This window comes from Polyangiaceae bacterium, from assembly GCA_016715885.1.
Taxonomy (GTDB): domain Bacteria; phylum Myxococcota_A; class Polyangia; order Polyangiales; family Polyangiaceae; genus Polyangium.
This window is the reverse complement of the sequence record JADJXL010000017.1, coordinates 1-56,467: the sequence shown is the minus strand read 5'-3', so window position 1 is coordinate 56,467 and position 56,467 is coordinate 1. Positions and strand designations below refer to the sequence as shown.

Sequence of the window (56,467 nt, the reverse complement as noted above, 5' to 3'; positions counted from 1 at the left end):
GGCGCGACGGCTTCGACATCATCCGACCTCATCAATCCCTTCTTGCGCCCGTCGACTCCCGTTCAGCCTGCGGTGGTGAAGGATCCTTGGGCGGGTCGCCGCTGAGGCATTTTCAAGCGTTCGCATCGTTCGTCCTACCCGCATCCATTCCGGTTTGGCGGAGCGCATTCATTCACGCTGCAGACCGCTGAATCCAGCAAAAACAGTTTGTCCAAGGCCGCAACGACGTGGTAGGGTAAAACATCATACCCCTCAAAATTCGCTTGGCCTGACAAGACGCAAAACAATCGCTGAACAAGGAAAGCAAAGATGCAACGGACGAGCACGTGTTTGTGGTTCGATGGTCAAGGTCTCGATGCGGCGAAGTTGTACGTCAGCTTGATTCCGAATTCGCGGATCATCACGGTCAACGAAGCGGGGGGCAAGGTGATGACGGTGCTGTTTTCGCTCGACGGCACCGAGTACCTCGCGCTCAATGGCGGACCGCAGTACAAGCTTTCGCCGGCCGCTTCGATTATGGTGTTTTGTGACGATCAGGACGAAGTCGACCGGCTTTGGGCGGCATTTTTGGAAGGTGGCGGCGTAGAAAGCCGCTGCGGATGGCTCACGGACAAGTTTGGTTTGTCGTGGCAAATCATTCCGCGTGGCTTCATGGATATGATGAAGAGCAGCGACAAGGAAGCCGTTGGGCGGGCATTTCAGGCGATGCTGACCATGACCAAGCTGCACATGCCGACGATTCAAAAAGCGTACGACGGCGGCTGAATGGCGGTCGTCATTGCACGGCTGCCGCAGCTTTCTCCAAAAGAACGGGCCGCATTTCTGCGGCCCACGCTCGCGCGCTCGGTTCATCCGGAAAGTGCCTCGTGAATCGATTCTTGCTCCCGCGTAATGCCGTCGCGCGGTCCATCATGTCGAGCAATACTTGCACCTTGAACGACGCGCCGAAAAAGGACAATACGCGCGGCGGTAATCGATGGCCATTCGACGCCAGCACCTTCCGCGCTTCTCCTGAAAACGCCGTGAGCTCCACGACGTCGACCACGAACAACATGTAGGGCTGACCGCGCGACCAATCGACGAATTGATCCATGGCCACCGCGGCTTCGCCACCGTCGAGGTCACCTCGGATCACCCAAAGAACGGTATCTGGAGGTTCGTAGGTCAGCCGTTGCGAAGCAAGAACCACGTGATTGGGAGACGGGCGTGCAAGGTCGTCGTTCATTGGCAGACGGCAGGCAATGCGGAGGCTTCTCCGAGCAATTCCGTATACTGCTCGATGCGTCGCCCCCCATGCACCTTGTCGTCGAATTGAATGAATACTCGGTGATCGGCCGGCTGTACCATCGCATTGAAGTACGCTTCGGCGTCGCTCTCCGTATTGCCGAAAGCGTAGGACGGCACGAGCCCCTTTTTGGCAATCATCGCAAGCTCGTTCGTCTTGTACGTCGCGGCTTCGCTTCCGAGCGCGCCTGATTTCGTGAGCGTCGTGTGCACGATGCCCCGCGGGAATCCGTATTGCTGGAAAAATGCCCGCGTGCGCGCACCCAGCCATTCCGGACGTGCGGTCATGTAAAAGATGTTGTAGCCGTTCGACGCGTAAATGTTGAACAAATTCGCCGCGTCTTTTTGCATGGCTGGGAGCGAGCCCGCCGCCAATGCCACGAATTCTTCCGTCTCGTAGGTCGTCAGCGTTCCATCGATATCGCTGACGATGACGGGTGCGCCCTTTTCCACGACGTTGATGAATAGGTCCGTCGTCGAAAGATCACCTTTGACGACGAGGTGCACGCGATGCCATCCCAGGCCCAAAGCTTTGTCGGCAGGAATTTGGAAATAAATGCGTCCGCCCGTATCTTCCACGCCTTCGACCGTCGCGTGCTCACCATCCTCCGTGGTCGTCGCCGTGCCCAGAAATTCCCACGTATCTCCGCAATCGCGGTTCAAATAGACGTCGACGTATTCGCCCTTGATGTCGTCGTCGATCGTGCCATACGAAAACTTGGCCATGATCCATTGCGGGTCGCCGGGATTGTAGAACATGTCGCGACCGCGATGATTTGGATCGCCTATCGGAGGGATGATCGAATTCCAGCCAGTCGCGGTGCCGGGATTCGGGGCCGCAGCGTTACACGCGGGAATGGGCAGGCAAGTCACGTTGGATGCTCCTCCTGCGCCTCCTTCGCCGCCACTGCCACCGCTGCTGCTACTGCTCGTGCCACCACTGCCAGCGTTCGCGCCGGATCCAGCCGTCGCTGCCGTGCTCGGAGCTTCCGAGCCGCAGGCGGAGATGGTCAAAAGTGCTGCAAGTGAACCGAGGAAGAAAGCGTATCGTTTCATCATGCAACCATGATGCCCCGGCGCGGCGAGAAAGAAAAGCACTCCGCGAGCCTTGATCGTGCGGAACGAGGGAACGTTTGGGGGTGCTGTTACATGCCGTATGCCGTACCGGGACGACGGAAGTTCCCCGAGGCTAAATCGGCTGAAACCTTCGCCGTGACGACAATGCAGGAATCGGTTCGATCGTCGTAATCAGATCGGGCGCGCTCCAGCCTTCGGCGTCGTATTCGTTCAAGCAGCGGCTGGCGAAAGCCATGCACTGATCGGCAAATCCAATCGCGCTGGCCGACGAAAACACCGTCTCCCGCAGCTCGTTGGTCACTTTCGTTCGCGCCGGTTGATCCATGCGAGCTTGCGCTTCGACCTCGATGGCATCCCAGAGCAACTTCATGAGTTTGACGCGGTCGAGTGTGGAATAACCGTTTTGCGCGCGCACGAGGCGATCGAGGGTGTCTTGCGTACCCGGATTGGTGAAGTCCGCGGCGCTCGCGGTCAGAAACACGCTGCCTCCACCGACGGATCGTTCGATGAGCTCGCGAATGCGCGGATACACGACGGTCGAAAAAATGCGAAACGTGAGGCCATGGTCCGATCCCGGCAAGACACCTCCGTTCATCCACGGATCCGGGGCGCGAACTTGGGCTTCGGAGAGCCCCCAAAACAGGTTCCGATACGAGAGCAATTCACCCGTCGCCGCTCGCGATTCGGCCAGCGACGAGCTCCCTGCCGCGTTGGCCGCATGCATGAGGAGCCCGGCGATGAATTCGAGCTTCACGGAGAGCCGAATGCACTCCTGGAAATTTTTCCGCGCCGCAAAGCTCGCCCGCAAAAACGAAAGAATGCCATTCGTGCCCGTGCCCCACGCGAGCACGTTTTCCCACGGCACGAGCGCCGACTCGAACGAGAGCAAGGCGTCGTTGTCCTCGAAACGGCTCGTGAGCGGATAATCGAAGGGAGATCCATAAAGGCGCGCCAATACGGTGCTCGTGGGACGGCACTGCAGTTTGATGCCCGGCGAATCCATGGGCGCGATGAATGCGAGCGGATAATCTTCCGCGCGCGACGGCCAATGGGCGTGATGCACGAGGAAACCGCAATGGGAAAGGGCCGCACACGAAGGCACGATCGCCGAACCGGTGAGGATGAGACCGGCGTCCGTTTCCCGCTCGATGATGAGAGGCACTTCGCACGGATCGCGCTGGCCGTTCATCGGCTGCTGAATCGCGTGATGGAAAAACAAGGCCTGTTCGCTCGCCCTTTGATACCACGCGCGCGCATTCGCTTCGAATTGCCCATACGCTTCGGGTGCAACGCCGAGCGCCGCGATGAGGCTCGCGCCTTCCTCGGGACTCTGTCCGGCCCAGCCGTACATGATGCGCGCCCACTCCGCGAGCGCTTCGCGTTCGGCGAGGAGATCACTCACGCTGCGCGGAACCCGGAAAAACCAATGCGTTTCTCCGTCCGAGCCCGTGTCCGTCGCCGTGACGAGTTTGCTGCGTCGGTTCGGGTCGTGCAGCGCGTTGTACTGCCGCGCGAACATATGTGCACCGTTGCGGAACACGGGATGCGTCGTGAGGTCGTCGACGCGCTCGCCGTGGACCCAGACCTCGCGCGTGCCGCGCAAGCTATCGATGTACCTGGTGCGCGTGAGCGGTTGCGTCTTTCGCGGAGTGCCGTTCGTGCTGGGAGCGCTCATGAAGTGTCCTCTGCGGGCGAGCCTAGTCTAATCGCTCTGCTTGGCGAGAAATGAAAATTCTGCGCTGGGCCAAAGGATGCGCGCAAATCGCCGGTTTTTTGGACCGCGCGGGCGATGATGGCACCATGGCGCGCACGATCATGCGGCATGCATATGTAGGGCCAGTGCTCCTCGCCGTCGCGCTTGCTTCTCTCGGCTGCGACACGACCGTTTCCGGCAAAGACTGGGACCGACTCTTCGACGATGCGCTCACCGAACTGTCGGACGATGGTGGAAGTCCCGTGTTCGACTGCGACGACTTGCCCGAGCTCACGCCGGAAGACGAAGCGCTCGGGCCGATGTCGCCGCCGCCCTTGGAAAAAAGCATCACGCGGTCGGATGGATCGCCGCACCGATTTCTGCAACTGCCCGACGTTGCTCTGAGCGGGCCCGTGGCGGACAAAGTCGATGAGCTGGACGATGCATATTTCAAGCGCACGGGCAAGCATTTGACGGTGACGAGCGGAGCGCGAGACGCCGTACAACAAGCCAAAGCGATGTACAAGATGATGCGTCTCGGAGGTGACCCCATGCGCCTGTACCGGAACAAAGAAGCCGCACGTGAAATCAAGCGAGCGTACGAACAGGCGCGAGCGAAAAAGAAGTCGCCCGACGACGTCGTGGGCGCCGTGCATTCGGTCATTCAGAAGCAGATGGCTCGGGGCATCTACATTTCGGCACACCTGCGCGCGGGCGCGGTGGACGTGCGAAGTCGCGACTTGACGCGAACGGAAAAGAAACATTTCGCCAAAGTCGTGGCTGAAATGAAGGACGTGCAGATGCTCGAGGAGTTCACGCCGCCGCATTTCCATTTGCAGATTGATTGATTGACTTGGTCGCGGTTCGAATTTGGGGGGTATGGGGGGCCGAGCCTCGCCGTGCTTTGGCGCAAGCCCCATCGTCGTAAACTAGCCTCGCGTAGCGCGCGTCTCACGCGCGCGGAGCGAGCGTTCAAACCCTGGCTCGCTCTCGATCCAATCCGCAATTTCATTCCACACGGGTCGTGATCGGGCATCCGTGACCAGGCCCATGTGATCCGGCGCGGGCGCGCCAAAATCCCGACCCGAAATCACACGCAGCGTCTTTTGCTTTTCAGGAATGGGCCGCAAAAAAAGCTCGACGGACACAGGATGCGCAAGCAGCGTATCGGCTTCGCTCGCGACGGAAAATACGGGAATCGTCACCCGACCGAGCGCTTCGCGATAATCGATCGAGCCGTCGGTGCTCCCATAACGATTCGATGACCACATGGTCCAAAATTGCCTCACATAAGGCAATGCGACGGCGTCCGTACCAAAGCGCAAAGGACGCGGATCGAAATATCCCCACGTTTCAGCCATGCCCAAGAACGCAGCGAGCATTGCCGTCTTTGCCGCTCGACGTGCCTTGTCGGGCTCGCACGAAGGCACCCACATGTTGCCTGCAATCGATACGATGCCGTCGGGCGCTTTCTCCGGAAAAACACCCGATGCCGCAAGAGACGCATGCGCGCCGAGGCTATGACCCACCACGACGACGGGTCGCCCCGCAAACTCTTGCCGCACGAACTCCACGAGCGCCGGAATGTCTCGGAGTACGTAATCGTCGTAACTGTACCGAGCCCCATCACGGGCGCTTGGGCCACTTTCGCCGTGACCGCGGAGGTCGAACGAAACGACACCGAAGTCGCGTCCGGCGAGCACCGAAGCAAGTCCGGCGCCTCGAGGCCGATCCATCGATTTGCGGTTTGCCATCATCGCGTGAAGCAGCAGGGCGACGGGTTTTTCCATCGAGCCTTCCGCGGACACTTCACCGCGGAGGAGCCATCCATCGGTGGTGCGGACCGAAGCGGGGCGGTTCGAAGTCATGTGTGGAGACGCTACCACGTTCGCTCGTCTGGGCTACAGTGCGCCCCATGTTTGGTTTGGCTGCGATGGGGCTGATTGCTCTGGAGTCGGGGACACCGCCTTGGTGGCTTCTTCGTCGACTGCCGCCTTGGGCCATCACGACGACGTATAACGGTATTGCTTTGTGGCAATGGGCAGCGTTGCCCTCGTTTTTCGCCTTTTCGATGCTCGTCGGGTGGCTCGTCGCGAAGCTCTTCGGGTTCGCGCTCGTCCCCGTTGCCAAGCGGTCGGAAACGCGTTGGGACGACGACCTTTTGATGGTGCTTCAGGGGCCGGTGCGGCTTCTTTTCGGGACCATCGTCTTCTGGCACATCGTTCCGTTGATTGCGCTTGGAAAGACGCCGACGAAATTTTTGTCGAGCTGCATCGACGTGCTCGTCGTCATCAGCGTCTTGTGGGGCATTTTTTGCGCGCTCGACATTACGGCGAAACGCGTATCCGAACGCCTCGCGAATGCCCATGAGCTCAAGGACAGGGGCGGCGTGCTGTCGGTCATTGCGATTGGCACGAAAATGGCCAAAGTGCTGGTCGTCCTATTCGGGTTCGTCATGGCACTCGGCATGCTCGGCGTCGAGGTCACCGGCATCATCGCGGGTCTCGGAATTGGCGGCGTAGCGGTTGCATTCGCGGGTCAAAAAACGCTGGAAAACCTCTTCGGGTCGCTCGTGATCGGTTTGGACCAGCCGCTTCGCATCGGCGATTTCGTCAAAGTCGAGGACCTCACGGGTACGGTCGAACAAATTGGACTACGATCGACGCGCATTCGCACGCTCGACCGAACCGTGGTCACCATGCCGAACGGGAAGTTGTCCGATACGCGCATCGAAAACTATGCAGCGCGCGATCGATTGCGATTGAACGCGAAGTTCGGCCTACGTTATTCGACCAAGCCCGAAACGGTGCGCGTCATCATCGAAAAAATGCGCGAATACCTGCGCGAGCGTCCCGATGTATTTCCTGATACCATTCTCGTGCATCTGGTCGGTTTTGGCGATTCCGCATTGGTCATCGAAGTCAACGTGTGGCTGCTCAGTCAAGAGTGGACCGAATTTCTCGACTGGCGCGAAGAAACATTGCTTGGGCTGATGGAGGTCATCGAAGCAAATGGATCGGCCATCGCCCTTCCTGCGCAGACGTTGCACGTCGAGTCGATGCCGCGCGGGGTTGGCCCCTCGGGTGCGTCCCCGCCGAACCGCTCACACTGAATTGGTTGTTGCCTTCATCGTTCCAGGCTTTACAACCGAGCCGTTCTGACGGATACCGTCACGGAAAAATCATCACCCTGGAGGTTTCGTGGCAAGCTGGCGAGACGAGCTGATCGAGGCAGCGAAGACCAAGGCAGAGCGCGAAGCGGAAGAAGCGGCGCGCCATCGCAAACGCGTCGAAGAGGCGCTTCATACGGCGGAGGCCGCGTTTGGGCTGGCGACCGAGGCGCTGCGTTTCACGCGTGATCGCGTGCGCGACAAGGGCCAGGATGCGCAGCTTGGCGAGGAAGGCGACGCCCACGAGCTCGTGCTGGCCGACCACAAGCTACGTGTGGAGCTGGTGCGTGACGCGGCGACGATCCGCGTGACGTTCGGTGCAGGCAAGCCGCGCGAGTTCGACTTTGCGAAGGACCGGCACATCGCTCCGGCCGACGTCGAAGAGTACATCGGACGGCGGTCGGTGGAGCTCGTCAAGGGCGCGCAGAAGTCGTCACCTTGGTGATGAGTCGTTTCACTGCGTGAAGGTCGTTCATCGACCTTGGTTCTGAGTTTCATCTCTCCAGAAGGCCAGTCATCGACCGTTGGGTAGAGTTTTTTCTCTGCCTCATGGGTGCGCATCGACCTTGGTTCTGAGTTTCATCTCTGCGTGAAGGTCGTTCATCGACCGTTAGGTAGAGTTTTTGCTCTGCCTCATGGGTGCGCATCGACCTTGGGATCGAGTTTCAGCTCTGCGGTGAAGGTCGTTCATCGACCGTTGGGTTGAGTTTTTCTCGTGCTTCACTGGGAAAGATGTGACCTTGGGTCGAGCTGCGGGATCTCTCTTGAAAAGGTTGCCGCGGGAACAAGTGCTGTCGACGTTGCGTGCGAAGAGCGCGGGAGGGCCTTACCGCCCGATCAAGTCCTGTGACCGGCCTGACAAAGTGCTCCGCGCACTTTCCGACGAGATCGAGTAGCTTGCCAAGCCGAAGCGGATTTGCGGCGTGATCCGCAGACGCATCGGTCGCTGACGAGCGATGAGGACGTCGGCGCCTATGGCTTGCAACTGGCGGGACCTGGGTGATGGTTATTGGCAACCCGAAGGTGGCCCGTTCAAGATTGTCGTTTGAACTCGAGGTCGTTGCGGGCCACGGACGACGAATGTCCTCACGCTTGCTTTGGGACAAATAGGCGAGGACGGTGGAAGGTCGGCGTTTGGCTCGATCAAGGCAGATCGGACCCAGGAGATCCAGATGAAGATGCACGAGATGGAAGGGTTCGACGAGGTGCTGCATATGCTGTTGCAAAGCTTGCCGCCGGAACAAGTGTTGTCGGCGTATGCGCCCGAGCAGCGGCTCGCGGGGCTTGCGCCCGAGCAAGTGCTGGCGACGTATGCGCCCGAGCAAGTGCTGGCGACGTATGCGCCCGAAGAGCGGCTCGCGGGGCTCGCGCCCGAAGAGCGGCTCGCGGGGCTCGCGCCCGAAGAGCGGCTCGCGGGGCTCGCGCCCGAAGAGCGGCTCGCGGGGCTCGCGCCCGAGCAGGTGCTGCTGACGCTGCCCGACGAAGTGCTCGGCGCACTTTCCGACGCCTACATCGAGTCGCTTTCCGAGCCGACGCGGATGCTGATCCGCAAACGCATCGGGCGCTGACCCGACGACTCAGAATAAGTGCCGGGCACTTTGGGCGGTTCGTCGGCGCGATACATTTAATGCCATAATCGCGTCGCATCGCCATCCGCAATTCAATACGCGTGGGCGCATCCGCCCGATGCCAGCACCATCCGCGCATTTGCCTGAAGAATGGTCAGCTTCTTCAATCCCGAACGGCTGACCCACCCACGCAGCAGTCGAGCTTCCTTCGCCCGTTCGTGGTAGACGCGCTCTTCGTGAAGCCGACGATCACTCGACAAGGTCCCGCTCAAAGCTCGTCCCAACAAGCGCTTCCGCGCCCGAAGCACGCAAGGTTCGTCTGGACAATTGCACCGCTGCTCGTCGCGCTCGCCGCGTGCGGTCCCGCGGGCGAGCCGCTGACGCCGCCGCCGCCGCTTCCGCCGGACATCGTCGAAACGTCCGCGCCCAAGCCCCAAAACCCCATCGAAACGAGCGATCTGCAGCGCGTGACGGACGACGTCAAGCGCCTCGCGTCCGACGACTTTGGCGGTCGCGGAACGGGCGACAAGGGCGCGCAGCTCGCCGCCGAGCTCATCGAACAACGCTTCAAGGAGCTCGGCCTCGAGCCGTTCGGTGACGGAGATGGCGCGGCCAAGCAGTTCCGCAACAAGTTCTCCGCTCGCGTGGGTGCAAAAGTCGACCCCCCGAAGCTCGATGTTTCACGCGCAAAACAAAAGCCGACGGCGCTCGCCGACGGCGCGAGCATCACAGCCGATGGTTCCGAAAGCGGCGAAGCACAAGGCGTCGTCGTGTTCGTGGGGCACGGCGTCACCGCGCCAGCCGTGACGTGGGACGACTACGCGGGCAAGGAAATCGCGGGCAAAGTGGCGCTCGTCCTCGATGGCGCGCCCGCACCAGCAGACGACAAGCAAGCGAAGGCTCTGCGCGACTTCAAGAGCGCTCGGTACAAGCTGCGTACGGCTCGCGAACACAAAGCGGCGGGCGTGATCATCGTCGCCGCGGGTGAAGAGCTTCCTCTCGAGCCTGCGGATGCGCGCGGCATGGGCGTTCCGGGCGTCGTCATCAAACGCAGCGTCGCCAAACAACTCTTCCCGGACATCAAGTGGGACGATGTTGCAAAGACCGCGTCGAAGGCCGCCGTCAAACCGCGAGAGCTTGCAGGCGTGAACGTCAAGATGACGACGCGCATCGAGCCGACGATGGCGGATGCATGGAACGTCGTCGCGCGTTTGCCTGCAAAAAGCGACTCGCCAACCGCCAGTGAATACGTCGTGATCGGCGCGCACTACGATCACCTCGGCATGGGCGGCACGTCGTCGTCTCGCGCGCCCGGCTCGCGCGCGATTCATCACGGCGCAGACGACAACGCATCGGGCACATCGCTGCTCCTCGATGTCGCGCGGCGCCTGTCGAAATTGCCCGAAAAGCCGTCGCGAAGCGTCGTGTTCATCGCGTTCGGCGCCGAAGAGCTCGGTACGCTCGGTTCACGTCACTGGGTCGAACATCCGCCCGTGCCCATGACGTCGATCGTCGCGATGATCAACGCGGACATGGTCGGTCGCATGCGTGAGCGCACGTTGGTCGTCGATGGAACGGGCACGTCCGCCGCGTGGACGGAGCTATTGCAGAAGGCGAACGAAGGTTTGTCCCTGAACTTGAAGCTCGGAGCGGAAGGGTTTGGCGCGAGCGACCATGCGCCGTTCACGGCGGCTCGAGTGCCCGTGGCGTTCTTGTTCACGGGCGTGCACGACGACTATCACTTGCCGAGTGACACCGCGGAGAAGATTGACGTGGGTGGCATCGACTTGGCCGCGACGCTTGCGGCGCGCCTGACGCTTGCGGTGGCGCAGCGGCCCGAGCGGCTCGTCTTCGTGGATCCTCCGTCGGCGGATCCGCATCGCGGAGGTGGAAGCGGAACGGGTCGCGGATTCAAAGTGTCACTCGGGACGATTCCCGATTATGCGTGGCAGGGCAAAGGCGTAAAACTCACGGGTGCCCGGCCGGATTCACCGGCACTTCGAGCGGGTTTGCAAGCGGGTGACGTCATCGTCAAGCTCGGAACGCACGACATCACGAATGTGCACGATTACGTATATGCCTTGCAGGAGTTGGAACCCGGGCGCGAAACGACGGTGGAAGTCGAGCGTGAAGGAAAGCGCTTACCGCTCAAGATCATTCCGGCACCCGGCCGATGATTTCGTGTGAGAAACGAGCGATGCCGTCGTTTTCCGGTCGTTTGGGGATAGGGTTTGTCTTTTGCGCATTGCTTTCGGCGTCCGTGACGGCTCCGGCGTGTTCGAATCGCGAGCACGTCGTTGCGACGGACGCCGGCGCTGATGCGCAACCAGGTCCCGATGCAATGGCGGACGCTGCATTCGACGCGGCGCTCGATGCAGCGTACGACGCGGCATTTGGTGCGGACGCGGATGTGGACGATGCAGCGGCGGATGCGGATGCAGACGTCGACGCGGCATTGCCTGGGACGAGCGAGGGGTGTCCGAGCGACATGGTGCTCGTCGCGGGCGATTATTGTCCCACGGTGCAGCAGAAATGCATCGAGCACCATAGCGAGTTCAATACGGATCAAAAGAGAAAGAAGAAAGCTGGCGGCAATCACGCGAGCACGGTCAGCGAGCGATGTATGCGGTACGAAGAGCCGTCGGTTTGTCTTTCCAAAAAGCGCGTGCCGATGCGTTTTTGCATGGATCGGTACGAATGGCCGAACCAGAAGGGCGAATTGCCTGCATTGCTCGTATCATGGGGTGATGCGAAGAAGCTTTGCGAGGAAAAGGGAAAACGTCTCTGCATGGAGGCGGAATACAACTTCGCATGCGAGGGCGAGGCAATGCTGCCGTACACGTACGGGTACGAGCGTGATGCGACGGCGTGCAACATCGACCGGGAATACCGCAAGCGGGAAAAGTCGCTGAAGAAGTACGAGCGGTGCATGAAGAAGCCCGAATGCAAGGCGGAGCTCGCGCGATTGGATCAGCGTTTGCCGACGGGCTCGATGCCTCGTTGTGTATCTCCGTTTGGCGTGTACGACCTCAACGGGAACATCAACGAGTGGGTGGAGCGGCCGAAGCAAAAATATCCGAATCGAAGCGGATTGAAGGGCGGCTGGTGGGGCCCCGTGCGCGGGCGGTGCAGGCCCACGGTGGGTTTTCACAAGGAAGACGATTACGGCTACGAGGAAGGATTTCGGTGCTGCAAGGACGCGGAGGGGCAGTGAGTGACGATGGTGCAACGAAGCCCTTGACTCGCGGCGACGGCGCCACAAAAGGTAATCGCATGAAAGTCCTCTTGACGACAGACGGTCGCTTTCCGGCCATCCACGCGCTGCAAGAAGCATCGAGGCTCCTCGCGATGCAGGGCGCAGATGTCTTGCTCGTTTCCGTATCCGATCCCGAACAGCACACAGGCGGTAACCTCAACGCCGCGCAAGACGTCGAGGATGGGATTCGCGTCCTGAAGGAGCTTGGCATCGATGCGCGAGGCGAGATGCTCCGGGGCGACTTCATCGATGCCATCATCGAAAAAGCTCATGATTGGAAAGCCGACGTCGTGGTCGTCGGCTCGGACAGGTCGAGCAAGCTCATGACGTTTTTGGGCGGCAGCGTTTCGACCAGCATCGTGCGCAAATACGATGGTGCCGTGCTCGTCGTTCCGAGCAAGAAAAAGGATTGAGCGTCATTTCAGCGTTTCGGCGGAGGGCGTGAGGATGACGTCGAGCTCTCGGAATGGCGTGCGGCCCGTCGCTCTTGCCTCCCCGTCCAAACCACGGCATACTGGCTACCATGGGTTTGCCCGCTGAAAAGCTCGGACGTCGCGCCACGTATGCAGATTATGCCGCCGTGCCGGAACACAAGAGCGCCCAGCTCGTCAACGGAGTCCTCCACGTTTTCCCAAGGCCAGCACCTCCACATGTGCTGGTTGCGTCCGACCTTGGCGCAGACCTGTCCGGACCGTTCCGGCGCGGTCGCGGTGGCCCTGGAGGTTGGCACATCATTGACGAGCCCGAGCTTCATTTTGGACCCGCCGACGACGAAGACATCCTTGCCCCCGATATTGCGGGATGGCGCATTGAACGGATGCCCGTCTTACCGCGCACGGCATACTTCACGCTCGCGCCCGATTGGGTCTGCGAAGTGCTCAGCCCGTCGACCGAAAAAGTAGATCGCATCGACAAGATGCCCATCTATGCGCGGGAACGCGTCAAACACGTTTGGCTCGTCCATCCAATCCGCCAAACCATTGAAGTGTTCACGCTCAATGCGGACGGTTTTTGGGTGATGACCGGCATGCATGCGGGCAATGTACGCGTTCGCATTCCCCCCTTCGACGCAATCGAGCTCGACCTCGGACTCTTGTGGCCCGTCATCGAAGGCGGACCTCCGACGGAAGACGAGGCAGGCTGAGCAGCTTTTGCATCTGCTACACTTCCCGCATGCCGACCCGCACCGAAACCGATACCTTCGGCCCCATCGACGTCGATGCCTCGCGCTACTGGGGCGCCCAAACCCAGCGCTCGCTCGCCCATTTCGCCATCGGTGACGACCGTTTTTCCAGGCGCTTCATCGAATCGCTCGGAATCATCAAAAAAGCCGCAGCGCAGACGAATCATTCCCTGGGCCTGCTCGCGGACGAAAAATGCAAACTCATTGCTCTTGCCGCAGACGAAGTCATCAGCGGAAAACTCGATGACCACTTCCCCTTGTCCGTCTGGCAAACCGGTAGCGGCACGCAGACGAACATGAACGCGAACGAAGTCATCGCCAATCGCGCCATCGAAATGGCAGGCGGCGCCCTTGGATCGAAAAAACCAATTCATCCCAACGATGACGTCAACCTCGGCCAAAGCTCGAATGACGTGTTCCCCGCAGCCATGCACATCGCATTGGCGACCGAAATAACAAAATCGCTCCTCCCGAGCATCGAAACATTGCGCGCGACGTTATTCGAAAAGTCAACAGCATTTTCCAATATCGTAAAGCTCGGACGAACCCATTTGCAGGACGCCACTCCGGTGACGCTCGGGCAGGAAATCTCCGGCTGGGTCGCGCAATTGGACACATGTCGCGCAATGCTCGAACGCGCTCTGCCGCCCCTGTACGAGCTCCCTCTGGGAGGAACCGCCGTTGGCACGGGCCTCAATACGCATCCCGATTATCCCGTGCGAGTTGCCGAGACGATTGCTCGATTGACGAATTTACCGTTCGTTACGGCGCCGAATAAATTCCAAGCGCTCGCTTCCCACGACGCCGTGGTTTTTCTTCATGGTACGCTCAAAACGCTCGCGACCAGTTTGTCGAAGATCGCCAATGACGTTCGGTGGCTCTCGAGCGGCCCGCGCGCAGGAATTGGCGAAATCACGATTCCGGAAAACGAGCCCGGAAGCTCCATCATGCCCGGAAAAGTCAATCCCACACAAGCAGAAGCCATGCTCATGGTCGCGGCCCGGGTGCTCGGAAATGACGTCGCCGTCAATGTCGGCGGAGCCAGCGGAAACTTCGAGCTCAATGTGGCAAAACCCCTGCTCGTTCACGTGTCGCTCGAATCCATACGCCTGCTTGCCGACGCCATGACGTCGTTCCACGACCATTGCGCCGTGGGCATTGCACCGAACACGCCTCGCATTGCCGAAAACCTCGAACGTAGCTTGATGCTCGTCACGGCCCTCGTCCCGCTCGTGGGGTACGACGTCGCGGCAAAAATCGCTCGCAAGGCCCATTTGGAAAATACCAACTTGCGCGATGCGACATTGGCGATGGGCGTGTTGTCTGCGCAGCAGTTCGACGCTGCCGTGCGACCCGAGAACATGACGGGCCCCATCAAATCCAGCTAGCTATTTGGCGCGAATGGGTGGACGATGCGCCCATGCGAACGCTCTGCATCGACATTGGAGGAACGGGAATCAAAGGCATGGTGCTCGATGCCGAGGCGACGCCGCTGACCGACCGTTTTCGAGTTCGCACGCCGAGTCCTGCGGTGCCCGAGGCCGTCTTTGCGGTGATCGACGAGGTGATTCGGAAGGCGGGGGAATTCGATCGCGTGTCGGTCGGCTTTCCTGGTGTCGTGATCGACGGCACGACGCTCACCGCACCGAATTTGGGCGATGGCTGGGCGGGATGCAAGCTCGCGGAAGAGTTGTCTCGACGTACCAGTAGGCCCGTGCGAGCGCTCAATGATTGCGGACTGCAGGGGCTTGGAGTCATTGAAGGGCAGGGGACGGAGATCCTCGTGACGCTCGGTACGGGAATGGGGTTTGGCCTTTACATCGACGGCCGGTATGTGCCCAATGTCGAATTTGGACATCATCCATTTCGCAAGAAGCGGACGTACGAAGAGCGCGTGTGTAATGCCGAGCTGAAGGCCATTGGTAAGCGCAAGTGGAACGCTCGCGTGATGAACGTGCTCGAGCAGCTCGCGCCGATATTCAATTTTCGCAAGCTGTACTTGGGTGGCGGCAATGCGCGGTACGTGAACGCGGACAAACTGCCCCCGAACGTTTCCATCGTCGACAATGTGGCAGGATTGCGTGGTGGTGTGCGGTTATGGGCGCTTTGATCTAATCGACGACTTCGAATTGCACGCCGACCAGGACGCCTTGGATGCTGAAAGATTCGGAGACGACCTTGCTGGCCACTTCGATCGGTTTCAACGTCGCACGGACCGTACCCGCGGAAGCGGAGGGCGCTTCGGGGTTCGGCACACTCGGACGCGCCACCTCGGGCGTCGTCAGCACTTTGCTCGCGCTGTTTTGCGCTTTGGGCGCAATGGCAGGCGCTGCACCATATCGCTTCAAATCGGCGTAGGTGCGGATGAGCTGTTCCGTTTCGGACACGACGCGTGTCCAGCCATTGTTGAAAGGTGTAGCGCTTTTGAACGTGGACGCTGGCTGCAACGGCAAACGTGCTGGTTGTAATGACGGGGCTTGAGCGAGCGCCGTGTTTGGAAGAACGAACGCGACGCCCAAAGCGACGGCGGCCATCGTCATTCGGCGGACCAGGTTGACAAAACCTCCCATCGCACACCTCCTTCGCCCTGTTTTTCAAGAGCGTTGATGAACGACTGACGGAAGGACACGACCAGAGCCCTGGGGTGCGGACCGAGGGCTGCGGGGCCCAATGGGTGCAAAGATCATCATAGGCGAAAACCGTTCGAAAGAAAAGCCCAATTCGTCACTCGTGATTGTAATCTCGAATGCGAATCTGAGCGCGTTGCGTCAATGGGCTGGCGTTCATGGAGCGTGTGCGAGGGATGGACATGCGCTGCGATGTCTGGCAAAGTCCCGCGCCATGTCCGACCAATCCGCGCGCCGAGGCCTGTATCCTCCCATCGAGCCATACCGTACGGGACGGCTCGAGGTAAGTGACGTCCACGAAATTTATTTCGAAGAGTCCGGCAATCCGCAGGGCAAGCCCGTGGTTTTCGTCCATGGTGGACCGGGGGGCGGGACGGACGCAAAGCAGCGGCGTTTTTTCGATCCCGACCATTATCGTATCGTGCTTTTCGATCAGCGAGGTTCGGGACAGAGCACGCCGCATGCGTCGCTCGAGGACAACACGACATGGCACCTCGTGGCGGACATGGAGGCGCTGCGGGATTATCTGGGCATCGAAAAATGGCAGGTATTCGGCGGTTCGTGGGGTTCGACGCTGGCGCTTGCCTATGCGGAAAAACACCCCGAACGCGTGACGGAGCTCGTTTTACGCGGCATCTTTTTGCTGCAAAAGTGGGAAATTGATTGGTTTTACCAGGAAGGCACGAGTTATTTGTATCCCGATGCATGGGAGGCGTACGTCGCGGCGATTCCTGAAGAAGAACGCGGAGATTTTGTCAAGGCCTATTACAAGCGGCTCACGAGCGACGATGATAACGTGCGTCAAGCGGCAGCTCGTGCGTGGAGCATCTGGGAAGGGACGACGAGCTTTCTCTGCCGGAATCAGGCGCATATCGATAGATGCGGCGGGGACGAATTCAGCATGGCATTTGCCCGCATCGAATGCCATTACTTCGTGAATGGTGGTTTTTTCGAGCGTGAAACGCAGCTTTTGGACGACGTGGGACGTATTCGCCACATTCCCACGGTCATCATTCACGGACGGTACGACGTGGTTTGTCCTTTGAAATGCGCATGGCAATTGCACCGCGCGTTTCCCGAAGCCGACCTGCGCATCGTGCCCGATGCGGGGCATTCGGCGTTCGAGCCTGGGATTTTGCACGAATTGATCACGGCTACGGACGCATTCCGCGATCGGCGCTGAACGTCATGTCGGAAGCAGATCGTACGAAGTGGGATACTCGGTATTCGGCAGTGTCGCCATCCGATGCGCCGTCTCCATGGCTTTCATCGTGGATGGACAATGCGGATGAAAGTCTTCGGCCCACATCCGGACGCGTGCTCGACGTGGCCGGCGGGGCAGGTCGAAATGCCATCTGGTTCGCGCAGCGAGGATTCGACGTCACGCTCGTCGATATTTCCACGGTGGCCATCGCCCTCGCCCACGAGCGAGCGAAAGATGCGGGGGTGACGATCGCGACGCGAGTCATGGACGTGGAGCGCGAACCTTTGCCCGAGGGGCCGTGGGACATCATCGTCCAAATGCATTATCTCGATAGGGCGCTTTTTCCGCAATACAAGAGCCTGCTCGCACCGTCCGGCTTGCTCTTCGTCGAGCATCCGACGCGATCGAATTTGGTGCGTCATGCCAAACCAAGCGCCGCATATTTGCTCGAGGACGGCGAGCTGCCGAGCTTGTGCGATGAATTCGTCATCGTTTCGTACGGGGAAGGGTGGAACGAGACGGGAAAACACGAAGCTCGGCTGGTCGCACGGCGGCTCGGGGGGGAATGAAAGCCGCAATCGTCACACCGGACAGCGGCGCCAGCGCACGCCGTATTGCTCGACCACCTGGCTATCGATGCTGTCGAGCGTGATGAGGCCGGAGCCGTGTTTGTTGCGCTTGTTGTCGAGCTGCACGCTCGTGACGATGTTCAGGCCGCGCTTTTGACCGCAAGGCGACCATGACACGAGCTCGAGCGCGTCGGTGCGATCGTAATCGCCAATGAACGGACCGTACACGTTCGTCTTGAACGTATATTGATCGTCTCTTCTGTATCCTTGAAAAAAGTACGTCGACGTTTGCGAAGCGTGGATGCCGGCGTCGAGGTCCGCGTAGCCTCGGTAGGTCAAATCGACGAGCGCGAAGGACAAACCCGCGGGGAAGTCGAATTGCAGCACGATCTGGCAAAAGAGCCGCTTCTTGGGGGCTGCGACGTCGCGTCCGATCTCGGCCGCGTATTGGTCGAAAATGAGGGTGAGGTATTGGTAGTCGGGCGAAAAGCTCGCGCCGACGCTATCGACGGGGCAGCCCGATCCGCCGTGCGTCACGGAGACGATGTTCACCTGGTCCGGAATGACGGGCTCGTAGCCATCGCCATCGAGCACGTGGGCAGACGCCACGCTGCCGAGCGATAACGCAAAGCCGGTGGTTGCAAGCGTCAGCAATGCACGAATCTTCATGGATTCCTCCCCTAGAGATGCCGATTATGTTGCGCTGGAGAAAGCCAAGGCGTGCACGCGTGCGTCGGGGCTTTCATGAAACCGCCGTGGTCGCCTGGCAAGTGCTCCGAACTGAAATGGCCGTCCACGCAATGCGCTCGATATGCGTCTGGGGCGGATGAATAAGGTATGTGCGGGACAAACGGAGGGCGCGCTCGGCGTTGAAGAGGCTGTGTCAGAACTCGAGGCGTAGTGTGTCACCGCACGCCCGCGCGGGGTTTTAGAGGCTGTCTCAAGACTCGGAACGCGTATCCTCGCCCAGCCCCGCGCGGGGTTGAAACCCCGCGCTACACGACAAGAAGTCCTCGCGCTACCGCGCTCGGACTAGCCTCACGCCGCCATTGCGAGAAATGCAATCTATTGCGAAATCGTCGGGGGATTCTCGATAACGATCCGAGATCCCACAACGCCAGTCCCGAACGGTAGTGAGGGACTTTTGAATGTGTAGCGCGGGGTTTTAACCCCGCGCGTGCGTAAGGTGAGCGAGCACGGCTCGATTAGGAGACGGTTTTTGAAACCCCCCTCGAGTACTGACCCGCTTTCAGGACAACGTCTTCAGCAATCGGGCGAGCGTCGTGCCCATATCGGCCGGCGTCGGGGCGACGGCGACACCTGCTTCTTCGAGCGCCGCGATCTTTTCCGCTGCCGTGCCTTTGCCACCCGAAATGATGGCGCCAGCATGTCCCATCCGTTTGCCCGGAGGAGCGGCTCGGCCCGCAATGAGCGCAGCGACCGGCTTTTTCATGTTGGCCTTGATCCACGCAGCCGCCTTTTGCTCGGCCCCGCCACCAATCTCGCCAATCATGATGACCCCGTGCGTGTTCGGATCGTCGTTGAATAGCTCCAGCACGTCGATGAAGTCCATGCCGCCCACGGGATCGCCTCCAATGCCAATGCACGACGATTGGCCAATTCCGAGCGCCGTGAGCTGTCCGACTGCCTCGTACGTCAACGTGCCCGACTTGGAAAGAACGCCGATATTGCCCGGCTTGTGAATGTGCCCAGGCATGATGCCAATCTTGCATTCACCCGGCGTGATGATGCCCGGGCAATTCGGCCCAATCAGCCGCGTGGGCTTGCCCTCGAGGTACCGGCGCACCTTCACCATGTCGAGCACCGGAATGCCCTCCGTGATGCAAATCACGAGACGGCAACCCGCATCGACCGCTTCCGCAATCGCGTCGGCTGCACCGACCGGCGGAACGAAAATGCACGAAACGTCGGCACCTTCATTTCGTACGGCTTGCTCCACCGTATCGAACATCGGCACCTTGTCGTCGAACTTTTGGCCGCCTCGACCAGGCGTCACGCCCGCGACCACCTTCGTCCCATAAGCAATGCAGGCGCGGGCATGTTGTGAACCATATTCGCCCGTGATGCCTTGAATGACGACGCGCGTATCTTTGTTGACCAGGATGCTCATCGCTATCGAATCCTTGTTTGTCCGGGCGCCTTCAGGCAGCCGCGCCTTGTTTCACCGCGGCAATGATCTTTTGCGCGCCGTCCGCCATCGACGATGCGCTCTGAATGGTCAAACCGCTTTCGTCGAGGATCTTGCGCCCAAGCTCCACGTTCGTGCCTTCCAGGCGCACGACGAGCGGAACTCTGAGCCCAAGCTCCTTCGCCGCAGCCACCACGCCCGAGGCAACGACGTCGCAACGCATGATGCCACCGAAGATGTTGACGAAAATGCCTTTGACCTTGTCGCTCGTCAAAATCATCTGGAACGCTTTTTTCACCTGCTCGGTGCTCGCTCCACCGCCCACGTCCAGGAAGTTCGCCGGTTTGCCACCGTAATGCATGATGATGTCCATCGTGCCCATGGCCAGCCCCGCGCCATTGACGAGACACCCGATGTCACCATCGAGCGACACGTACGAAATGCCCACGTGCTTCGCTTCGAGCTCCGTCGGGTCCTCTTCGTCGGTATCGCGCAGCTTCTCCCATTCCGGATGGCGGATCTCGGCGTTGTCGTCCATCGTCATTTTGCCGTCGAGCGCCATGATGTCGCCCTTCTTCGTGACGATGAGCGGATTGATCTCGATGAGCGAACAGTCCTCCGCAAGGAAACACTTGTAGAGTTTGTCGACGAGCGACACGAACTGCTTCATCGTTTCTTTGGCGCCAAGCCCCAGGTCATAAGCGAGTTTGCGCGCTTGAAACGGCGCGAGCCCCAAGACCGGGTCGACGTGCAGCGTGTGGATCTTCTCGGGCGTGTCGTGCGCGACCTTCTCGATGTCCATCCCGCCTTCACGCGACCCCATGATCGCGATGCGCCGGCGATCGCGGTCGAGAAGCAGCGCGAGGTACAGCTCGCGGTCGATGTCGATGCCTTGTTCGATGTAGAGCCGCCGCACTTTTTGGCCCTCGGGGCCCGTTTGTACGGTTACGAGTTGCATGCCGAGGATTTTTTCGGCAAGCTCCCGGGCTTCTGCAACACCTCCCTTGGCCACCTTGACGCCGCCGCCTTTGCCGCGACCACCAGCGTGGATTTGCGCCTTTACGACGACAACCGGAATTCCTGTTGCCTCGATGAGCCGTTTTGCAGCAGCTTCCGCCTCGTCGACGGTAAACGCCGGCTCGCCCTTCGGTACGGGGACCCCGTAACGAGCGAAGATTTGCTTTGCTTGATACTCGTGGATTTTCATGCGAGGGACGGCAAGGTATCACTAGATGCGACCTGCATGCGATCGAAAATGAACTTGCGACAAATTTCTTCGAGCGAACGCGTCCGCAACCTCGTGGCTGTTGCGCTTTTCACGGTCTCCGGCGGATGCAGTGGTCCGACGGACGTGCCCGTTCGAGCGGGGAAGGAGCCAGTACCGGTACTCACACGAGCGTTGCCGACCGATGCCGGCGCCGATGTGACGATCCCGGATGCCGGGATGTCGATGGATTCCGGCGATGCGGGCGAGCAAAGCATCGCGGCGGAAGAGCCGAAGGGGCCGTGTCCGGACGACATGGTTTACGTCGACACGACGTATTGCCCCGAAGTGGAGCTCAACTGCATTCAAAAGGCCTACAACAAGGCCAACAAGATCATGATTTGCAAGGAGTTTGCCAAAGGCGAACAGCGCTGCGTGACCGATCTGCGACGACAGCGTTTCTGCATCGATCGTTACGAGTATCCAAGCCGCGAAGGAGCGCATCCGCCGGTCATGGTCGACTGGTTCGATGCGCTGGCGATGTGTCAAGAGCAAGGTAAGCGTTTGTGTTGGGAGAGCGAATGGGTGTCGGCGTGCGAGGGCCCAGCGAAAAAGCCGTTTCCTTATGGGTACAAGCGCGACCCGGCCATGTGCAACATCGACAATCCTTGGCTCCAACCGACGCTCGAAAAAATTTATTCGAAGGACAAAACGATCCAAGAGCCGGAGCTTTTTCGGCTGGATCAAAGCGTTTCGAGCGGCGAGCGGCCGGAGTGCAAGAGTGATTTCGGCGTGTACGACTTGACGGGCAACGTCGACGAATGGGTCAATGCCGAAAAAAAATATCCGAAATCGAAATGGGCGGGGCTCAAAGGTGGCGCCTGGGGGCACGTGCGTAATGCATGTCGGCCGATGACCGTGAGCCACGAACCGGAATTCACGTATTACTTCGTTTCATTTCGTTGTTGCGCCGATGCGGCCCCGGATGCGGCGGCCGATAGCGATCCCAAGCTGTGGCGTCCGCCGGCGCAGCCCGATCCCAAGAAGAAAGGGCCGCTATCGAAAGGCTGGACGCCGCAGACGCGCGCGCCGCATCAGCCGGGGCCCGTGCATCCGTGAGGAGCACGTGAACCCAAATCGACGATCCGTATCTTCACCGATCGAATTCAGAGCGATCCATTGCAGCGTAGCGGATCCTCGGCAAGGATGAGGATCCAAGCATAATACTCGCTCTTGCCCACCCGATATCCCTCCCACAAGGTGTACCGACGACCACCATCGATATGCCTGAAGATGTCGGGACCGACCTGGATGGTATAGTTACCGTGCCCGGCTGGCGTTTCCGCCATTTCGAGATGATTGAAGAGGATCAGTCGTCCGTGGGCAATCCGGCTGCCTGCCTCGATCTTGATGGGATGTCCGCAACGCCAAACGTAATGGCCATCCACGCGCAAGAGCAGCCCGTCGTTGGGATCCCAACGTTTTATGAGCGTGTCGCTGGGATTGGCCTCCTTGAATGCGACATTGAATGAGACGAGGTCCGGCGCAGCCTCACCATTGATCTTGACGCTCACCGGCGTCAAACCCTCCGAATGATTCACGCCGCATCCCGCCGCGCATGAAAGGGCCACGACGCCCGTCGCAACCAAACAACGTGCATTCATTGCACTGCCCATTCCTTCCCGTCGTCCAGAATGACGTATCCAGGTCGCGATCGGCGACAGCGTTGCAGGCTATTGGCTCGACCATCCACCCGGCTTTCACCTGCTCCGCCCAAAATTCTGCCCTCGCCAGCAGCCCCGCCAATGCGTTCTTCGCTGGCGCTACCAGCCAATCTGCCCTCGCCGGCACCCCCGCCCATGCGTTCTTCGCCGGCGCTACCAGCCAATCTGCCCTCGCCGGCACCTCCGCCAATGCGTTCTTCGCCGGCGTTTCCGCCGAGCTTTTCCTCGCCCGCACTTCCAGCGATGCGTTCTTCGCCGGCGCTACCAGCCAATCTGCCCTCCCCAGCACCTCCACCAATACGGCCTTCGCCAGCGCTACCCGCCAGCCGTTGTTCTCCTGCGCTGCCGCCGATTCGCTCAACCGTCGACGCGCATTCTTCGGGCAATGCATACCATTGCCCGTCGACATGCACGGCGCCGTAACGCGCACGGTCAGGGCCATCGATGGGCGCCATGGGGTAGAATGCAGACGCACATCCCACGCCGCAACCGATTGACAACCAAGCAATCCAAAAGAGTTTTTCTCTACGAATGCGCAGCATGGCCTTCAAAATCGAAAAACCGGCGTGAACATGCGCGCCTGCGTGTTGAAGACCGGCTGCGTCATCCCTCCGGCAATCATGAGCCCAGACCCGACGAGCGTCGTGGCACCACCGATCATGAGCAAATTGAGATCACCATCGCTGGCACCCTCTGACGTGATCAGACCACCCATACCAAAGAGCATCATCACGAGACCCGCGCTCAAAAATGGCGCACTTGCGAACATGAGCCTGAGGCTATGGGTGTTTACTTTGGGCGTCGGAGACATCGGTCCAGGCGGGAGCAGCGTGATACGAAGTGTGTCGCTCTCCGCCTCGACTTTGCGCGGCGCCAAAGGCTCCGGTGGCTTCTCACCCGTTGCAGAACCTGTCGGTGGCGTAGCGGTCGGCCCAGGAACGGTCGGTGTCGTAACGTTCGGTGCGGGAACCGTCGACGGAGGCGCTGGCACTGGAGGCGCTGCTTTTTCGCACTTTCCGCCTTGACAGACCAAATCACCCGAGCAATCGACGTCTTTCGTACACGTATTGGCCGGTGGATCGACGCACGCTCCTTTTTCGCAGATCCGATTGCCTTTGCAATCCTTGTCCGCCGTACATTGCGCCGATGCGCTCATGGGCCACGCCAAAGAAAGCAGCACCAAACACGTTAGGAAGCGTGGAAAACGCCGAAACATGCGCGAAAGCTACACGCCACAATCACCCAGGTCAACCGATTGCTGCACGAACCGGAAACGCACGTAGCGCAGCCTCGCCGACGAGCACTCGCGATGCACTCGTACGTCGCGCAGCCTCGCCGACGAGCGTTTTTCTCGACCAGCCGACGCATCCTTCTCCAACGAGCTTTTGCAGGCTCGCTAACTGGCCTCGGTTTTTTTTTCGGCTCCCCCTCTCCGCGCAGCGAAGCGAAGTTGGAGAGGGGCCGGGGGGCGAGGCGCCAAAGCGCGACAATTTCGGAGTAAGTTAGCGCTTCTTGGGCCGGGGGGTGAGGTGCGAATTGCGAGCAATTCCTGATGAACACCCTCTAACGGCGACGACGCCCGAGCAACCGCAACAAGGAGCACGGGCAGCGACAGGGGATCAACAGGAGGATACCTGTACCACGGAACTCTTGCACGCGGTTGAGGTCTGGCATTAGGCTTCGGATCTGTCAACGACATCGTCATTTACCCACCTTCGCATGGACCGAATAGAAGACTCTCAAATTGGCCGTAACTGCCGTCAGATCAACCAAGGCGACATTTACTGGGTCGAACCGGATGACACGCGCGGATCCGTTCCAGGTATCTCCCACCCACATGTCGTCGTCCAGGATGATGTCTTCAATCACTCTCGCATCATGACCGTCGTCGTTTGTGCACTCACCTCGAACCTGAATCGCGCGAACGAGCCAGGAAACGTGCTTCTTGATCCAGGCGAGGGAAATCTCGAGAAGCGGAGCGTGATCGTGGTCTCGCAGATCTCTTGCCTTTACAAGTCGCGTTTGGGCAACTACGTGGGTTCATTATCGAGCGAGCGCGTTTCGCAGGCGCTCAGCGGATTGCGGTTTTTGCAGTCTTCGTTCTACCGATGATTGACATCTCTCGCGCCCCGCGCGTTTGTCGTGGTTTACCTCTCGCGCAGCAAACAGTACCCCTCCCAGGAAAATCACCCATGCCCCGCCTGCTACGAAATGTGCTCGCCATCGTCACGGGAATCCCCATAGGCGGATTCGTCAAGATCGAGACATGCTGCGAGCATGAACGAAGTCGCTTGTCGATGCCAAGGCAATCGCGGGCGACGGAAGTTGGAGGATCCACGATGATCGCTTTTCACTTCAAACTCATCCCAGAATAGGTACTCTCGATACCATGAAGACCACCGTGCGACACGTGTTTACATTCATGGTACTATCGATGGCGACCCTTCACTGCGCGCTCGATAGGGACGGCAGCGCCCTCTTCGGCGCTGACGGGGGAAGTGCTGGCGGAGGCGGAGACGGGCTTGGCAATGGCGCTGGCGGCGCAGGCACCGCCGGTGGCAACGTGGTCGGCGCGTCCTCTTCATCATCTGGTCAAGGTGGATCCACGTCATCGCCGGCGCGCCGCGTCGAGATCACGTTCGACAATCAAAGTGGACCGGCAATCGATGATTTTCCGCTCCTCGTGCGCCTCGATGCAACGCGGATCGAATACGCGAGGACATCACCCAATGGCGCGGATCTCCGGTTCGTCGACGCCGATGGAATCACGGTTCTGCCCCATGAAGTCGAAGCTTGGAACCCCGATGGTATATCGTTCGTGTGGGTGCTCGTCCCCGACATTGACGCGACGTCGACCGATCACATCTTCATGTATTACGGTGACCCCGCAGCCGGCGTCGCCCCGGACCCTTTGAAGTTATGGAAATCGTTTGTCGGAGTTTATCACCTTTCGGGTTCGACGACCGTCGGATTCGATAATTCCCCGAGCGCTCATCACGGTACCGTGAATGGCAACGTGACGACGGACATGAATGGCCGAATAGGTGAAGGTATTTCGCTCGGCGGTTCCGGTCGCATCGACTTGACCGGCGTCGACCAATTCAGCGCCGACATGGGCCAAGTGCGCACCGTCGAGGCATGGTATTCGACCACGCACATGGCAGCACAGCGGCTTTTCTCTCAAGAATCGAACTGTCTCGGATTTGGCATGACGCTAGGTACCACCAACATCCGATATCGAGGTAGCTTGTTCACGGGCGGCGGCTGCGGAACGCATCAGCCTTTTTACGCTCAAACGAACGATGCGACCGCGGACGGGCAATGGCACTACGTAACGATGGTCCTCGATCGACCCGGCAGTGAAATTCGGCTTTATCTGGATGGCATGCTTGCCACGTCGAACAGCATTGGCAACGGGAACGATGCACACAGCGCCAATGCATGGATTGGATCGGCTTTTGATGGAAATAGTGCCTTCCAAGGGCGCATGGATGAATTCCGGGTCGCCTCGAAGAATCGGTCGGCTGGGTGGATTGCGGCGCAAAACCGATCGGTCCGCGATCAGTTCGTCACCTATGGCGCTCCGCAAATGCCGTGACCACCCTGCGCGCCGATGTCGCTCGACGAGCTCGTGACGTGCGTCTGTACCGCAAATTGGACGCCCAGCGCCCGGCCGACTTTCTGCCGGACCTGGCCGCGAGCCCGTTTACGAGCGATTCCCGCAGAAATCCGAAAAAACGACGGCAGATCGACCATTCCGAGCCAGCACAACCCTGCAACCGGCCCATTCCACGCAAGCTGCGGAATCCCTGCCAGTTCACGTCGTGAAGTTGTTGGTCAAGGAGTCAACATCTCCCCAATTGGAACGAGCGAGAGGCGGCCGGCGTTGTTGATGTTGAAAATCGATGGATGCGAGCCGGCGGTGGACTGATACGCATCGGCGTAGACGTCGGCGAGGCTTCGATCGAGCGATATCGAGACATTGGTCACGAATTGCCTGGAGAACCCATCGTTGACCCAAGCAGGCACTTCGTCGTCATACGCGCCGGCATAGGATACTTCTTTTGCATTGGCAGCCGTGATCAACGTGACGCCTTCGAGTGGCACTTCGCCCGCATTCATCCCGCATCCATATTCGATGCCGTCGGCGCTTGCATCCCCAAAAACCCCAGAGAAACAGCTTTCGATGACCACGAGCGCCCGGCGATATTGGCCATTGCTCTGCATCGAACAGAAACTTTCGCGCAGGCGGGTCGGAGAAAATATGTCTCCTTGGCTAGACAAACCCTCTTCGGCCGTTTGGGCATCGAGCGGCATACCCTCGGCGCCTCCATGGCCTGCGAGATACACGTACACATTGCTCGAGTCGGTCGGGCTGATCACCTTGGGCGTCGTGCTTGTGACGACACCCGTGAGGATATTCTGCAGGTCGGCGCTCGTAATGGTAATTCCGTAATCGATGACAGCTCCGCCGTACACGTCACCTCCGGCAGGTTCGTTGCGGACTTGGCCAGTTTTATCGTTGCTGGGATTCGTGGCGATGTCGTCGGCGAGGATCAGGACGATGTGATCGTCGTCGATGCCATTTTCGCGCAAGAGCCGGTATTGTTGCAAAGCGTCGGACTGGTGGCGATAATTGCTCCACCCCGAGGAAAGCGCGGCAATGACTGCCCAGGTATCGGATTTTGCTTTCGCGGGCGTCCACATGGATTGATCCACGTTCGGAGGTCCGAGGCCCGGCTTGACGAAAGCCCCCGAGCTCGTCAAAAAGGTGGGATCGTCCGTGGAAAACCGCTTGTCGACCTCGAGCCCGCTCGGTCCGATGGTGAAATGTGCATACGTCGAGGAGGCCAGGTCCATATAAAGTCCCGGCTCGAATTCGAGAACGCCCGTGGCGCCTTGGATTTTCGGCCGCTTTCCCGCACGCAACTCAGCGAGATTGTTCTTGATTCCGGCGGCATCCCAGCCATTCGAATTCGTCTCCGTACCGTCCGCGATTTTCTTCATCCCACTTATCAACGGCTTCCACCCCACCCCGCCAGACAACTCCAATGCGTAAGCGAGCAAAAGTACCGCGTCGTATTCGCTTGGACCATGCGGAGCCAAACGTGATTGCGGAAAACGCTCGCCATACGCGGCTTCGAAAGCCTCCGTTCCAGCTCCCACGAATCCTTCGATACCTTGCGCACCGAGACTCGCCTCTTCCATGTCGTAAGGATCGAGCCCCGTATCGGCAAAAACAATACGAGGGCGAGGCATGCCCTGCGGTGGCAACGATTTTACGATACATTGCATCTCCGGGGGACTGCCTGGAGCGACGAACAACATTTCCGGCATCGTCGCCATGGCTTCCATGACTTTGTTTTCGCACGGACCCATGGAATCGATGGTCACGATGTTCACGGCGTCCTCTGGGAATCCAAGCTCTTGGGCGAAAAACCCAAACCACGAAAAAAATGTATACCCCGAAATGTCCAACGACGTGAGTAATGTCACGCGTTTGGCTTGGTTCTGTTGCGCAAAACGGACCAGCAGCTCCGTTTGCGCGATATCGGATTCGCGCGTGCGCCAAATGGGGCCTCTGCCACCATACGCGCGAAGCAAATCATCGGAGGTCGATGTGGTCGAGACAATGGGCTTGTTCGCTTCGAGAAAATAATTGGCAACGAGCGATAATCCGCTGGAGCCTGGTGGACCAATCACGGCGACGTGTTCTTCGTCATTTGCGAGCGCTTCCGCTCGAGCCAAAAAGCCATCCACGTTCATGATATCCGGATCGACGTAATCAAAAGCGATTTCTCTGCCGGCTACACCTCCTGCGGCATTGATGTTTTCACGCGCCCATTCGAAATTCGGCAATCCTTCGACCGTGGGGTCTCTGTCGGCAGGCATGAAGATGGCAATGCGGAGGGGATCGAGCGCGACGGGCAGAGTCGGAGAGCTCGTTTCGTCGGAACAGCCGACGGTCATCAGAAGTGGCAAAAGTGATAACACTGCGACACGTTTTTGGCGGCGAATCATGGTCGTCGTTTCACTTGAAATCGTCATGGAACCTCACCTCCGCGTCAGCCCGGCGCACCACTTGGCAGGCAAATCGAGCGGCGATGGGCCCATTGCAGCGCCACCGCCGCTCGATCGAAGCGGTCAGTCGGTGCAATACGTGAAGTTGTCGTCGTACGAATTCACCTGCAACTTCGTGCAGCTACCATTGCCACTCGAATCGAGCCACACTTTCTTGCACGCATTTGCCCAAAGCCCAACGTTGAAGCTCGAATCGGAGCACCAACCGGCCTTGTCGCCGTAATCATTGAACGTCCCGGCGCATTCGATGGCTGTCGAGCACTTGTTGCCGTCCACTGCCGAGCAAGCGCATACCGTATCGATTTTGGCTCCATCCGAGCTATTCATCTCCATGATGAAGTATTCTTTATTCGAATTGCTGACCGATCCGGTTGCTGAAACAGCGCAAACCTTTTCTTGGCCGTCCGAAAGCGTGTCCGTGATGGTGCATTCCCAATATTTCCCGTTGTTGAGGTATTGGAGCGTGATGTCCCCGGAGGTTCCCGAATTACTGCCGGACAAGTCGATGTACAAATGCGTCGGGTCAGCATTGACCGGGGGCAACTTTTCCGGCGGGCGCACGCAATATTCCTGATTTACGTCGGCGGTGCACGCACCCGCTTCGCAAGTGCCGCTGATGCAATCTTCTCCCGTTGCACAAGCAGCTCCGGCAATCCCCTCGGTGGGTGCAGGAGGCTTCGGTTGGCACGAACCCACCGGTTCGCCGGTCATCGGATCGGGGCTCAACTGGCATACCAGCCCGGGCTTGCATGCAAACGTGCTGGACCTATCCGATCCCGTCGGCGTGCAGTCCTCGTTTTCGCCGCGCTTCCCGACCAAAAAGATGGGCTGCGCAATAGCTTCCGGATGCGGCGCGCATTGCGAGACGGCTTTTTCGAGCTGGCGGAGGTAATCGCCGGCCGCGTCGGCGTCGTAGCTGATTTCGCCGTTCTCGACGAGGGGACTGTCGAGCACCTGGCCAAGCCCCGCCGAGCATTTTGATTCTTGTAAACATTCTTCGACATCCGCGTACACCACGTCGGCGCCTGAACAACAACCAACCGCCCCCGCACAATGGATTTCATCCGCCAGCGCGCAAAAATCTTCCGCCGCGACCGCGCCTTTGATTTCGGGGACATCCACGATCGCATTCGGCGGCGGATTTGCCGTCGTGGGATCTTCGCCCGAGCATGCGGCAAGCGTCATTCCGATGAGCGAAAAAGCGGCAGCGTGAGCAATTGAAAGGTTCCCGAGGGTGAAGTGTTTGGCCAAAGAAAGCATGATTGTGATCCTTTCAGGTCGTCCCCCGCATTCGATGTGCGGTGAATCGATGTGGTTCACTCCCTTCGCAATCGATGTGCCAACTGCGTCGAAGCGCCCGCGCGTTTGCGATATCGTCAAAAGCAGCGTTTGCCTGCTGTCGTGGTGCTGCGCGACGTGCCTTGGAGGCGCTGGCTGGAGGTTCGCGCCCTCAGGCTGGAGGTTGGAGCCTTCATCGGGACGTACCCGCGACGTTTCGATCGCTTCACCGAGCGTCAGTGGTTGTTCCACGCACACTCCAGCACAAAATGCATTCAATAACCGAATCCCGTAAAGCAAACCCGTGTATAGTGCATGACCATGCACCGAAATCGTGTTGTCATGACGTTGTTCTTCGTCTTCGTCGGCTTACCCGGTTGCGGCGGAGAAACGCCCGCTACCTCCACGTCCAGTGGCGGAGGCGGCACGAACGGGTCCGGGGGGTCCGCCGGCGCCGGCGGCATGGCTGGCGCAGGTGGCATGGCTGGCTCGGGCGGAGGCATGAGCTCGTCCTCTGGAGGCTCGGGGGGCATGTCGTGTGTCCCCGTCGATGATCAGAACCCGTGCACCGACGACGTTTGTCAAGGCACCATGCCCATTCACACGCCCTCGCCCGCGGGCACCGCGTGCACGGAAGGGGGCACCGTGTGCAATGGCGACGGCAGTTGCGTCGAATGCGTCCTTGCCAAGGATTGCCCCGGTGAAGACTCGACGTGTCAGTACCGCACCTGTGCGCTGGGCAAATGCGGTCAGCAATTCGCGCCCGTCGGGACGCCAGCGTCGAACCAAGTCGCAGGGGATTGCAACAAAATGTATGCGACGGTGAAGGTGGCGTCACGCCGCAAAAAGACGACACGGACCTCCCCGACGACATGAACGCATGCACCGACGACGTTTGTCAGGGGGGTGTCGCATCGAATCCGAACAAGCCCAAAGGAACCGATTGCGGGGGTGGCCTCGCCTGCGATGGCAATGGCGTGTGCACCGGCTGCATGGCGCCGACCGATTGCCCCGGCGTCGACGAGGAATGCCGGAAGCGCTCGTGCAATGGAGGTTTGTGCGGTTTTCCCATCACGGCCATGGGGACGGTGCTCGCCGCGCAAACGCTGCACGATTGCAAGTCCGCCGTTTGCGATGGCAATGGCGGCGTCATGGACCTGCCGAACGACACCGATTTGCCGCTCGACGATGGCTCGCCTTGCACGGACGAAGCATGTTCGGGCGGAATGCTGCTTCACCCGGCCAAACCCAATGGGATAGCGTGCACCGATGGCGACGCTTGCACGCTAGGCGATAACTGTCAGATGGGCGCTTGCGTTCCCACGAGCCCCGTGATGTGCAATGCGAATATGCTCTGCGTCGCCGGTTCATGCGCCAACTGTGTGAACCAATTCATTGGCCCACGATTTGTGTCGACAAACGCCAATCCCACAGCGGTGGCCATGGCGGACTTCAATGGGGATGGCAATCGAGATCTCGTCGTTTCGCAGCTCGGTCTGTCCAGCGTGAGCGTGATGATCAACTTGGGCAATGGCACATTTGCCCCCAAAGTTGATTACCCGACCAACACATTCCCTCGCGACGTCGCCGTGGGCGATTTCAACGGAGATGGGCGGCCGGACATCGTCGCGGCCAACGAAGCGGGGAACAACGTGAGCGTTTTCATCAACTTGGGCAATGGCACGTTCGGGACCAAAATGGACTACCCCACGCCACCCACGCCACAGTCGGTGGTTGCGGCGGATTTCGATGGCGACGGCAAAATGGATGTTGCGGTAACGACTCCCAATCCTGGGGCCGTGACCGTACTTCGCAACATCGGCAACGGCACGCTCGCGCCCGCTGGAGACTATGCGGTGGGTGGTTTTCCCATGGGCCTGGTCGCGGCGGACCTCGATGGCGACGGCAAACCCGACCTCGCGACATCGAGCGACTTTTTCAGCACATTGGTCGTGCTGCGTAATTATGGCAATGGCACGTTTGCCCCCGTCACGGCTTACCCCACGGGCCTCACCCCGCGTAACGTGGATGCCGCAGACGTGGACGGCGATGGCAAGATCGACCTGGCCGTCGTGAAGGGTAGCAAGGCTGTCAGCGTGTTTCGTAACAACGGTAATGGCACCTTCGCCGCGCCGATCGAATACCCCACCAACGACTACTCCACCACGCTCGCCTTGACGGATATCACCGGCGATGGCCGAGCCGAGCTCATCGTCGGAGGCGATTTCAACAAAGCACTCGAAGTGCGCACCAATAGCGGCGGAGCATTCGGCCCGAGCCGTTCCTATTCGATGACATTCAGCGTGTTGGGCATGGCGGCCGGGGACCTCAATGGCGACAGCAAGCGCGATCTCGTGCTCGTCGGTGGCTCCGACGTGAGCGTGGTCTTGCAGGACGGCAGCGGTATCCTCGGAACGATTTCGTACCTCACCACGGGCAACCTGCCTTATGCGGTGGGGGCGGCGGACCTCGATGGCAATGGCCATGTCGACCTTTTCACGGCAAATCGGAACAGCAGCACCGTGAGCGTCATGCTGAACAATGGCAACACCACGTTCGCCCCCAATGTCGAGTACGGCGTTGGATCGAGCCCCTATGCGGCGGTTTCGGGCGATGTGAATGGTGACGGCAAACCCGATATCGTGGCGTTGAACAACAGTGGGGGCAACGTGACGGTGCTCCTGAACAACGGAAACGGGACATTCATGAACGGCGGCAATTACTCCGCCGCTTCCGGGTACGCATTGGTTCTGGCAGACTTCAATGGCGACGGCAAACTCGACATTGCTGCGGGAAATCAATCCGGCAGCAACGTGAGTGTGCTGCTTGGCAATGGCGACGGTACGTTCGCCGCCAAGATCAATTACCCGACGGACTCTGCCCCCCGAGGTATCGCTGCAGCGGACTTGAATGGCGATGGCAAGCCCGACCTCATGACCGCGAACAACAGCACTTCGAGCGTCTTGCTCAACAATGGCGATGGCACGGGCGGGAGCATTTACGGCTTCCAGGTAATCTCTACTCGCTCGGCGCCAAGCTGACGCAGCAGCGAGGTTATCTGCTTTTCGGCCTGCACTTTGGCCCGCGTTTTCATCTCCGACGTGTCGGCAGCTTTCCGAATGGCTGCGACGGCTTCGCGCCTCGCTCGAGTTTCGAGCTGCTCATTGCGCTTTGCCAACACGCTGGTTGTGCGCGTGTATACATACGTGGCGTTTTCATCGAGTCCCGCGTGAAACACTTCGGGAGCGGGCAAATGCAGGCTCGCGGTCTTGCCGGTCGCGTCCATGGAGACGTCAGCTTCTGCCAGTTTGGAGAGATCAATCCCCAACGTAGCTTGGCCCACGGCGACGAGCAGGATTGCATCGGTGGCTTGTACCAATCCGAACATGTGGCTTTGAGTGTCGGTTAAATCGATCACTTTTTCCACGTGGACTTCAGCGGTCTGAAGGCGCGCCAGGTCTCGCACGGCGACGAGGACGTTTGGAGTTGAGTGGATGGTTACGACGCTTGTCGAGGCGGCTGGAGGCGTCCAGGAGGCGACACCGAGGCCAATGGCGCCGGCGATGGCGAGGATGGCTGTGAGGAGCACGGCCGTGAGCTGCCACTTTTTCGCGGTACGAGCCGGACCGTGCGCGTACGGATCCACGAGGGGGCGCTCTGATTCGGGCTCATGAGGGTGCTTGGCCATCGAAGCCAGCATAACTCATCTGCGCGTCGCGTCTTGCGTTATTTGGCGCTCGCGTTGGCGGGCGTCAATGGAGCGGGCGCTGATGGCGTGAAAACGTCGTGGAAGTAGCTGATTACGGATTTCGAGAGCTATTCGATCCGTGCTGCTCGTCGCATCGGTTTGCCGCTCATGTGTTTCAATCATCAACAGATTCTGACCCACACGCGGTATGACGTTCCTCCGCGTCACGCGTGGGACGCCTGCAGGACATGATGAACTCCGCCTTCTTGATCAGCGCTTCGTGGCGGCTGACCCAAACATATTCGGCAATTTTTCCTGGGCCGCCGGGGCGCTGGAGCTGGCGGCGAAGTTTATCCGACAAGCGTTTGACGAAAGCCTGGACAATCGCCAAAATGATAGCCGAAAAAAACGGGGTGACCATGTTATCGCGTGAAAACCAGGCTCTAGCTCTTGGTTGTGTATTTATCGAAGTCGTTTTGGTAACCATATTTTCGGTGCTGGACTATGAAAAATGGACCGCCGCCGACCTCTCCTTCTGGCGCACCGTCCTCATTGTGCCACTTCTCTGGAACCTGATACACGCGCTGTGGAAGAAAGTGAAGGTTTATAAGATCCTGCTTCTGGCAGCCTTTGTCCTGATATGGCTGGCTGACATGCTCCTCATCCGCGTCTTTATTGCGGGGCTCGCCGTTTTCCTGGTCGCCCACATCCTCTTGGGCGCCAACTACCATATCCTCTACAAGAACACGCACAACGGCGAATACTTCTATGCCTAGCCGTCCTACTGCCCATGGCCGTCTATTATTTCTTTCTTTTCCCCACATTGAGGACGGCGTGATGAAGGTGGCCTTCGTCGGCTATATGCTGGTCATCGCCTACTCGGTTTGGAGGGGCTCTTGCTCTGGCATAGGTTCAATCGCGTCTTTGCGCTCGCGGTCTTTGTGGGCGAAATCCTCTTTTTGCTCTGCGACTGCCAGGTGGCCTACCACGTGGTTATTGGCAAAACCCCGCTTTTGCAGGTGATTAACAACCTCCTTTACTACGGCGGGCTTACCGCCCTTTCGCTTTCAGCCGTCTTCTTTGAAGAACGCAGGGGCGAGGTATGAACGGTGGGCAGGCTTTTTTCCTACGTATTCAAATACGCCCTCATCGTCTCCGCGCTCCGATACGGCATTCAGCTCCATGCGTTTTGCGCCATGTCGACGCACCTACATGATGTCGACATGGCAGGCAGAGCGCCGAAGACGCGAATCGTGCATGGTCCGCGGCTGGGCAAAGGAGAATGTGCGGTCATCGTGGATGGCTTCGAGGCTATTTTTTCTAGGCACACAACAATTCGACTGTAATGGTCACCAAAGAAATGATGGGACACGTCAGAAAATTGCTGCGTCATGTAGAGCTATTGCGTATCATGGTGGGTTTCCATAGCGCATCCTATTTACTCGATGCCGTCACGAGGAGATCCCAGAGTGAGCTTGCAGCCTTCGTCCCCGCCTCGCCTCATGGTCCGAACCACCGATGTGGATCAAACGCGCCAGGTCTTCGGCAAGCTCTATAGCAAGGTGGCTCTCGAACCGATGGTCAGCTTGCCGTTCAGTTATGCCACGCAAGTCCTCTCATTCGGCTCGGTTCACATTGCAACGGACGAATGGACAGGTGGCGGGCAGTTGGCCGCTCCCGCGATTGGCGACCGGTACATCTTGTCCTTCCCCGCCGAAGGGGTGCTCGAAGGAACCCTGCGTAACGAAGCATTCCACGGTGTACCCGGTCAGCGAGGTGTCGTGTTTTCGGCGCAACAGCCGAGTACGCTCACCATCGGAGCACAAATGTGACACACAATACTATCATTGATCGTGCCGCGCTCGAAGCGCATTTGTTGATGCTTACGGGGCAGGAGCTGCGTGGATCGCTCCATTTCAGCCCCGACCTGGATCTCACTCAATGCGCCGGAGCAGCCGTTTACAACCTGGCGCAACTCCTTCGGCGTGAGGCCGAGCGGCCCGCCCCATCGCGCCAGGTCATTGCCTCGTTGCGCGACGCCGTTTGTACCGCTCCACCCGAGCGGGTCATGCATCTGCGTTACGAATCGATTCTCGAGAATCCAGAACCCGAACTCAGGCGGTTCATTCGTTTCCTCGACCCGAGTCTCGAGCAAGATGCGTGGTTCGAGAAGGTCATTCCGATGGTAAAGAGCAATCCGGCAAAATGGACCAAGTTGCCCCTGGACGAACGCGCGCGTCTCGAGGCTGCGTGTGCTCCGGGGATGGCGATTGCTGCTCGGCTTGGCGCTGGTCGAGCTCGGGGCGGCTTCTCGTCAGTTTCTGGGATACCAGTGATAGGTGAGAAGGACCGCAATGCGGCTTCGGGTGCCATCCACTTTTGGTCCAAGGTGAAACGTGCTCGGACGCTGCGTCATTGCGATAGGAGTATCACGGATGTCATCGGGCCTTTGGCGACCTCGTCTTTGGCCTTCCGCGCGTGGCGCTTTTGACGGAGGGAAACTATGCGCCCGATTGCGCAGACTCGTCGGACGACCACAGCTTGATGAAGTCGGTACCCTTCAGCTTGGCCGCTTTCACGCGCTCGACGAAGCGATCGCTGAAGTAGTTTTGACGTGGCCCAATGGGCATTCGAAAGATATCGATGTCGCGAATCGCAGACTCGATGAATACGTACTTGCGGATGAGTACGAGGGTCATACCTTCAGGCCGCTCGATCTGCGACCGCTCGTGGTCAATGGCATCGATGACGAATCGCGGATTGAACACGAACAGCTCGACGCCGTCGTTGGTCGCAAGTGGGAGCAATTCACCATGCGCATCGAGGATGTCTTGGAGCGCATCCACAGCCGAACGACGCAAGATGAAGGCAGCATGGGCATATGGCAGGTCGGCGGCTTTGAACGCACCGCGCTTCGTGGCTCGATCGCGCTGCACCAGGATCGGCTTCCAGTCACGCTTCCGCGACGGGCCATAGAGGTTGAGTAGCGCGTCGACGTCATCGTAGTCGTTGCTGACGGTGTTGATGATCTCGTACCCATTGGCGTTCAGCGTATCGAAGACTGCGGTCATGGCAGGATTCCGTGTTCGAGGTTGTGGGCGATGAAGCGTAGGCGTTGGATCACCTCGGCCTGTGTATTTGCGCCTTTGAGTACCGTGTCGACGGCTTCGTAGTACGCGTTCGTATGAAGATTTCCGTGCACGGCTTTCCCATGGGGGTTTGGCGAGGTCTTGTAGCCGGGCAGATACACGCCATTGACGGCATCGTCAACGTCGATGTGGAACTTCTTCAAAAGCTTCACCGCATCTTTCGCCCGATCATCCCCATGCGCAACGATGTGATGGGCAAACTCGCCCGCTAGCCTTTCCAAGCCCACCCGTTTCATGTTGTCTCCGAGCACCCTCGACGATCCCGTCACAACGGCCTTTGCCGCCGCGCGCGGCACGCCTTTCAAAGAAGGCGCCACCGGCGCCTACCGTGCCCGGAAGGAAAATCGGCATTCTTCGCACGACGCTCAGCGAGAGCCGTATGCCACGGGTGATGACGACTTCGGCGAAAAGCACACCCGGCACGATTGCCGATTCAACCGCGGCAATCGCCAAATCGAGCGCCAAGAGCCGCAGCCATACTTCATCCGCGCCAGCGCCGTACCCCCGCCTCGAAACCTCGCAATGCAGCGCCCGCAAGCCACGGATCGTCGTACGCCGGCATGACGGGAATCGCGTCGAGCTCCTTGGCGCACATGTTGAAAACTTTTTCCAGCGCGCCGGGATTCTCGTCGTAAAGCCCCTGCAGCTCCAAGTCGGATGGCCGCGTCACGGCCTCCATGAGTTTTTCGCAGGTCGCAAAGATGCGCCCCACTTGCTTGCCTATCTTTTCGGCTCCGTCCTTCGCATCGTTCCAATCCTGGTCTTGCAGAAGCCGCGTCGCGTTCTGCGGGCATGTCGGTTGATTGATGCCCAAACCCGGTTTCGATGGGAGAAGCTGAAACTGCCCCAATTAGGCCTTGTGCCCTCGTCCGCTGCGCGCGTTTGCCGGTTGCGCAGGATTACGTTCGCAAAAGAAACCCGGTGGTGGCAGACAATATGGCGCACCGGACTTGCCACCGCTCGTGTCACAGGTATTGACGGGAGGTTCGCGTGGCAGCGTCGATGAACATGCGGGCGTCGATAGTGCCAAGAAGAGGCCCAGAATCAGCAAGCCGAAGCTCGTGCGACGAATTGCACACCAAAGTATGAAGCCGCGCAAGAACAGCATTATCGTTTGCATGTTGGATCCTTTCGCGAAAGCATTGATCCTCAAGTGCTTCCCATGCGAACCAGAATACACGGGCACGCCCTTGGCCGGTCAATCAGATGCAATGAGGCAAGGGCTCGTTGGCGCCCTCGGCTTCCCGAATATCTCGTGCCCAATGACGCGCGAATTCTCATATCAACGCGCGCGCTTCGGGGGGCGAGCGCCTTCAAGTCGAGTGTGCTGGTCGGAACAAGTGCCGCGTGGACCTGACGAAGGACCGCGTCGGGTTGATGAAGGATCGCGTCGGGTTGATGAAGGACCGCGTCGGGTTGATGAAGGATCGCGTCGGGTTGACGAAGGACCGCGTACGGGTTGATGAAGGATCGCGTCGGGTTGATGAAGGATCGCGTCGGGTTGACCCGGGATCGTGTGGACCTGAAAATGGATCGCACCCGGTTGAAAAGGGAATCGCGTGGACCTGAAAAAGGATCGCGTGGACCTGAAAAAGGATCGCGTGGACCTGAAAAAGGATGGCCTAAACCTGAAAATGGATCGCCTAGACCTGAAAATGGATCGCCTGGACCCACCAAGTCCGTTCCGACCGCTTCACCTAGCTCCACCGCACCATCCCTGTCGCCTCGTGGCAACTCGTCGCACAACTCAACCCTTCCACTGACCCGCCCTGACGCCGTATCGTTCGTGCCGAGTCCCCGCATTCGCCGAATCGAAACGCATGACCCCCGAATTCCCCGGCTGTAGCATCGTCGCCACCCTCGCCACAGATGCCCGCTTCGCCCTCTACCGAGGGCGTCTCGAGGATGGCACCTCGGTGCTCGTCGAATGCACGCGCATGCGCGCCCGCAGCGACGATCGCGCCCGCTTGCGTCGCGCCCACGCGCTCGGAAAAGAGCTCGGTGACGCCGTCACACCACGCGCGATCGGGTTCGTCGAACATGCCGAGCTGTTCGGCGTCATGCGCGAAGACCCCGGCGGCACGACGCTCGAAACGATCCTCGCCACGCAGCGCTTGCCACTCGAAACAGCGCTCGCGTACGCAGCCGCCGTCGCACGAGCGCTCGCCGTGCTGGCCGCGCAAGGCGTCGTGCATCGCGACATCACGCCAAGAAGCATCCTCGTGCGGGAACACGACAACGCAGCGTTTCTCGTGCACTTCACGTCCGCAGGACGCACCGGCGACGAATCTTTACGCACGCCGAACCCGGATGCCCCCGAAGGCACCCTCGTGTACATGGCGCCCGAACAGACGGGCCGGACAAACCGTCCGGTCGATCATCGAGCGGACTTTTACGCGCTCGGGGCCGTGCTCTACGAAATGCTCACGGGCAGCTTGCCGTTCACTTCGCAAGAACCCATGGCGCTCGTGCACGCGCACCTTGCACGAGCACCGAAGCCGCCGCACGAGCTGGAACCAAGCGTGCCTCCAGCGATTTCGCGCATCGTCCTGAAGCTGCTCGCGAAGAGCGCCGACGACCGCTACCAAAGCGCACGCGGAATCGCCGCCGACATCGGCATGTGCATCGAACGGCTTCGCACGTCGGGACGCGTCGATCCGTTTCCACTCGGAGGACAAGACCGCCCAACGATGCTGACGTCCGCCGTGCGTCTCTACGGACGCGACGCCGAGCGTGAAACGCTGTCCGCCGCCGTGGATCGCGCTCGGCGCGGGGGTCGCGAGATGTTCGCGATCCAAGGCGCCGAAGGCATGGGCAAGACGGCGCTCGTCATCGACATGTTCGCGCGAACGGCCGCCGATGATGCGTACCTCGCTTCGGAAGAGCCAAAGCCCCGCCGCTCTTATTAGGTCGGACAATCCCTGTCCGCCCCGGACTTGACCGCATTTTCCAGGCAGCGCATACCTGCGCGGGTTGTCGGACAAGTACATTCTCGAAGGGGACGGGCATATGGCGTCACTGATATTCGCCAATCGGTTTTTCGCATCCATCATGCAGCTTTGGCGGGCATCGATGCCGCTGTGGCTCTTTCTTGCGTGTGTTGTTGCCCAAGCGGGGTGTTTGTGCGACGCGCCCGGTCGACCTGCGAATCATCCGATTCATGCTTGCATCCCGCAGCATGCGTCGCTGCCGGTGGCTGGGTCCGTCGCGTCGAAAACGACCGCACCTGGAGCGATACCTGTTTCGTTCAACGTGAGCGACACAGGTGACGCAACGTTATCACTTCCGCTGGTTTCGGTGCCTGGGCGAGCCGGTGTCGAGCCTGACTTGCGGTTATCTTATAGCAGTGCCGGTGTTGACGGCGTGCTCGGTGTTGGTTTTTCCTTCTCGGGCGCCAGCGCAATTACGCGCTGTCCGAAGACGATGGCTATCGACGGCGAAATTCGCACCGTGCAATACGACGCGGATGATGTGCTGTGTATGGATGGCAAGCGGCTCGTCGTCGTTTCGCAAAGTGCAAACGCCGCTGAATACCGCACGTGGCCCGATATGCAAGTCAAAGTTGTTGGCCATGTTGCCGAGGATGGCTCGCGGTACTTCAAGGCGTATATGCCATCGGGACATGTCATCGAATATGGCAAAACCAAAGGAAGCCGGCCGGTAGCGCTCAGGGGCGCCGTGCGTGCGTGGCTCGCGAACGAAATGCGCGATGCTCGCGGAAATGCAATGACGTACGGGTATTGCTTTGCGGAGGCAGACGGCTACACCGCGGAGTATGCGCTCGACGAGATAAGGTATACGGCGTTCGACGGAATGGAGCCGACGCGTGCGGTTGCGCTCGTGTATGCCGCCAAGGAAGACGCACGCACGGTGTATTCGGGCGGAATGGAGCTTCGGCAGTCGCTACAGCTCGAGGAAGCGCAGATGCTGCTGAACAACGAGCTGGTGCGTCGATATGCTTTCGACTACGAGCAAAGCGAAGTGACGGGCCGGTCGCTGCTTACGTCAATCGAGGAATGCGGCGCGGATGGAGCGTGCAAGCCGCCGACGAGGTTTCAATATGCGGACGTTGAAGCTGGGTTCGAGGAGGTTGCGACGACGATAGCGGTGCCGCTGTCGCGGCGCGCGAGTTATATGCTGGCTGATTTTACGGGCGATGGGATTGGCGATTTTCTCGTGCCCGATACGACGCCGGTGTCGACGCCGACGAATCCGATCACGGAATGGCGAATTGCGCGGAATTCAGGAAGCGGATTCGGCGCGCCCAAGGTTGCCTTTTTGCAGGAATGGTCGTTCCAGCAGGATCCCACGGAGCCAGTTGATCCGGGAATCCTTCAACCGGAGCTCGGCACGGCGATCGATTACAATGGCGATGGCAAAGCGGATGTCCTTTTGCACGATGTGTACGGCAATCGGAACAACCACATCGTCTTGTTATCGAAATCGGACGGCACATTCGAAGAAGTCGACACGGGCATTCAAAGGCCGTTTCCATTGGGTCCTGCACCGAAGCAACTGCGTGGCGCTTCAGGCGCGGTGCATTTGGCCGATGTCGACGGCGATGGCGTATTGGATCTGATTCAATGCACGGATCATGGCAACAACGCCCCTCAATCTCTGTGGAATGTGCACGCATGGCGCCCTGGTGGGTTTGCACAAATCGGTACGGCAATCGACGAGCTGAACGGATACCCGTGCAACCTCGAAATGCACACGGTCGATATCGACAGAAGCGGGACCGTGGACTTGGTCATGCCCGGAATGATTGAACAAGGCGGTGTGCCATTTCAACGAGCACCGACCTATTACGTGTTTCGCCGTAACAGTGATGGGACGTGGGAATCGCACGATACGAGTTTGCGCATACCTCGAATGGTGGTCGCACGTTGTTCGTGGACGTCAATGGAGATGCGTTGCCCGATGCCATAACGTCCGGCGATCCTTCGGGACGACTGTGGACGTGGATCAACACGGGCAAAGGTTTTGCGGACAAGGCGGCAAATACTCTCGAGTGGGATGGGCTCATTCCGCAGACCACCTACTTCCATTTGGCGGCTGTCGCCGATTTCGATCAGGATGGGCAAGGCGATCTCTTGATGCCGCTCGTCGATGCCATCAGCCCCGACATTCCGCGCTGGGTGATTCTCCGTGCAACGCGCGGATCGAATGGGTTCACCTTCGAGCGGATCGAGTCGGGTATTCCATTCGAGCCGGTGCTCGGCGATGCGATTACGCTGGCGGACCCGCGAGGTCCACGCATTGGCGATGTAAATGGTGATGGTGCCCCTGATGTAGCGATCTTTCTGGGGAATGAGTTGCACCTTTTCAAGAACCGTGCAGCCGACCCGGATGTGCTCGTGGGGTTTTCCGATGGCATGAACGAGCATGACCCCGAGGATCCGGGCTTCATACCGAATGTGTCCATCAAGTATGGGCACTTGACAGATGCATCGAAAACGAACGGACAACCCCGAAGGAAACGGATTTCTATTTGTCGCATTGGGATCAGGCGAATGATTGCGCATACCCGCGGCATTGCGCGGTGGGCTCAAGCGTGTCGTGCGCGAATATGCAATGAACGAGGGTCAGGGCGGGCAACGTCGCTTTGGACTGCGGTATCGAGATGGGCGGTACGATCGTCGCGGGTATGGCTTCCTTGGATTCGGCGAGCGCATCCTGACGGACCTGGACACTGGCGCGACGACGGCGACATTTTACGACAACGAAACCCTTGTCAAGATTGGCGAGCGCAAGGCGTATCCGTTTGCGGGGCAGGTGAAATCGCAATGGCGGTGGGCTCCGGCGTTGCCAAACGAGCCGAATCCGAGCCGTGTAGAAATGGCTTTCGTCGATATTGTCGCAGACGTCGTTCCCACGAATGACGGGCGCACGTATTTCGCGCTGCCCACGAAACGCCATACGCGCCGCATGCAAGGCGCTTTTTCTGGAGCAGGTTCGCTTGAAGCATATGCTGAGGGCGTGGCCGCCAATGAAAACGCGACGATGCTGCGCGATACGACCGTGGATGTAGCGGCCTTTGACGAATTCGGCAACGTGCTCGAGGTTGACGTATCCACAGTGGGCGTCGACCTGACGACGCGTGTTTCGCGCACCGTGAAGAATGACGTGAGCCGTTGGATTTAGGGCAGCCGCAATGGCAAGAGGAGTGCAGCTCGGCTGCGGGCTTGACGCAATGCCGGACGATCACACGAACGACGAATGCATTTGGCGAAGTGGAAACGGAATCCACTTCGAGCAACGACAACATCGACGATACGAAGCTGACCGTGAAGTACGAGCGTGACCCGTTTGGCAATGTGACGAGCGTGGTTGCGGACGATGCATTCGGGCATCATCGGGAAACAACGACGGTGTACGATGCCGACGAGGATTTACCCGGTCAAGCACATCAATGGATTGGCGCACGAGACGCTCGTCGAATACGATCCCGCTCTGGGGGTGTTGAGAAGGGAGACTGATCCGAATCAATTGGCGACCGTGTGGCAATACGACAGCCTCGGAAGGTTGGAGAACGAGAAACGCCCCGACGGATCGCAAAAGACGATCACGCGCACGCGCGAGCGGATCGATGGTCAATGGCGATTGAAGGAGCGCACGACGACGGCGGGTGGTTCCGGACGATCAAACGGTGTTCGACAGCCGAGGGCGAGCCATGCGCGTGTATACGCATGGCCCTGCGCCAAAGCCGAATACGCCGCGCTTGATACAAGTCATCGAATACGATCCGCTGAGCGGAAATGTTGCGCGACGATCGGCCCCGGCGGCAGAAGATACGCTCGACTCGCAGCTCGCCTTCGACGAATACGAATTCGATGCGCTCGGTCGCGAGATTCGGCACACCACACCGTGGAACGCAACGACCACGACCTCGTATGATGGTTTTTTCATCGAGATGACCGATCCGCTGTTGCACAATACGATTACCGAGCTCGATGCATTGGGTCGACCCGTTACGATCACGGAAGCAGCGAATGGCAAAACCAAATACGTGTACGGCCCATTCGACACGCTTCGCAGCGTGACGGATCCTGGCGGTGCCGTCACAAAATGGACGCGCGATGCATTCGCTCGCGTGCGGCAATTGGAAGAGCCGGATCGCGGCACGACGACGTTCGTCAACGATGGATTCGGTGACGTGCTTGCATCGACCGATGCGCTCGGGCGCGTGATCGCGTTTGGCGTGGACGCACTCGGGCGCGTGCAAACGCGCACGGATACGCACACGGGAAAAAGCTTGACGACGACGTGGACGTGGGATACAGCGCCGAATGGAATTGGCCGGTTGCACATGCTCGAAAGTCCCGACGGAATCAAGACGTACGCGTATTCAGGAAGCGAGGGCAGCTCGAAGGGATGACGCTCTCCGTTGCGGGAGAATCGTTTACGGCGCGAATGACGTACGACGAGGTTGGGAGGGCCAAAGCGCTCGAATATCCGCAGGCGCTCGGAGCGTTGCCGTTTGGTGTAACGTACGAGCACGACAACCACGGTCACCGCATTGGCGTGCGCGACACATATGCGAACGGGGCGTATTGGCAATTGACGGACGTCGACCAAAGCTGGCCGGTACAAGGGCGAGCTTATTTGGCAATGGCGTGACGACGGCGCGGGGTTACGACCATGAGAAAGGTGCCTCGAGAGCATCACCTCGACGAAGGGCGCGGCGACCATTCAGCAATTGTCGTACGACTGGGACGAGCGACTCAATTTGAAACGCCGTACGGACGCCAGGCAGCCGCAACATACTACGGAGCGATTCCGGTATGACGCATTGAATCGGCTCACGTGTGCGTACTTCGGCTCGTCGAGAATCCGAATCCACCGTGCGACACGTCGTATGGGTATACGCCCAATGGGAACCTCACGTCAAAGTCGGACGTGGGCATTCTGTCGTATACCGATCCAAAGCATCCGCATGCCGTCACGAATGCGGCAGGCGATAGCTTCTACCATGATGCGGTCGGCAATCAAATCACGCGGCCGGGAGGCGTTGGCATTACGTATACGCCGTTTGATTTGCCGAAAACGATCACACAGGGCGCGACGACGGTATCGTTCGGGTACGATGGCGACGAGCAAAGAATTCGGAAGACGACACCGTCGAGCGAGACGCTGTACTTCGAGGACATCTTCGAGCAAGTGACCGGCGCTTTGGCAAAGCGTATCGGTATTACGTGCATTCGCCGGAGCGCACGATTGCCATTGTGACGCGCGACGGCCAAGAACCGGGGACGCGCTACCTGCATGTCGATCACATTGGGTCGATCGGAGACGACCACGAAAGAAAATGGCGCCATCGATGAGCGGCGCAGCTACGATGCATTCGGCGCGCGCAGGAATCCAGAATGGGGCGGATCGTCGATAGCGTTCACGAGCAAAACGAAAAAAGGATTCACGGGGCACGAAGAAGCTGACGAATTTGGCCTCGTGAACATGAAGGGAAGAGTATACGACCCACGCATTGGGCGGTTCACGACGACGGACCCGATCATTGCAAATTTATACAATGGGCAAAGCTTTGGGGCGTATTCGTACGTGCGCAACAATCCGCTTGCATTCGTGGATCCAAGTGGGGTTTACTGAGGAAGAAGCGCGGCGGTTGTGGCGCGTCGAAGAAACGCCCGGACAGCTCGGCATTCACATCACGTTCGACCAACTGCCGGCACCAACGCCACGACCTACGGCTGCGCCACACGCGGCTGACGTGGGCGCCCAGGCGCCGACGAATGATGTGGCAACGACGGGAAATGGCGCCAGCAGTTTACCGCAGCAAACGACGGAACCAGAGTCGGGGCCGTCGGCGCCCGGTGCTTGGGACGGCGTCTGGGACGGCTTCGTCGACGTCTACGACCATCTCGATGAAATGGTGCCGGGGTCGGCTGCGAATTTGGGGCCCAGCGCGCACGGTGCTCGAAATGGCCGAAAGCGTACCAAAAGGCGACATCATTGACGCGATCAACGTCGCCAATCCCATGGTTGCGGGCGTATACCTGTACAACGCATACGATGAGGAAGATTGGTACACGGTAGGACGAACGTCCGTGGGCGTGGGCGTGGCGATCGTTGCGGCGATAGTCGGGAAGAAGTTGGGAGCAGGAACGGGGTCAAGGATGACGCGTGGACCGCCGAAGGGGCGGGCACGACGAGTGCGTTTAGTAAGGAAAAGCAAGCACTTGTCGAAATGGCAAAGAGGGACAAAGCAAAGCGGGGGATTACTCGAAGGGACATGAAGGCATATAAAGAGCTAAATAAGGAACTCCCCTGATCCTTTCCCGTCGGATAACGTGCGTGGACCCGAAACCCATTCGTTGCGGACTACCGAATCGTTACCGACCAGGACAGCAACCACATGGACATGTGGGTCCGGTGGACCACATTCCAATCAAGGATACGCCATGACTGAAAACACTAATATGCCGTCACGACTCGGCCTTCGATGGACGACAATCGCAAGCAAACTGGGCCTTCGACTCATTGCGCCCGCATCGATCTCGCTGCCATCAGGAATTCAGATTGAAGCAGATGCACTCCTTCTGGACTTTGGAGGACAAAGGGGGATGCTGCTGGTGACAAATGATGAACTTGTCTGGCCTCACCGAACTGCTATCGCAGAGGTTGGCTATGGCTTCTCCGTTTTGGATGATCCAGAATTAGGGGACCATCCGACTTGAGCCTGAATGACGTAATCGACGTTCTTCGCGACTGGGGTTGGACAGGGGACGCTGCAAAGCACCCGAAGTGGTTGTGAAGCATCGGTAGGCCGATTAACGAGGTTTGTCTCCCCGTAATACTCAGGCAGCAACTACCTCAAACATCCAGGAAGGGCCCCGCACGACGCACGAAAGAGGCTCGGTCATGCGTCACATGCGCCGCATTGGGAGCTCAGCCACCCTCGCCACCACCGCCCGCGGGCTGCTCGCCCTTTTTCTTTGCTCGACGCTTGTACAGCGCGGATAGCTCGAATGCCGTCGCCATGGCCGGCTCCGATAAATCGCGTGCGGCAACCTCCGCGGCATCCCGCGCCATTCGCACCAAGCTCACGACGACTCCGTCGAGCAAATCGAGCGTCTCCGGTTTCCACGGGCGTTCCTCGCGGCTCGGCTTTCGCTTTGGAAGCGTCACGCAATGCTTGCGCGTCCGCTGCAAGGTCGGTGACGGCTTTCGGTCCACCACGACCTTTGGCCGCGTCCGCAATGGCTGGGTCTTTCAATACGTCCTGCAATGCATCGAGCTGTTTGGCGAGCCCCTCGGCATCCTCGGCCGCAACGGAGTCGCGCTCCAAAAGCGCCTCGATCTTTTGTACGGCCGCAATGTTTCCCAATGCCAACAGCGTTCGCTTTGCCCCACCCAGGACCGAACGCGCCTGCAATCGAGCGCCCTGGCCATCGCGCATGGCCGCCGAAAGCGCCGCGGTATCGACTTTCTTGCTCGTCCGCTTCGTTTCTCGCCCGACGCCCGCTGCGATCAATTCATTGCGCGCATCTCACTTCGGCCGCATCGGCCGAACCAAAACCATAATCGACGAGCTTTGCGCCGTGCGCTGCGTACGCATTCAATGTTTGATTTGCCTGCGCCAGCGTGTCCGCCGATCCAAATTGTTCACCATCTTTGATGAATGCCGCGCGCGCTTCGGGGGCGAGCGCCTTCAAGTCGAGTGCCATACAACCACCTCCCACGGAAGGGATTTTACTTAAGCCGGAATACGTGTGTCGAGCGAAAAAGTGTGCTGCTCGGAACAAGTGCCGCGTCGGTTTGACGACGGACCGCGTCGGGGTGACGAAGGAGCGCGTCGGGTTGACGAAGGATCGCGTCGGGTTGATGAAGGATCGCGTCGGGTTGACGAAGGATCGCGTACGGGTTGATGAAGGATCGCGTCGGGTTGATGAAGGATCGCGTTGGGTTGATGAAGGATCGCGTACGGGTTGATGAAGGATCGCGTCGGGTTGACCCGGGATCGTGTGGACCTGAAAATGGATCGCACCCGGTTGAAAAAGGGATCGCCTAGATCTGAAAAAGGATCGCGTGGACCTGAAAAAGGATCGCGTGGACCTGAAAAAGGATCGCGTGGACCTGAAAAAGGATCGCGTGGACCTGAAAAAGGATGGCCTAAACCTGAAAATGGATCGCCTAGACCTGAAAATGGATCGCCTAGTACTACTGCGGAACCTCCGAGACGTGCGACGAATGCTCTTGACGCGAGGAGCGGGACCCGTCAATCGACGAGTGGGTGGTGGAACCGTATCGTTTTTCGATGACACAATGGACAACGCGGCAGCCAGGGCGAGCAGCGCATGTGCGATTGCAATGCGGACTGAGGCGAGGGAATCGGCGATGTGGCGAGCTGGACGAGACAGCGAGCGCGTTGTTTTACGCTCGCCGTTCTGCCGAGGGGGAAAAACGCCGCATACGCTCGACGATGACGAAAGCGTAGCAGCAGAGGACGACAGAAATGTGGTGGTGCCATCCGCGGAACGAGCGTCCCTCGAAATGGTCGAGGCCGAGCTCTTCCTTCAGTTCCTCATAAAGAATCTCCGTTCGCCACCGTTCCTTGATGATTCGAATGATCTCTTTCTTGCTCATCCGCCGCGGCAGTGTCGTCAGCACGAATTTCGTTGGCGTCGATTCGCCTTCCAACCATTCCATGACGAGCCAAAGCGGCTCCTTGTCTTCCGGTTCACCCTCGCCCAGTACGGGTTTTACCCTGCGAATGCAAAAACGAGACGAAAGTTTCCCCTTTGTGCCTGTTCGCCACGTGATCCGCCGAAACGCATTCAAACCAAGTGTTACGCCAAGATCGCGTGCAGAAAAGATGCGTTCGTGTTCCTCGTCCGAATTCAGCAGCCAAACACGCGTCGTGCCCTTGATTGCAACGGCAAAATCAAGGCCCAATTTGCGCAGCTCCGCACGAAAAACCACGAATCACCATATCCGGAATCAGCGAGGAGAATTTTCCAAGGAGATCGTCAGCTTTGGCTCGCCGGATCATGTCGAGCGCGACCTCGGGCTTCGTCTTGAAAACGCAGTCGTCGGGGATATGTGCCGCTTTCCGCAGAGCGGCGTCGTCGGTCCATTTCTGCGGCAAATACAGCCTCGAAGTCGATGGCAACCTGCTCTCTCCGATTCGACGCGCAAAGGCTCACACCAATCTGGCAATTGGTGACTTTGCCCGCAGAGCCCGTGTATTGCCGCTGCACGCGACCGAGTGTTTGCCCTGCTTGAGGAACCCGGCATCATCGACAATCGAAATCGTCACCGGATCCTGCTTGCGCATCTCGTCGACTGCGTAGCGGCGGCTGCGCGCCGAACATCTCGATCGCTCCACGGCGCAGTTCCGACGAAGTGCAGCAGCCTGTCGTGACAACGCTGTACGTCTCGCGGTTCGCAGAACGCTTGCGCTGCGATGGGTTCCACGCTTTTCGTTCACCCGCCCCGATGATCCCGAACGCATAGGTCGCAAATGACGCGCGTTGCTCGGGGCGTTTGAGATGTTGACCGATGGTCACCTGAAAGAAGTCGATCGCGCGACGGTTTGTCTCCGTGTCCTGGGCAAACTTCATGGGCGCGCACCATGGACACGGTTTTACGCCGCGCAAGGTTCCAAGAAAAACTTTTCCAAGATATGGAGGACAAAGTAAGAAACAAAACGACACAGCCCTACCCAGACGCCGTGAGACGTCGGCTAGTCCGATTGAACGTTCCGCAGTAGTACTAGAACCACCAAGTCGTTCCGACCGCTTCACCTAGCTCCACCGCAGCATCCCTGTCGCCCGTGGCAACTCGTCCCACACTCAACCCTTCCACTGACCCGCCCTGACGCCGTATCGTTCGTGCCGAGTCCCCGCATTCGCCGAATCAAAACGCATGACCCCGAATTCCCCGGCTGTAGCATCGTCGCCACCCTCGCCACAGATGCCCGCTTCGCCCTCTACCGAGGACGTCTCGAGGATGGCACCTCGGTGCTCGTCGAATGCACGCGCATGCGCGCCCAGCGACGATCGCGCCCGCTTGCGTCGCGCCCACGCGCTCGGAAAGAGCTCGGTGACGCCGTCACACCACGCGCGATCGGGTTCGTCGAACATGCCGAGCTGTTCGGCGTCATGCGCGAACTCCCGGCGGCACGACGCTCGGAAACGATCCTCGCCACGCACCGCTTGCCACTCGAAATAAGCGCTCGCGTACGCAGCCGCCGTCGCACGAGCGCTCGCCGTGCTGGCCGCGCAAGGCGTCGTGCATCGCGACATCACACCCAAAAGCATCCTCGTCCGAGAAGCCGACAACGCCGTGTTCCTCGTGCACTTCACGTCCGCAGGACGTACCGGCGACGAGTCCCTACGCACGCCGAACCCAGACGCTCCAGAAGGCACGCTCCTCTACATGGCGCTCCGAACAGACTGGCCGGACAAACCGCCCCGTGATCATCGAGCCGACTTCTACGCGCTCGGCGCCGTGCTCTACGAAATGCTCACGGGGAGCCCGCCGTTCACGTCGCAAGAGCCCATGGCGCTCGTGCACGCGCATCTCGCACGAGCACCGAAGCCGGCCGCACGAGCTGGAACCAAGCGTGCCTCCAGCGATTCGCGTATCGTGCTGAAGCTGCTCGCGAAGAGCGCGGACGATCGTTACCAAAGCGCACGCGGAATCGCCGCCGACATCGGCATGTGCATCGAACGGCTGCGTTCGTCGGGACGCGTCGATCCGTTTCCACCGGAGGACAAGACCGCCCCACGATGCTCACCTCCGCCGTGCGTCTCTACGGACGCGACGCCGAGCGTGAAACGCTGTCCGCCGCCGTGGATCGCGCTCGGCGCGGGGGTCGCGAGATGTTCGCGATCCAAGGCGCCGAAGGCATGGGCAAGACGGCGCTCGTCATCGACATGTTCGCGCGAACGGCCGCCGATGATGCGTACCTCGCTGCGGAAGAGCCAAAGCCCCGCCGCTCTTATTAGGTCGGACAATCCCTGTCCGCCCCGGACTTGGACCGCATTGCCAGGCAGGCATACCTGCGCGGGTTGTCGGACAAGTACATTCTCGAAGGGGACGGGCATATGGCGTCACTGATATTCGTCCATTGGTTTTTCGCATCCAAGATGCAGCGTATTTCCGCAATCAATGGTCCCGGTGGCTCTTTCTTGCGTGTGTTGTCGCCCAAGCAGGATGCTCGTGTGATCCGACGGATGCGCCTTCGATAAGCCAGAATCATGCTTGCATCCCCCAGCATCCATTGCTCCCGGTAGCCCGGCCGATCGCATCGAAGACGATCGTCCCGGGGCGACGTCGGTATCATTCGGAGTGAGCGATGCTGGCGACGCAACGTTATCCATGCCGCTCGTTTCCGTGCCTGGGCGAACCGGCGTCGAGCCAATTTGCGGTTATTTTATAGCAGTGCTGGTGGTGACGGCGTGCTCGGAATTGGCTTTTCGTTGTCGGGCACCAGTGCCATTACGCGCCGTCCGATGACGATGGCCATCGACGGCGAACTTCGCACGGTGCAATATGAAGCAGATGATGCGCTGTGCATGGATGGCAAGCGGCTCGTCGTCGTTTCGCAAAGTGCAAACGCCATTGAATACCGCACGTGGCCTAATACGCACGTGAAAAATCATTGGCCATCAAACCGAGGATGGCTCGCGTTATTTCGAGGCGTTTTTGCCATCGGGGCATGTCGTCGAGTATGGCAAAACCAAAGGAAGCCGGCCGCGTGCGCTCGGGGGCGCCGTGCGTGCGTGGCTCGCGAACGAAACAGCGATGCTCGCGGGAATGCAATGACGTACGGGTATTGCTTTGCAGAGGCAGACGGCTACACCGCGGAGTATGCGGTCGACGAGATACGCTACACCTCGTTTGACGGAATGGAGCCGACACGTGCGGTTGCGCTCGTGTATGCCGCCAAGGAAGACGCACGCACGATGTATTCCGGCGGAATGGAGCTTCGGCAATCGCTACAGCTCGAGGAAGCGCAGATGCTGCTGAACGACGAGCTGGTGCGTCGATATGCTTTGAGTATGAGCAAAGCGAAACGACGGGTCGGACGCTGCTTACGTCGGTCGAAGAATGCGGTGCGAATGGAGCGTGCAAACCGCCGACGAGGTTTCAATATGCGAAGGTTGAAACGGGGTTCGAGGAGGTTGTTGCGACGACGATAGCGGCGCCGCTGTCGCGGCGCGCGAGTTATATGCTGGCTGATTTACGGGCGATGGATTGGCGATTTTTCTCGTGCCCGATACAACGACGCTGTCGACGCCGACGAATCCGATCACGGAATGGCGAGTTGCGCGAAATTCAGAAGCGGATTTGGGGCGCCCAAGGTTGCCTTTTGCAGGAATGGTCGTTCCAGCAGGATCCCACGGAGCCAGTTGATCCGGGAATCCTTCAACCGGAGCTCGGCACGGCGATCGATTACAATGGCGATGGGAAAGCGGATGTCCTTTGCACGATGTGTACGGCAATCGGAACAACCATATTGTCTTGTTATCGAAAGCGGACGGCACATTCGGAAGAAGTCGACACGGGCATTCAAAGACCGTTTCCATTGGGTCCTGTACCGAAGCAACTGCGTGGCGCAACAGGCGCGGTGCATCGGCCGACGTCGACGGCGATGGCGTATCGGATCTGATCCAATGCACGGATCATGGCAACAACGCCCCTCAATCTCTGTGGAATGTGCACGCATGGCGCCCTGGGGGGTTTGCACAAATCGGTACGGCAATCGACGAGCTGAACGGATACCCGTGCAACCTCGAAATGCACACGGTCGATATCGACGGGAAGCGGGACCGTGGACTTGGTCATGCCCGGAATGATTGAACAAGGCGGTGTGCCATTTCAACGAGCACCGACCTATTACGTGTTTCGCCGTAACAGTGATGGGACGTGGAATCGCACGATACGAGTTTGCGCATACCTCCGAATGGTGGTCGCACGTTGTTCGTTGACGTCAATGGAGATGCGTTGCCCGATGCCATAACGTCCGGCGATCCTTCGGGACGACTTTGGACGTGGATCAACACGGGCAAAGGTTTTGCGGACAAGGCGGTAAATACTCTGGAATGGGATGGGCTCATTCCGCAGACCACCTACTTCCATTTGGCGGCTGTTGCTGATTTCGATCAGAATGGGCAAAGCGATCTTTGATGCCGCTCGATGCCATCAGCCCCGACATTCCGCGCTGGGTGATTCTCCGTGCAACGCGCGGATCGAATGGGTTCACCTTTGAGCGGATCGAGTCGGCATTCCATTCGAGCCCGTGCTCGGCGATGCGATTACGCTGGCGGACCCGCGCGGTCCACGCATTGGCGATGTAAATGGTGATGGTGCCTGATGTAGCGATCTTTCTGGGGAATGAGTTGCACCTTCAAGAACCGTGCAGCCGACCCGGATGTGCTCGTGGGGTTTTCCGATGGCATGAACGAGCATGACCCCGAGGGTCCCGGTTTCATTCCCAACGTGGCCATTTCGTATGCGCACTTGACGGACGAATGGAAGACGAACGGCGCGCAGGCGAACGATCCGAAGAAGGAGTCGTATCTGTGATGGTCACGTGCCGACGCGGCGAATGACTGCGCATACCCGCGTCATTGCGCGGTGGGCTCCAAGCGTGTCGTGCGCGACTATGCACTCAACGACGGACAAGGTGGGCAGCGTCGATTTGGCTTGCGTTATCGCGATGGTCGATACGATCGTCGAGGGTATGGCTTTCTTGGATTCGGCGCGCGCATCCTGACGGACCTGGACACTGGCGCGACGACGGCGACATTTTACGACAACGAAACGTTTGTTGCTATCGGCCAGCGCAAGGTATATCCGTTTGCGGGGCAGGTGAAATCACAATGGCGATGGGCTCCAGCGTTGCCGAGCGAGCCGAATCCGAGCCGCGTCGAGCTTTCATTTGTCGACATTACGCTTGAAGATGTGCCCACGAATAACGGCAAAACGTATTCGCGCTGCCCACGAAACGCCACACGCGCCGCATGCAAGGCGCTTTTTCTGGAGCAGGTTCGCTCGAAGAATATGCTGCGGGCGTGGCCGCCAATGAAAACGCGACGATGCTGCGCGATACGATGGTGGATGTAGCGGCCTTCGACGAATTCGGCAACGTGTCCGAGGTTGACGTATCCACAGTGGGCGTCGACCTGACGACGCATATCACGCGCACCGTCAAGAATGACGTCGGCAGGTGGATACTCGGGCAGCCGCAATGGCAAGAGGAATGCAGCTCGGCTGCGGGCTTGACGCAATGCCGGACCACCCAACGCACAACGAATGCATTCGGCGCAAGTGGAAACGGAGTCCACGTCAAGCAGCGATAACATCGACGATACGAAGCTGACTGTAGTGTACGAGCGCGACAAATTCGGCAACGTCACGAGCGTAAAGGCAGACGATGCATTCGGTCATCGGCGCGAATCAATGACCGTTTACGATGACGAAGGCGTGTTCCCGGTCAAGCACATCAATGGATTGGCGCACGAGACGCTCGTCGAATACGATCCCGCTCTGGGTGTGCTGAGAAAGGAGACGGATCCGAATCAATTGGCGACCGAGTGGCAATACGACAGCCTCGGAAGGTTGGAGAACGAGAAACGCCCCGACGGATCGCAAACGACGATCACAGCACGCGCGAGCGGATCGATGGTCAATGGCGATTGAAGGAGCGCACGACGACAGCGGGTGGTTCGACGATGAAACGGTGTTCGATAGTCTGGGGCGGCCCATGCGCACGTATACGCACGGCCCCGCGCCAAAGCCGAATACGCCTCGGTTGATGCAGCTCATCGAATACGATCCGCTGAGTGGAAACGTTGCCAGAGGGTCTGTGCCGACTGCGGAAGGTACGCCCGATGCGCAGCTCGTCTTCGACGAATACGAATTCGATACGTTGGGGCGCGAGATTCGGCACACCACACCGTGGAACGCAACAACCACGACCTCGTATGATGGTTTCTTCATCGAGATGACCGATCCGCTGTTGAAGCATACATTGACCGAGCTCGATGCATTGGGTCGACCCGTAACAATCACGGATGCAGCGAATGGCAAAACGAAATATGCCTATGCGGCCTATCTGATGCGCTTCGCACGGTGACCGATCCTGGCGGGGCCGTAACAAAATGGACGCGCGATGCATTCGGGCGTGTGCGGCAATTGGAAGAGCCAGATCGCGGCACGACGATGTTCGTCAACGATGGATTCTGGTGACGTGCTTGCATCGACGGATGCGCTCGGGCGCGTGATCGCGTTTGGCGTGGACGCACTCCGGCGCGTGAAAACGCGCACGGATACGCACGCGGGAAAGAGCTTGACGACGACGTGGACGTGGGATACAGCGCCGAATGGAATTGGCCGGTTGCACATGCTCGAAAGTCCCGACGGAATCAAGACGTACACTTATTCGAAGCGAGGGCAGCTCGAAGGGATGACGCTCTCCGTTGCGGGAGAGTCGTTTACGGCGCGAATGACGTACGACGACGTTGGGAGGCCAAAAGCGCTCCAATATCCGCAGCCGCTTGGCGCGTTGCCGTTCGGCGTAACGTATGAGCACGACCAACACGGTCATCGCATTGGCGTGCGCGACACGTATACGAACGATGCGTATTGGCGGTGACGGACGTCGACCAAGCCGGCCGGTACAAGGGCGAGTTATTGTTAATGGCGTGGACGACGGCGCGTGGATACGACCATGGGGAAAGGAGCCCCTGAAGCATCACCACGACGAAGGGGTGCAGCGACCATTCAAGCAATTGGCTTACGCCTGGGGATGAGCGGCTCCAATTTGAAGAGCCGCACGGATGCGTTGCAAGCGCAAAACACGACGGAGCGGTTCCAGTATGATGGGCTGAATCGGCTAACATGTGCATACTTCAGGCTCGTCGAGAATCCGAATGCACCGTGCGACACGTCGTACGGCTATGCGCCCAATGGGACCTCGTATCAAAAAGCGACGTGGGCATTCTGTCGTATACTGATCCCACGCATCCGCATGCCGTTACGAATGCGGCAGGCGATAACTTCTACCATGATGCGGTTGGCAATCAAATCACGCGGCCAGGAGGCGTTGGCATTACGTATACGCCGTTTGATTTGCCGAAGACGATCGCCATGGGGCGCGACGACGGTATCGTTCGGGTACGATGGCGACGAGCAAAGAATTCGGAAGACGACACCGTCGAGCGAGACGCTGTACTTCGAGGACATCTTCGAGCAAGTGACCGGCGCTTTTGGCAAAGCGTATCGGTATTACGTGCATTCGCCGGAGCGAGTTATTGCCATTGTGACGCGCGGTGGCCCAGAACCGGGGACGCTGTATCTGCATGTCGATCACCTTGGGTCGATCGAGACGACCACCAAAGAAAATGGCACCATCGATGAGCGGCGGAGTTACGATGCTTTTGGCGCACGGAGAAATCCAGAATGGGGCGGATCGCCGATAAAGGGGCCCACGAGCAAAACGAAAAAGGGCTATAAGCAGGTTGGCGAAGAGGCCGCCGACGAATTCGGCCTCGTCAACATGAAGGGAAGAGTCTACGACCCACGCATTGGGCGGTTC

At 59.3% G+C, this 56,467-nt stretch carries 58 protein-coding genes and 3 pseudogenes (1 of these 61 cut by a window edge); 38 read left to right on the top strand and 23 right to left on the bottom strand.

Annotated features, from left to right (window positions below):
* Together IPM54_19915 and IPM54_19910 are read left to right on the top strand one after the other, a co-directional pair.
* On the top strand, positions 1–105 hold the final stretch of the coding sequence (locus IPM54_19915; GenBank protein MBK9262057.1) for a hypothetical protein. The gene continues 363 nt to the left of window position 1, outside the view; the window shows 105 of its 468 coding nt (coding positions 364–468); its start codon lies beyond the left edge, outside the window; its stop codon occupies positions 103–105.
* A 204-nt stretch (positions 106–309) separates the two neighbouring features.
* Positions 310–765 carry a VOC family protein gene (locus tag IPM54_19910; GenBank protein MBK9262056.1) on the top strand — a complete coding sequence of 152 codons (456 nt, stop codon included), beginning with the start codon at positions 310–312 and terminating at the stop codon, positions 763–765.
* 10 nt (positions 766–775) lie between these two features.
* Here the strand turns inward: IPM54_19910 and IPM54_19905 are convergent, their stop codons facing one another.
* From IPM54_19905 to IPM54_19895, 3 genes are all read right to left on the bottom strand, one after another.
* The gene (locus tag IPM54_19905; protein MBK9262055.1) at positions 776–1,225 is read right to left on the bottom strand and encodes a hypothetical protein; all 450 of its coding nucleotides are present in this window, start codon (positions 1,223–1,225) and stop codon (positions 776–778) included.
* On the bottom strand, positions 1,222–2,343 hold the full coding sequence (locus tag IPM54_19900) for a phosphatidylinositol transfer protein (GenBank protein ID MBK9262054.1): 1,122 nt from the start codon (positions 2,341–2,343) through the stop codon (positions 1,222–1,224). Before IPM54_19900 ends, IPM54_19905 begins: the two co-directional genes overlap by 4 nt.
* Before the next feature lie 130 nt (positions 2,344–2,473).
* A complete protein-coding gene (locus tag IPM54_19895; protein ID MBK9262053.1) occupies positions 2,474–4,036 on the bottom strand; it encodes a Pyoverdin chromophore biosynthetic protein pvcC in 1,563 nt (520 codons plus the stop codon).
* Between the two features lie 50 nt (positions 4,037–4,086).
* Here IPM54_19895 and IPM54_19890 point away from each other — a divergent pair, with 50 nt between their 5' ends.
* On the top strand, positions 4,087–4,902 hold the full coding sequence (locus IPM54_19890; GenBank protein MBK9262052.1) for a hypothetical protein: 816 nt from the start codon (positions 4,087–4,089) through the stop codon (positions 4,900–4,902).
* Between the two features lie 81 nt (positions 4,903–4,983).
* On the opposite strand, the gene IPM54_19885 is transcribed toward IPM54_19890, so the two are convergent.
* Entirely contained in the window at positions 4,984–5,922 is a 939-nt protein-coding gene (locus IPM54_19885) for an alpha/beta fold hydrolase (protein ID MBK9262051.1), read from the bottom strand.
* A gap of 47 nt (positions 5,923–5,969) precedes the next feature.
* On the opposite strand from IPM54_19885, the gene IPM54_19880 reads away from it, so the two are divergent.
* From IPM54_19880 to IPM54_19840, 9 genes are all read left to right on the top strand, one after another.
* Entirely contained in the window at positions 5,970–7,166 is a 1,197-nt protein-coding gene (locus tag IPM54_19880) for a mechanosensitive ion channel family protein (protein ID MBK9262050.1), read from the top strand.
* Between the two features lie 88 nt (positions 7,167–7,254).
* Positions 7,255–7,668, top strand: coding sequence for a hypothetical protein (locus IPM54_19875; GenBank protein ID MBK9262049.1), 414 nt, complete (start codon positions 7,255–7,257; stop codon positions 7,666–7,668).
* Positions 7,669–8,395: 727 nt separating this feature from the next.
* Positions 8,396–8,791, top strand: coding sequence for a hypothetical protein (locus IPM54_19870; protein MBK9262048.1), 396 nt, complete (start codon positions 8,396–8,398; stop codon positions 8,789–8,791).
* A 443-nt stretch (positions 8,792–9,234) separates the two neighbouring features.
* Entirely contained in the window at positions 9,235–10,968 is a 1,734-nt protein-coding gene (locus IPM54_19865; GenBank protein MBK9262047.1) for a M20/M25/M40 family metallo-hydrolase, read from the top strand.
* A gap of 20 nt (positions 10,969–10,988) precedes the next feature.
* A complete protein-coding gene (locus IPM54_19860; GenBank protein MBK9262046.1) occupies positions 10,989–12,005 on the top strand; it encodes an SUMF1/EgtB/PvdO family nonheme iron enzyme in 1,017 nt (338 codons plus the stop codon).
* Positions 12,006–12,064: 59 nt separating this feature from the next.
* A complete protein-coding gene (locus IPM54_19855) occupies positions 12,065–12,460 on the top strand; it encodes a universal stress protein (GenBank protein MBK9262045.1) in 396 nt (131 codons plus the stop codon).
* A gap of 110 nt (positions 12,461–12,570) precedes the next feature.
* The gene (locus IPM54_19850; protein ID MBK9262044.1) at positions 12,571–13,191 is read left to right on the top strand and encodes a Uma2 family endonuclease; all 621 of its coding nucleotides are present in this window, start codon (positions 12,571–12,573) and stop codon (positions 13,189–13,191) included.
* Between the two features lie 29 nt (positions 13,192–13,220).
* On the top strand, positions 13,221–14,618 hold the full coding sequence (gene fumC / locus IPM54_19845) for a class II fumarate hydratase (GenBank protein MBK9262043.1): 1,398 nt from the start codon (positions 13,221–13,223) through the stop codon (positions 14,616–14,618).
* A gap of 32 nt (positions 14,619–14,650) precedes the next feature.
* Positions 14,651–15,340, top strand: coding sequence for an ROK family protein (locus IPM54_19840; GenBank protein ID MBK9262042.1), 690 nt, complete (start codon positions 14,651–14,653; stop codon positions 15,338–15,340).
* Position 15,341: 1 nt separating this feature from the next.
* On the opposite strand, the gene IPM54_19835 is transcribed toward IPM54_19840, so the two are convergent.
* A complete protein-coding gene (locus IPM54_19835) occupies positions 15,342–15,800 on the bottom strand; it encodes a hypothetical protein (protein ID MBK9262041.1) in 459 nt (152 codons plus the stop codon).
* A 271-nt stretch (positions 15,801–16,071) separates the two neighbouring features.
* Here IPM54_19835 and pip point away from each other — a divergent pair, with 271 nt between their 5' ends.
* Positions 16,072–17,040 (top strand): prolyl aminopeptidase, encoded by a 969-nt coding sequence (gene pip / locus IPM54_19830; protein ID MBK9262040.1) that lies wholly within the window; start codon positions 16,072–16,074, stop codon positions 17,038–17,040.
* Positions 17,041–17,045: 5 nt separating this feature from the next.
* Complete coding sequence (locus IPM54_19825) at positions 17,046–17,630, top strand: class I SAM-dependent methyltransferase (protein ID MBK9262039.1); 585 nt, start codon at positions 17,046–17,048, stop codon at positions 17,628–17,630.
* Positions 17,631–17,642: 12 nt separating this feature from the next.
* On the opposite strand, the gene IPM54_19820 is transcribed toward IPM54_19825, so the two are convergent.
* The 3 genes from IPM54_19820 to sucC all read right to left on the bottom strand — a co-directional run bounded on the left by IPM54_19820 (position 17,643) and on the right by sucC (position 20,986).
* Positions 17,643–18,299 (bottom strand): DUF4360 domain-containing protein, encoded by a 657-nt coding sequence (locus IPM54_19820; protein MBK9262038.1) that lies wholly within the window; start codon positions 18,297–18,299, stop codon positions 17,643–17,645.
* Between the two features lie 580 nt (positions 18,300–18,879).
* Positions 18,880–19,761, bottom strand: coding sequence for a succinate--CoA ligase subunit alpha (sucD, locus tag IPM54_19815; protein ID MBK9262037.1), 882 nt, complete (start codon positions 19,759–19,761; stop codon positions 18,880–18,882).
* 31 nt (positions 19,762–19,792) lie between these two features.
* Entirely contained in the window at positions 19,793–20,986 is a 1,194-nt protein-coding gene (sucC, locus tag IPM54_19810; GenBank protein MBK9262036.1) for an ADP-forming succinate--CoA ligase subunit beta, read from the bottom strand.
* 36 nt (positions 20,987–21,022) lie between these two features.
* Between sucC and IPM54_19805 the strand changes: the two genes are divergently transcribed.
* Positions 21,023–22,102 (top strand): SUMF1/EgtB/PvdO family nonheme iron enzyme, encoded by a 1,080-nt coding sequence (locus IPM54_19805; GenBank protein MBK9262035.1) that lies wholly within the window; start codon positions 21,023–21,025, stop codon positions 22,100–22,102.
* Positions 22,103–22,149: 47 nt separating this feature from the next.
* Here IPM54_19805 and IPM54_19800 read toward each other — a convergent pair whose 3' ends face one another.
* Genes IPM54_19800 through IPM54_19790 form a run of 3 tightly spaced genes read right to left on the bottom strand, consistent with a single transcriptional unit; the run spans position 22,150 to position 23,863 of the window.
* The gene (locus IPM54_19800; GenBank protein MBK9262034.1) at positions 22,150–22,647 is read right to left on the bottom strand and encodes a hypothetical protein; all 498 of its coding nucleotides are present in this window, start codon (positions 22,645–22,647) and stop codon (positions 22,150–22,152) included.
* A complete protein-coding gene (locus IPM54_19795; GenBank protein ID MBK9262033.1) occupies positions 22,644–23,249 on the bottom strand; it encodes a hypothetical protein in 606 nt (201 codons plus the stop codon). Before IPM54_19795 ends, IPM54_19800 begins: the two co-directional genes overlap by 4 nt.
* Before the next feature lie 5 nt (positions 23,250–23,254).
* On the bottom strand, positions 23,255–23,863 hold the full coding sequence (locus IPM54_19790; protein ID MBK9262032.1) for a hypothetical protein: 609 nt from the start codon (positions 23,861–23,863) through the stop codon (positions 23,255–23,257).
* 563 nt (positions 23,864–24,426) lie between these two features.
* Here IPM54_19790 and IPM54_19785 point away from each other — a divergent pair.
* A complete protein-coding gene (locus IPM54_19785; GenBank protein MBK9262031.1) occupies positions 24,427–24,819 on the top strand; it encodes a type II toxin-antitoxin system PemK/MazF family toxin in 393 nt (130 codons plus the stop codon).
* 277 nt (positions 24,820–25,096) lie between these two features.
* On the top strand, positions 25,097–26,305 hold the full coding sequence (locus IPM54_19780) for a DUF2341 domain-containing protein (GenBank protein MBK9262030.1): 1,209 nt from the start codon (positions 25,097–25,099) through the stop codon (positions 26,303–26,305).
* Positions 26,306–26,544: 239 nt separating this feature from the next.
* Here IPM54_19780 and IPM54_19775 read toward each other — a convergent pair whose 3' ends face one another.
* Together IPM54_19775 and IPM54_19770 are read right to left on the bottom strand one after the other, a co-directional pair.
* Entirely contained in the window at positions 26,545–28,755 is a 2,211-nt protein-coding gene (locus IPM54_19775; GenBank protein MBK9262029.1) for an ABC transporter substrate-binding protein, read from the bottom strand.
* A 96-nt stretch (positions 28,756–28,851) separates the two neighbouring features.
* Positions 28,852–30,393, bottom strand: a complete 1,542-nt coding sequence (locus tag IPM54_19770; protein MBK9262028.1) for a hypothetical protein — start codon at positions 30,391–30,393, stop codon at positions 28,852–28,854.
* On the opposite strand from IPM54_19770, the gene IPM54_19765 reads away from it, so the two are divergent.
* Positions 30,388–30,942: a hypothetical protein gene (locus tag IPM54_19765; protein MBK9262027.1), complete on the top strand. Its 555-nt coding sequence runs from the start codon at positions 30,388–30,390 to the stop codon at positions 30,940–30,942. The two genes, IPM54_19770 and IPM54_19765, sit on opposite strands and share 6 nt — an antisense overlap.
* Positions 30,867–33,107, top strand: coding sequence for a VCBS repeat-containing protein (locus tag IPM54_19760; protein MBK9262026.1), 2,241 nt, complete (start codon positions 30,867–30,869; stop codon positions 33,105–33,107). Before IPM54_19765 ends, IPM54_19760 begins: the two co-directional genes overlap by 76 nt.
* Here the strand turns inward: IPM54_19760 and IPM54_19755 are convergent.
* The gene (locus IPM54_19755; GenBank protein MBK9262025.1) at positions 33,065–33,754 is read right to left on the bottom strand and encodes a DUF4230 domain-containing protein; all 690 of its coding nucleotides are present in this window, start codon (positions 33,752–33,754) and stop codon (positions 33,065–33,067) included. The genes IPM54_19760 and IPM54_19755 overlap by 43 nt on opposite strands.
* 108 nt (positions 33,755–33,862) lie before the next feature.
* Here IPM54_19755 and IPM54_19750 point away from each other — a divergent pair, with 108 nt between their 5' ends.
* From IPM54_19750 to IPM54_19730, 5 genes are all read left to right on the top strand, one after another.
* Complete coding sequence (locus tag IPM54_19750; GenBank protein ID MBK9262024.1) at positions 33,863–34,006, top strand: hypothetical protein; 144 nt, start codon at positions 33,863–33,865, stop codon at positions 34,004–34,006.
* The gene (locus IPM54_19745) at positions 34,003–34,530 is read left to right on the top strand and encodes a hypothetical protein (protein MBK9262023.1); all 528 of its coding nucleotides are present in this window, start codon (positions 34,003–34,005) and stop codon (positions 34,528–34,530) included. The genes IPM54_19750 and IPM54_19745 overlap by 4 nt, the downstream gene beginning before the upstream one ends.
* A 120-nt stretch (positions 34,531–34,650) precedes the next feature.
* Positions 34,651–34,860 (top strand): hypothetical protein, encoded by a 210-nt coding sequence (locus IPM54_19740; protein MBK9262022.1) that lies wholly within the window; start codon positions 34,651–34,653, stop codon positions 34,858–34,860.
* A gap of 363 nt (positions 34,861–35,223) precedes the next feature.
* Positions 35,224–35,586, top strand: coding sequence for a hypothetical protein (locus tag IPM54_19735; protein MBK9262021.1), 363 nt, complete (start codon positions 35,224–35,226; stop codon positions 35,584–35,586).
* On the top strand, positions 35,583–36,245 hold the full coding sequence (locus IPM54_19730; protein MBK9262020.1) for a hypothetical protein: 663 nt from the start codon (positions 35,583–35,585) through the stop codon (positions 36,243–36,245). The genes IPM54_19735 and IPM54_19730 overlap by 4 nt, the downstream gene beginning before the upstream one ends.
* Positions 36,246–36,255: 10 nt before the next feature.
* Here IPM54_19730 and IPM54_19725 read toward each other — a convergent pair whose 3' ends face one another.
* From IPM54_19725 to IPM54_19710, 4 genes are all read right to left on the bottom strand, one after another.
* Positions 36,256–36,825, bottom strand: a complete 570-nt coding sequence (locus IPM54_19725; GenBank protein MBK9262019.1) for a hypothetical protein — start codon at positions 36,823–36,825, stop codon at positions 36,256–36,258.
* Positions 36,822–37,220, bottom strand: a complete 399-nt coding sequence (locus IPM54_19720) for an AHH domain-containing protein (GenBank protein MBK9262018.1) — start codon at positions 37,218–37,220, stop codon at positions 36,822–36,824. Before IPM54_19720 ends, IPM54_19725 begins: the two co-directional genes overlap by 4 nt.
* A gap of 164 nt (positions 37,221–37,384) precedes the next feature.
* The gene (locus tag IPM54_19715) at positions 37,385–37,717 is read right to left on the bottom strand and encodes a hypothetical protein (GenBank protein ID MBK9262017.1); all 333 of its coding nucleotides are present in this window, start codon (positions 37,715–37,717) and stop codon (positions 37,385–37,387) included.
* 36 nt (positions 37,718–37,753) lie between these two features.
* On the bottom strand, positions 37,754–38,023 hold the full coding sequence (locus IPM54_19710) for a hypothetical protein (protein MBK9262016.1): 270 nt from the start codon (positions 38,021–38,023) through the stop codon (positions 37,754–37,756).
* A 700-nt stretch (positions 38,024–38,723) separates the two neighbouring features.
* Between IPM54_19710 and IPM54_19705 the strand changes: the two genes are divergently transcribed.
* From IPM54_19705 to IPM54_19670, 8 genes and pseudogenes are all read left to right on the top strand, one after another.
* Complete coding sequence (locus IPM54_19705; GenBank protein ID MBK9262015.1) at positions 38,724–39,812, top strand: protein kinase; 1,089 nt, start codon at positions 38,724–38,726, stop codon at positions 39,810–39,812.
* Positions 39,813–39,975: 163 nt separating this feature from the next.
* Positions 39,976–43,382 (top strand): annotated as a pseudogene (locus IPM54_19700) (VCBS repeat-containing protein).
* 170 nt (positions 43,383–43,552) lie between these two features.
* The gene (locus IPM54_19695) at positions 43,553–44,281 is read left to right on the top strand and encodes an RHS repeat protein (GenBank protein ID MBK9262014.1); all 729 of its coding nucleotides are present in this window, start codon (positions 43,553–43,555) and stop codon (positions 44,279–44,281) included.
* Complete coding sequence (locus tag IPM54_19690; GenBank protein ID MBK9262013.1) at positions 44,278–44,523, top strand: hypothetical protein; 246 nt, start codon at positions 44,278–44,280, stop codon at positions 44,521–44,523. The genes IPM54_19695 and IPM54_19690 overlap by 4 nt, the downstream gene beginning before the upstream one ends.
* A gap of 186 nt (positions 44,524–44,709) precedes the next feature.
* Entirely contained in the window at positions 44,710–45,132 is a 423-nt protein-coding gene (locus tag IPM54_19685) for an RHS repeat protein (protein ID MBK9262012.1), read from the top strand.
* Between the two features lie 36 nt (positions 45,133–45,168).
* Positions 45,169–45,507, top strand: a complete 339-nt coding sequence (locus IPM54_19680) for an RHS repeat-associated core domain-containing protein (protein MBK9262011.1) — start codon at positions 45,169–45,171, stop codon at positions 45,505–45,507.
* Positions 45,494–45,874 carry a hypothetical protein gene (locus tag IPM54_19675; GenBank protein ID MBK9262010.1) on the top strand — a complete coding sequence of 127 codons (381 nt, stop codon included), beginning with the start codon at positions 45,494–45,496 and terminating at the stop codon, positions 45,872–45,874. Before IPM54_19680 ends, IPM54_19675 begins: the two co-directional genes overlap by 14 nt.
* A 445-nt stretch (positions 45,875–46,319) precedes the next feature.
* Positions 46,320–46,595 (top strand): hypothetical protein, encoded by a 276-nt coding sequence (locus IPM54_19670; protein MBK9262009.1) that lies wholly within the window; start codon positions 46,320–46,322, stop codon positions 46,593–46,595.
* A gap of 182 nt (positions 46,596–46,777) precedes the next feature.
* Here IPM54_19670 and IPM54_19665 read toward each other — a convergent pair whose 3' ends face one another.
* The 4 genes and pseudogenes from IPM54_19665 to IPM54_19650 form a co-directional block, all read right to left on the bottom strand.
* Positions 46,778–47,392: a hypothetical protein gene (locus tag IPM54_19665; protein MBK9262008.1), complete on the bottom strand. Its 615-nt coding sequence runs from the start codon at positions 47,390–47,392 to the stop codon at positions 46,778–46,780.
* A gap of 1 nt (position 47,393) precedes the next feature.
* Entirely contained in the window at positions 47,394–47,585 is a 192-nt protein-coding gene (locus tag IPM54_19660; protein MBK9262007.1) for a hypothetical protein, read from the bottom strand.
* A gap of 706 nt (positions 47,586–48,291) precedes the next feature.
* Positions 48,292–49,481: pseudogene (locus IPM54_19655) on the bottom strand (IS701 family transposase).
* A gap of 231 nt (positions 49,482–49,712) precedes the next feature.
* The gene (locus IPM54_19650; GenBank protein MBK9262006.1) at positions 49,713–50,168 is read right to left on the bottom strand and encodes a hypothetical protein; all 456 of its coding nucleotides are present in this window, start codon (positions 50,166–50,168) and stop codon (positions 49,713–49,715) included.
* Here IPM54_19650 and IPM54_19645 point away from each other — a divergent pair.
* Positions 50,131–50,982 carry a hypothetical protein gene (locus IPM54_19645; GenBank protein MBK9262005.1) on the top strand — a complete coding sequence of 284 codons (852 nt, stop codon included), beginning with the start codon at positions 50,131–50,133 and terminating at the stop codon, positions 50,980–50,982. The genes IPM54_19650 and IPM54_19645 overlap by 38 nt on opposite strands.
* Here the strand turns inward: IPM54_19645 and IPM54_19640 are convergent.
* A complete protein-coding gene (locus IPM54_19640; GenBank protein MBK9262004.1) occupies positions 50,976–51,245 on the bottom strand; it encodes a hypothetical protein in 270 nt (89 codons plus the stop codon). The two genes, IPM54_19645 and IPM54_19640, sit on opposite strands and share 7 nt — an antisense overlap.
* Before the next feature lie 441 nt (positions 51,246–51,686).
* Between IPM54_19640 and IPM54_19635 the strand changes: the two are divergent.
* The 5 genes and pseudogenes from IPM54_19635 to IPM54_19615 all read left to right on the top strand — a co-directional run.
* Positions 51,687–54,378, top strand: a pseudogene (locus IPM54_19635) (VCBS repeat-containing protein).
* A 181-nt stretch (positions 54,379–54,559) separates the two neighbouring features.
* On the top strand, positions 54,560–55,006 hold the full coding sequence (locus IPM54_19630; protein MBK9262003.1) for a hypothetical protein: 447 nt from the start codon (positions 54,560–54,562) through the stop codon (positions 55,004–55,006).
* A complete protein-coding gene (locus tag IPM54_19625) occupies positions 55,003–55,119 on the top strand; it encodes a hypothetical protein (protein MBK9262002.1) in 117 nt (38 codons plus the stop codon). Before IPM54_19630 ends, IPM54_19625 begins: the two co-directional genes overlap by 4 nt.
* Positions 55,106–55,525 carry a hypothetical protein gene (locus tag IPM54_19620; GenBank protein MBK9262001.1) on the top strand — a complete coding sequence of 140 codons (420 nt, stop codon included), beginning with the start codon at positions 55,106–55,108 and terminating at the stop codon, positions 55,523–55,525. Before IPM54_19625 ends, IPM54_19620 begins: the two co-directional genes overlap by 14 nt.
* A 411-nt stretch (positions 55,526–55,936) precedes the next feature.
* Positions 55,937–56,467: hypothetical protein (locus tag IPM54_19615; GenBank protein ID MBK9262000.1), on the top strand; the 531-nt coding region annotated here is incomplete at its 3' end.

What these genes read in the sequence shown, in the direction of transcription:
- IPM54_19755 (MBK9262025.1), bottom strand. Translation starts at nt 33,754, where the DNA reads ATGGCCAAGCACCCTCATGAGCCCGAATCAGAGCGCCCCCTCGTGGAT.
- IPM54_19790 (MBK9262032.1), bottom strand. Translation starts at nt 23,863, where the DNA reads ATGAGCGCATCGGCGCAATGTACGGCGGACAAGGATTGCAAAGGCAAT.
- IPM54_19785 (MBK9262031.1), top strand. Translation starts at nt 24,427, where the DNA reads ATGGACCGAATAGAAGACTCTCAAATTGGCCGTAACTGCCGTCAGATC.
- IPM54_19905 (MBK9262055.1), bottom strand. Translation starts at nt 1,225, where the DNA reads ATGAACGACGACCTTGCACGCCCGTCTCCCAATCACGTGGTTCTTGCT.
- IPM54_19880 (MBK9262050.1), top strand. Translation starts at nt 5,970, where the DNA reads ATGTTTGGTTTGGCTGCGATGGGGCTGATTGCTCTGGAGTCGGGGACA.
- fumC (MBK9262043.1), top strand. Translation starts at nt 13,221, where the DNA reads ATGCCGACCCGCACCGAAACCGATACCTTCGGCCCCATCGACGTCGAT.
- IPM54_19775 (MBK9262029.1), bottom strand. Translation starts at nt 28,755, where the DNA reads ATGACGATTTCAAGTGAAACGACGACCATGATTCGCCGCCAAAAACGT.
- IPM54_19835 (MBK9262041.1), bottom strand. Translation starts at nt 15,800, where the DNA reads ATGGGAGGTTTTGTCAACCTGGTCCGCCGAATGACGATGGCCGCCGTC.
- IPM54_19910 (MBK9262056.1), top strand. Translation starts at nt 310, where the DNA reads ATGCAACGGACGAGCACGTGTTTGTGGTTCGATGGTCAAGGTCTCGAT.
- IPM54_19780 (MBK9262030.1), top strand. Translation starts at nt 25,097, where the DNA reads ATGAAGACCACCGTGCGACACGTGTTTACATTCATGGTACTATCGATG.
- IPM54_19825 (MBK9262039.1), top strand. Translation starts at nt 17,046, where the DNA reads ATGTCGGAAGCAGATCGTACGAAGTGGGATACTCGGTATTCGGCAGTG.
- sucD (MBK9262037.1), bottom strand. Translation starts at nt 19,761, where the DNA reads ATGAGCATCCTGGTCAACAAAGATACGCGCGTCGTCATTCAAGGCATC.
- IPM54_19765 (MBK9262027.1), top strand. Translation starts at nt 30,388, where the DNA reads ATGCACCGAAATCGTGTTGTCATGACGTTGTTCTTCGTCTTCGTCGGC.
- sucC (MBK9262036.1), bottom strand. Translation starts at nt 20,986, where the DNA reads ATGAAAATCCACGAGTATCAAGCAAAGCAAATCTTCGCTCGTTACGGG.
- IPM54_19890 (MBK9262052.1), top strand. Translation starts at nt 4,087, where the DNA reads ATGAAAATTCTGCGCTGGGCCAAAGGATGCGCGCAAATCGCCGGTTTT.
- IPM54_19725 (MBK9262019.1), bottom strand. Translation starts at nt 36,825, where the DNA reads ATGACCGCAGTCTTCGATACGCTGAACGCCAATGGGTACGAGATCATC.
- IPM54_19710 (MBK9262016.1), bottom strand. Translation starts at nt 38,023, where the DNA reads ATGCAAACGATAATGCTGTTCTTGCGCGGCTTCATACTTTGGTGTGCA.
- IPM54_19640 (MBK9262004.1), bottom strand. Translation starts at nt 51,245, where the DNA reads ATGGATAACGTTGCGTCGCCAGCATCGCTCACTCCGAATGATACCGAC.
- pip (MBK9262040.1), top strand. Translation starts at nt 16,072, where the DNA reads ATGTCCGACCAATCCGCGCGCCGAGGCCTGTATCCTCCCATCGAGCCA.
- IPM54_19870 (MBK9262048.1), top strand. Translation starts at nt 8,396, where the DNA reads ATGAAGATGCACGAGATGGAAGGGTTCGACGAGGTGCTGCATATGCTG.
- IPM54_19840 (MBK9262042.1), top strand. Translation starts at nt 14,651, where the DNA reads ATGCGAACGCTCTGCATCGACATTGGAGGAACGGGAATCAAAGGCATG.
- IPM54_19680 (MBK9262011.1), top strand. Translation starts at nt 45,169, where the DNA reads ATGTCGATCACATTGGGTCGATCGGAGACGACCACGAAAGAAAATGGC.
- IPM54_19900 (MBK9262054.1), bottom strand. Translation starts at nt 2,343, where the DNA reads ATGATGAAACGATACGCTTTCTTCCTCGGTTCACTTGCAGCACTTTTG.
- IPM54_19660 (MBK9262007.1), bottom strand. Translation starts at nt 47,585, where the DNA reads ATGGCACTCGACTTGAAGGCGCTCGCCCCCGAAGCGCGCGCGGCATTC.
- IPM54_19690 (MBK9262013.1), top strand. Translation starts at nt 44,278, where the DNA reads ATGACGCTCTCCGTTGCGGGAGAATCGTTTACGGCGCGAATGACGTAC.
- IPM54_19670 (MBK9262009.1), top strand. Translation starts at nt 46,320, where the DNA reads ATGACTGAAAACACTAATATGCCGTCACGACTCGGCCTTCGATGGACG.
- IPM54_19805 (MBK9262035.1), top strand. Translation starts at nt 21,023, where the DNA reads ATGCGATCGAAAATGAACTTGCGACAAATTTCTTCGAGCGAACGCGTC.
- IPM54_19630 (MBK9262003.1), top strand. Translation starts at nt 54,560, where the DNA reads ATGGCGATTGAAGGAGCGCACGACGACAGCGGGTGGTTCGACGATGAA.
- IPM54_19855 (MBK9262045.1), top strand. Translation starts at nt 12,065, where the DNA reads ATGAAAGTCCTCTTGACGACAGACGGTCGCTTTCCGGCCATCCACGCG.
- IPM54_19620 (MBK9262001.1), top strand. Translation starts at nt 55,106, where the DNA reads ATGGATTCTGGTGACGTGCTTGCATCGACGGATGCGCTCGGGCGCGTG.
- IPM54_19745 (MBK9262023.1), top strand. Translation starts at nt 34,003, where the DNA reads ATGATGAACTCCGCCTTCTTGATCAGCGCTTCGTGGCGGCTGACCCAA.
- IPM54_19705 (MBK9262015.1), top strand. Translation starts at nt 38,724, where the DNA reads ATGACCCCCGAATTCCCCGGCTGTAGCATCGTCGCCACCCTCGCCACA.
- IPM54_19860 (MBK9262046.1), top strand. Translation starts at nt 10,989, where the DNA reads ATGCCGTCGTTTTCCGGTCGTTTGGGGATAGGGTTTGTCTTTTGCGCA.
- IPM54_19800 (MBK9262034.1), bottom strand. Translation starts at nt 22,647, where the DNA reads ATGAATGCACGTTGTTTGGTTGCGACGGGCGTCGTGGCCCTTTCATGC.
- IPM54_19895 (MBK9262053.1), bottom strand. Translation starts at nt 4,036, where the DNA reads ATGAGCGCTCCCAGCACGAACGGCACTCCGCGAAAGACGCAACCGCTC.
- IPM54_19795 (MBK9262033.1), bottom strand. Translation starts at nt 23,249, where the DNA reads ATGCTGCGCATTCGTAGAGAAAAACTCTTTTGGATTGCTTGGTTGTCA.
- IPM54_19850 (MBK9262044.1), top strand. Translation starts at nt 12,571, where the DNA reads ATGGGTTTGCCCGCTGAAAAGCTCGGACGTCGCGCCACGTATGCAGAT.
- IPM54_19820 (MBK9262038.1), bottom strand. Translation starts at nt 18,299, where the DNA reads ATGAAGATTCGTGCATTGCTGACGCTTGCAACCACCGGCTTTGCGTTA.
- IPM54_19885 (MBK9262051.1), bottom strand. Translation starts at nt 5,922, where the DNA reads ATGACTTCGAACCGCCCCGCTTCGGTCCGCACCACCGATGGATGGCTC.